The following is a 57,671-nucleotide window of genomic DNA, read 5'->3' as shown; positions in this document are numbered from 1 at the left end:
TCGCGTCGGTGGGCTGCCTGGCCGTCGCGTCCTGTTCGGAGACCGTGGCGCCGCCCGCGCTCACCGCCACCACCCCGACGTCCGCGTCGAAGACGAGCGTCCACGCCGCCGCCCCGGCCGCCCCGGTCACCGGCCCGCTGCAAAAGGACTGGAAGAGCTACGGCGGCACGGCGTATTTTGGCTGCCCGGAGAAGTTCTCGGTCAGCAAATCGGCACTCGAGGACATTCGGCCGAAGATCTTCGACCCGAAGAGCGGGCAATACGTCGCGCCCGCCGTACCTACGATCCCCGCCGGCGACTCCCTCACCGGCGGCATCTGCGCGCTGACCGGCACGGTCGACGACATGAAAGTCGTGTACCTCGTCACCACCGTCACGCCGGCGCAGGCCGGCGCCCCGGCCGTCACCAAGACCACCGCCTACGCCGTCGACTCCAAGACCGGCCGACAGGTGGCCGGCAAGGAGTTGCAGCCGCCGGCCCCCGAGCTGAAGCCGGCCGCGCCGAACGAGTGGGGGCTGGCCTCGACAGCCTCGGGCGTGGCGTGGCTCAACGCCTTCACCGACGGCCACGGCGCCGCATCCCCGCCCCGGACCGTGGTCCTGGGCGGCGGCGACCTGTCGATGACGTGGAACGATCCGCAGCCCGCCCGAGCCTGGCAGGACGTGCTGGCTTTTCAGCGCAACACCGAGCCCGGCAAGATGTCCGGCGCGGAGCTGCGCCTGCCCGGCGGCGAAGCGATCTACCAGGACAACGACGTGCAATCCGTCGACGCCGAATTATCAGACGGCCCAAACAAACTGGTGAAACTGACGCACTGGGATTCCTACAACCCGCCGGTGCTGTCGACGATGTTCTACGACCTCAACGCCAAGTCCGTCATCAAGATCGGCGATTCCGACCGGATCTCGGGCGGCGGCCTGACCGCGGCGCTGTCCGATGGCAAACTGTTCGTCGACGGCCACGGCTCGGACACCTCCCAGTTCGGGTTTGGCGTATGGAACCTGCGCAGCCAGCAGTGGGACTTCCAGAAAAGCCGAGACGAAGCCAAGAAGCTGTCGATCTCCAGACTGGCGTTCTTCGAAGACCACCTTTACATCACCGGCAGCAATGGGACATTCTCCGTGATCGCCTTGCCCGCAACCGATTCCGTGGCATCGAACTGGGCACTTCGGCCCTTCGAGCGGATTTCCGGGTGGACGCTGGTATGCCGTGGCGAGACCGCGCCGGGCGCCAACGGCGAGTGCAAGGAGATCGTCATGGTGCAAGACCAGGACGGTCACTACCCGGGCCCCTGGTTCTGACCGTCGCCTGCGGCCTCAATCAGGTTGGCTCACAGTTCTTTTCGCCCTGGCGACGACGAGCGCGGTACAGACCACCAGCACGCCGGTGGCCGCGGCCTCGGCGATCAGCGCGCCGATGTTGAGCACTTCCCGCTCTGAGCCCAGGGATACCCCCATCTCGCGCGTCGCGTCGCCGGCCAGTACAACCGGATGCACCAAGCACAAGACAGCGCTGACGAATGCGACGGCCGCGCATCCGCATGCGACGAGGTCCAGTCCGCGCACGCGCGTCGCAGCAAGCAGCGCCCCGGCCGCCGCCAGCGAGGCGACCAGCACGGTCCATCCCGGTGCGCTGTTCACGAGGCCGGTGAGCAGGTCGTCGTAGTGTTCGCCGTGCTCGCCGATGTAGATCCCCAGGCCATTCCACCGAAACGGCAATCCCAGCCGGTTCAGGTCAATCCATGGCAGCAGTGTCAGTGCGGCCGACGCGATGGCCGCCACGACGGCCGTCAGAGTAATTGCCTTGGTACGCATCGGGTTGCCGTCAGGTTGTGCGGGCGGTGGGACTCTCCGCAACCATCTGCCCGAGATGACTTTCGCTTGTCGCGGCGACAGTCTTGCGTTTGAGACGCGACTTCAGTGCCATCGCGGGTTTCTCGACCGCAAACCAGCTCAGCGCCGCCAGCGGCAGGGTGGCGATTGCCGCGACGATCGCGAACGCCACCGGATTCAAAACGACGAGCCCGCAGATGATCAGCAATTGCTGCATCGGCCACGCGTAAATGTATACGCCGTAGGACAAATCCGTCCGTAATCTCAAGTGCTTATTCCGGATGAGGGCACCGGAAACGATAATTGCGTAAGCCAACGGAATTGCGGCGACCAACCGGTAATTGGGAAGCGCACTGGCCGCTAGAACGATGACTATGCTCAGCACAACGAGCGACCATCGAGCGGGAATTATGTCTCGCAACTGATAAACGAGGGCGCCGGCCAGAAACATGACCGCGAAACGGGCAGCGATCACGCCGAGGATCTGCGCGGGAGTCAGACCGTGGACGTTTTGCTGCCCGGCCAGTGGTTGCTCGGCAACGGTGTCACCAAACGGCGGGAGTATCGCCGAGGCGCAGAGCGCAAGGGCCAGCAACGAAGGAACCAGCCAACGACGCCTGAGCAGGCCGATGATGCCGAAGCCGGCAACCGCGATGTAGCACAACACCTCCCACTGCAGGGTCCACAGGGAACCGTCCCACCCTGGCCATGGGGTTCCGCGCGGTGTTCCGCCCACATCGAACTGAAGAAGCATCACCGCGCTGTTCTTCAAGACATACGTGATCGGCGCGCCGGACGTCAGCAGCGCGACGGCCGAACCGCCTTGAATCGCCACGGCGATCGGGGCGATGACGAAAGCGGTGACGGCCAGGCACACCCATAATCCGGGCAGGATACGAAGACTTCGGGCAACGAAGTAGCTACGCAGCCGCGGGTTGCTGAACCAGCTCGACATGATGAGGAAGCCCGAGATCGCAAAGAAACCGTCGACCCACACGTCGCGGAGTAGCTGCTGAGCTGGCGCAAACGACACGTGACGACCGGTGAGTGGCCACGAGTGGCACAGGATTACTCCGGTCGCCAGCGTCAACCGCCAGGCATTCAACGCGTTGTTCCGCGGATCGAATTCTTGTCCGAGTCTCATGCTGAGCGGTGCTCGCCGCTTCGACCTGTGGTGGCGTGTTGATTCACGCCGGTAGCTACGAAGCGATCAGAGTCATCGGTGTCGACACGTCGCAATGTCACGCCCCCCGCAACCTCGACCAGGTTCACGCCATAATCCTGCCCGACAACGATGGCATCCGACCAGGCTTCGGCCAAATTGACGCACGGAATCGGAAGTCGTTCACTGCCGGGTGCGGCGGCGTGTCGCGGCACTTGGCAGCCACCCTGACCAATTCATTTGTGCGTGCACCGAATTGATACGGTGGTTGGGATGCGATTTGTGCTGGCAAGTCATGGAACTCGCGGTGACGTCGAACCTTGCGTTGCTGTCGGACTCGAGTTGATGCGCCGTGGGCACGAGGTGCACATGGCGGTACCGCCCGAGCTGGTCGGCTTCGTCGAGTCGGTGGGCGTCGAGTGCACTGGTTTCGCGCTCAAAACGCAGCCACTGCTGGACGTATACAACGACTTTTGGGCGTGTTTGCTCCGGAAGCCTTGGAGGGTAGGGGATCTCAGTAGGCTGCGGTCCGAGTACCTGGCAATTATTGCCGAGTGCTGGGACAACGTGGGCGCGACGGTGACGTCGCTATCGAACGACGCCGACCTGCTGCTGGTGGGCCTGCCTTTCCATGAGGCCACCGCCAACGTCGCGGAATATTACGACATTCCCTTCGCCACCCTGCATTGGTTTCCGGCGCGCGCCAACGGCCAGTTGATGACGTTTGTGCCGGCGCGACTCGGCCGATTCCTCATGGCGGTGGCAGATTTCATGAACTGGCGCCTGACGAGAAAGCTCGACAACCGGCAGCGCCGTGAACTGGGCCTGACGAAGGCAACCTACCCTTCGCCGCGCAGGATCGCCGAACGCGGGTCGCTGGAGATCCAGGCGTACGAGGAGCTTTGCTTTCCCGGGCTGGCATCCGAATGGGCCGAATGGAATGGTCATCGGCCGTTCGTCGGCGCGCTGACGATCGAGATGCCGACGGATGCCGATGACGAGGTCGCGTCTTGGATCGCCGCGGGGGAACCGCCGATCTTCTTCGGTTTCGGCAGCATGGAGGTCAAGTCGGCGGCCGACACCTTCGCCATGATGGAAGCCGCCTGCGCCAAGTTGGGCCAGCGGGCGTTGATCTGCTCGGGCGTTAGCGAGTTCGGGCACTTCGCCGATGGCGAGCGCGTCAAGGTCGTCGCCGCGACGAACTACGCGGCCGCGTTCCCCTCCTGCCGAACGGTTGTGCACCACGGTGGCGCGGGCACCATCGCTGCGGGACTGCGCGCCGGAGTCCCTCAACTGATCCTCCCGATGGACACGGTCCAGCCGTTCTGGGGAGCTCAGGTCGAAAGATTGAAGGTCGGCCTCGCGCGGCGTTTTTCGAGCATCACCGAAGAGTCTCTGGTCGCCGACCTGCGGACCCTCCTGGATCCCCAATACCAGGCCCGGGCCCGCGAGATCGCCTGCCGGATGTCCACGCCCACGCAAAGCGTCGTGGCCGCAGCCGATCATGTGGACAGTTACGCCCGCCTGAGGCGCGTGCTGACCGATCGCTGACCGGTCTTTAGTTAACGGCGCCGAAGTCACGGGTATCCGCCAGGGCATGGGGTGGGTGACGGAACACGCAGTCGCGATCGTCTCGGCATTGCTTTCCGCGTTATGGGCCGCGGTGGGAATCGTCGTCCGGCAACGGGCCACCCAGCGCGTTCCGGGTCACGAGGCCATGTCCGCGGCGATGGCCGGCACGCTGGTCCGCCAACCGTTGTGGTGGGCGGGCACCGTTGCCGCGGTGGCCGGCTACGTGTTTCAGGCCGTGGCACTGGCCCACGGATCGCTGCTGCTGGTCCAGCCGCTGCTGGTGTCGTCGTTGCTGTTCGCGTTGCCGTTGAGTGCGGCGCTGTGTCACCAGCGCATCAGTCGGATCCAGTGGGTCTGGGCAATGCTGTTGACGGCCGCACTGGCGGTCTTCCTGCTGGTGGGCCAGCCCCGCGAGGGCCACGGCCGTCCGCCGATACCGGCATGGACGCTGGCGTTGGCGATCAGTGTGCCGTCGGTGCTGGTCTGCGTCGTCGCCGCCCACCGCGCCGCCGGGCGGATGCGGGCGTCGCTGCTGGGCGTCGCGGTGGCGGTCCTGCTCGGGATGATCGCGGTCGTGACGAAGGTCTGCACTCACCGCTACTCGGTCGGCGGGTGGCACGCGCTGGTGACCGTGCCGGCTCCGTACGTGCTGGTGGCGCTGGCGGTGACCGTGAACCTGGTGCAGAACTCGGCGTTTCATGCCGGGGCCCTGCAGGCGTCGGTACCGATCATGCTGGTGGGCGAGCCGATCGTCGCCGTCGTACTCGGGGTCGTCGTGCTCGGTGACCACCTGGCGGCGGGTGGCTTGACGGCGCTGATCCTGGTCATCGCCGTGGTGGCGATGGTGACGGCCACGATCGCCCTGGGCCGCAGCCAGGCGATCGACAACGGCGATGGTGACGCCGGGCAACCCGGTTCGCCGTCGGACACCGAAGCCGGGCTCGCGACGGGGAACCCCGCCTATTCTTAAGGATCTCGGGGGCCGGATCGGCGGAGGCTTGGATGACGGCCAAGGCAACGTGCCGGACATGTGGCACCACTCCGCTAGAGCACGCCCGGTTCTGTCACGGCTGCGGCTCACTGCTCACCGCTGACGACATCCGGGCCGAGTACAAGCAGGTCACGCTTCTCTTCGCTGACGTGGTCCATTCGATGGCCATCGCGGCATCCGTCGGTGCAGAGCGCCTCCGCGAGATCATGGCCGACCTCGCCGACCGCGGTTCGGCGGTGGTGCGGCGCTATGGCGGCACGGTGGACAAGTTCACCGGCGACGGCATCATGGCCGTGTTCGGGGCGCCGGTGGCGTTGGAGGACCACGCGTTGCGCGCGTGCCTCTGCGCGCTGGGTATCCACGAGGCGCTTGCCCCGCTGGCGGGTGAGGTCAGCGATCGCGATGGCCTCGAGCTGGCCTTACGCATAGGGCTCAATTCCGGTCAGGTCATCGCCGGAGAAGTCGGCTCGGGCTCGTTTGGCTACACCACCATTGGCGAGCAGGTGGGCATGGCGCAGCGGATGGAGTCGGCGGCACCACCGGGTGGGGTGATGCTCAGCGCCTCGACAGCACGGCTTGTCAGTGGCGTCGCGATTCTCGGCGAGCCTCAGCTGGTTCAGGTCAAGGGAGCCGATCAACCAGTGACCGCTTGTCGCCTGCTGGGCATCGGCGAACGGCGGCGCGTGATCGGCCGTCCTGAACCGACGTTGGTCGGCCGGCGGTGGGAGATCTCCGCCGTCGAGGCCCTGCTGGAGCGTGCGGCAGCGGGACAGGGCGCTGTGCTCGGCATGGTCGGCTCGCCCGGCATAGGCAAGAGTCGTCTGGTTCGAGAGATCGCGGCGCTGGCAGCCGCCCGCGACGTGGAGGTGTTCACCGCATCCTGCGAGTCGCACACTCGCCGGGTCCCGTTCCATGCCGTTACCCGCCTGTTGCGTGCGGCCTTCGGCGTGGACGGCCGAGACGCGCAGGATTGCCGCGCCTCGTTGCATGCGAGGCTGTCGGATGCCGATCCGGAGGACCTGCAGCTTCTCACTGATTTGCTCGGCATTGCGGACCCGGGCGTTCAGCTTGCGCGGATCGATCCCGACGCGCGTCGCCGTCGGTTGACGGCACTGGTGAATACCACGTCGTTGGCGCGGACGAGTCCGGCGGTGTACGTGGTGGAGGACGCGCATTGGATCGATGCGGTCAGTGAGTCGATGATCGCCGACTTCCTGACCGTGATCCCGCAGACGAATTCTCTGGTGATCGTCACCTACCGCCCCGAGTATCGTGGCGCACTAGCCCAGCCACCGGGTCCGCGGACCATCGCGCTGGAGCCACTCAGCGATCGGGAAACCTCCGCGCTGATCACCGAGTTGCTCGGGCCGGATGCGTCTGTTGGCGCACTCGGCAAGATGATCACCGAAAAAGCCGGTGGCACTCCGTTTTTCGCCGAGGAGATGGTGCGGGACCTGGCTGAGCGGCAAGTGTTGTGTGGCGAACCGGGCGCGTACAGGTCGACGGCACAGGTAACTGCGGTCAGCGTGCCCGCGACGCTGCAGGCCACCATCGCCGCACGCATCGACCGTCTCGATCGGTCCGCTAAGCGCACCTTGAGCGCGGCGGCCGTGATCGGGGCACGGTTCACCCTCGACCTGGTGACCGCGTTGGGGGTCGAACCATCGGTGGCCGACCTGGTGGAGGCTCAGTTCATCGACCCGGCCGGGCCCAGCGGCCAATTCGAGTATGTGTTCCATCATCCGCTGATCCGTGCGGTGGCCTACGAATCGCAGCTCCTCTCCGATCGCGCCGAGTTACACCGGCGCGTCGCGGCCACTATAGAAGCTCGCGACCCGGATTCGGTCGACGAGAACGCCGCCTTGGTTGCCAATCACCTAGAGGTTGCCGGGGATCTGCCGGCAGCTTTCGAATGGCATATGCGAGCGGGAAACTGGTTGACCCACCGCGATATCAGCGGTGCGCGGATGAGCTGGGACCGAGCGCGTCAGGTGGCTGACAGGTTGCCCGCCGGGGACGCCCGGCGTGTGAGCATGCGAATTGTGCCGAGGACGCTACTGTGCGCCACGATCTGGCGGGTCAGCGCAAGCCTGGACGACATCCGCTTCGACGAATTGCGCGAATTGACCGCCGCCGCGGGGGACAAGCGGTCCCTGGCCATCGGCATGGCGGGGCTCGTGCAACTGATGCAGTTCTACGGCGAGTACGCGGAGGCCTCGCGATTGGCTTCGCAGCATGTTGAACTCCTCGAATCGATCGGTGATATCGAGCTGACCGTCGGCCTTTTGACGGTGCCCACGATCGTCAAGTGGTCGGTGGGTGAACTGCACGAAGCCATCGCGCTGAGTCAGCATGTCATCGAGGCATCCCGGGGCGATCCCACCATGGGCAACGTGATCGTGGGTTCGCCGCTGGCGCTCGCACTGGTGATGCGCGCGTCGGCACGATGCGCCCTCGGCATTCCCGGTTGGCGAGAGGACTTCGACGACGCCATCGCGCTGGCGCGCGAGACCGACAAATTCACGTTCTGTGCTGTCGTCATGTTCAAATACGTTGCCACCCAAAGCTGGGCCCTTCTGCCCGGTGACGATGCCCTGCGGGACACTGCTGAGGCGCTGGAGATCGCCCAGCAGTTCGGTGACGACTTCACGCTCACCAACGCGGAGTTCGCCCGCGGGCTCATCTTGGTCCGCCGCGAGGACGCCGACCGGGAATTGGGATTCCAACTGCTGGACAGGTCTCGTCGCGCGGCACTCGAGCATCGAAACATCATCGTCGCCGCGTGGTGTGTCGACATCGAACTCGCAGCAGAGAAGAACCGGACCGGTGACTACGACGGCGCCATCAGCCTGTGTCGCGCAATACTGGAAAACGAAATCCGCAGCGGTGAAATGACCAATCGAGGTTGGTGCACATCCGTCCTGGTCGAAACGCTGCTCAACCGGGGTAACCACGGAGACCTTGACGAGGCGCAGCAGGCGATCGATCAGCTCGCGGCAACGCCGACCGAGCCCGGGTTCGTCTACCACGAGCTTCCCCTCCTGCGGTTGAACGCACTGCTTGCCGGGGCGCGCGGAGACAATGATCGCTACCGTGATTTCCGCGACCGGTACCGCGTCCGCGCCGAATACCTGGGTCTTGAGGGTCACATCGCGTTAGCCCACGCTATGGCCTGATGCGGCGCGCGGAAAGCGAATGTCAAGCCGTTCGCCGAACCAAAACTTTTGCGACCGAATGATTCTCACCGGTGTCCTCTGGCCGTGGCGTGGCCGCAAGGAAGCGCGCCGGGGCGCGTCGAGCCGGCCGCGTGTAGCCAAGGCCGAGCGCGGTGGTGGACGCGATTACTATTGTCGCCGACACGGGTCTACAGACAGAGGTATCCATGAGAGTCACCGGCAAAGTCGTTCGTTTCGACGAGGTTCGCGGTTATGGCTTTATTTCTCCCGATATCGGCGGTGAGGACGTATTCCTTCACGCCAATGATCTGGAGATCAACAAAGCACGTGTCCGGCCAGGCGTCAAAGTAACTTTTGAGATCGAAGAGGGGGCCAGGGGGAAATTCGCGACGGCCGTCCGATTACCTGTTGCTTCGCCGGACGCTGCGCCGGCGAGTCACAATGACGCTTCGACCGCAGATGGCGAATACTTCGATGTTCTCTCGGTCGATGATTTCAAACGCATCGTCACCGAGATGCTTTTGCACATCAGCCATCCCATCAATGGAGAACAGATCCTCGAAGTGCGCACAGGCATGGAGACGCTGGCGCAGAAATACGGTTGGATCGAATCTTATTGATCGTGGCACAACCGTGCCGGGGTCATGATGCCCCGCTGGGGGCGGGCCATCCCGGAGATGGCGGTTGGGTGGGAAAGTCGGCGCGCGGATATTCGCCCCCACGTTGCAGATCGGGGTGTTGGGGCGCCTTCGCGAGGCATGTGTTTCTGTCTTCGACCGCGTTCGGCCACTCGTCGCCGACTCCGGACCGGGCGAAGTAACCGCCCTGATGGCTGGTGATCCTCCACGCGTTGAAAGCGTCGACGGACGGTGTGCGGGCGGGCCCGCGCTGGGCGGGTAATTGTGGTCGAGGCTCGGCGGGAGCCGTCAGCGTGATCCGCATGGGGTCGATGCCTGAATATGGCGGCGGCTGACCGATATTGGGCGCATAACCGTTGCGGGCTCGTTGGGCTGATCCGAATGTGTACTCGCAGACCACCACCGTCACGTCCGGGCCGGAGGTTGTCACAGACGAGATGTGCGCGTGGTCGGTGCCCACCCAGGGTGTCTTTGCCGGATTGTCGGTCTTGGGCCACAGAAACTGCGTGCCGGTGGGATGGTCGATGGACTGGTTGGGATCGACGGACTGCTGGAATCCGGGATAGAGGTACTTGCTGTCACCCATGACGGAAGCGAGCAGGTAGGACTCGGTGTAGGCGCGCACGGGCACCGCGGGCCCGGTGGTGACGTCGATGCCGGGATCAGCCGTCCAGACCATGGTGAAATCGCTGAGGGCCGCCGGCCAGCCGGGAGGCGCCGGCGACGGCGGGGAACCGTCGCCACGGTGTGCGCCCGGGCCGCATCCGGCCATCGAGAACACGGCGAACATCGCGCACGCTGCGACACCGCAGAACCTGCCTGGAGTATTGGTCACTTCGGTTGTCCTTGGTCCGCGTGAGGAACGCCGACGACGTTGTCGTAGCGGATCGTCATCCACTCATCCGGCGACATTTTTTCGTCGGGCGGTAACGCGAGCGCGTGCGACAAAGCCGGGCCGATCACGCCGTCGTACTGACTGGCAGTGAGCCCAGGGAATTTCGCCCGCACTTCGTCGAGGGTCGCGAGCCGCCCGTGCGGGTGTTGGTCGTCGTAGACGACGTACCCGTCGGGCAGCGTGACGTTGTGCCCCGCCCCCAACATCGCGTTGGTCATTCCCTGGCCTGCGACTCCGATGTCCATCGGTTGGATGGGGTTCTCCCCCGGCGCGCTCGGCGCGGGCCCGAGGATGCTGTTCTCGAGGCCGTGTCCGAGAACGTTGAGCGCGGGGCTGGCCACGGTACCCACGCCCGGCGGTAGCCCGGCCACTGTGGTCAGGCCAGTCAGCCCGGCCTCATACGCTTGTTTCTTCAAGTCATATTCGGATAACTGTTGGTGATATCCGTTCACCTCGTTGGCGTGATACGCATTGTGAGTTCCGACGTCGACCAGCCCCTTCAGCGTCGCGGCGTCGTAAAGCTGTGGATCGTAACCCGAATGGGTCGGCTCGCTGCCGAAAGCGGCTTCGTGCGCGACGGCGTGCGCATAGGCCTGGCCATTGAAATATTGGCCGGCACCCTGGTCGCTGTCGATGACCGAGAAGACGCCTTTCGCGATGGGCAGCGCGCCCGACCGAATATCGCCCTCGCTGTCGAGGGAGTCGCCGAATCCCGGCAGCCCACCGGTCGCACCGGCGATGTTGTCGACGTAAGGCCCCAATCCATGGGCCATGCCCTGCACCAGGTTCGGATTGACTTGTCCCAGGGTGTGATTGCCGGGAAGGCTCAACAGCTCCTTTTGGTGACCCCCGATGTAGGAGCTGTAGGCGTGCGCGGTTTCACCGGCGATCCGTGCCTCGGGCCCCTGGGCCGCGTCCCCGGTCCAGGAAAACAACGCGCTCACCGCCTGGCCGTGGTCCTGCCAGTAATGGTGTGTGAGGTTCTGCAGGAACCGGTCGTGGTCGCCCGTGGTCATGGCGTCGTGCACGACCTGGTGATCGGGCGACACCGCCGACAGGACGTTGGAAACCGTTGGATCGATGCTGGGCTTGAGATCGCCGGGCTGGCCTTCGCCGGCACGCCAGAACGCGTTGTTCATCAGGACCGATGCCTGTTTCATCATTCCCCGGTCCAAGTCGGTGTTGGCCTGAAAGCGTCGGTCCCCGTCTTTGACGATGCCCGCGAGCTGGTTCATCTGGCGGATATCCGGCCAATGAGCGCTCAGCAGCCGCTGAACGCTGTCGGGCAGCGAGGTGGTGCCACCTTTGACGGTGTCGGATCCCTGGTTGGCGCCGATCGTCAACGGGGTCTTGGGGAAGGTGAGATTCGGGTTGCCCATGAGCTGCAGGGAATTGGCGATCATGCCTTTCTGGTCGCCGAGGCGCTGCTCTGCGGTGCTGAGCGCATCGACGCTCATGCCGTGCTCCTGGGCCTGCAGCTGGCTCACCACCGAAGCCTGCTCCGCGTTCAACGGGACCCTTCCGGCCAGTTGGTCGGGTGTGATCGAGCCGAGCACTCCGTTGACCCGGGCGGCGGCGCCTTTGTCGCCGGCGAGGGCGGCCTTCACATCCTGCTGGGCAGACTCGGGCGTCTCGGGCTCGTGCGCGTCGACACCGAACACACGTGCCGGGTCGTACCCGTCGTCCGCCAGATTCTTCTGCGCCTGATGCAGCGATTTCGCGTAGTCATTGCGGATGGTGTGCAGCTGAGTGAGAGCATCTCTGGTGTCGTTGACCGCAGCCCCTTTGAGCAGCCTGATTATCGCCTGCAACTCGTGCTGGCTCTCCGCATCGGGGTGGTCCCGCAGATCCTGCTCCGCCAAGTCGATCAGGTGATCGAGCTGCTCCAACTGGGCTTCCAATTGGGCGATCTCTTGATTTCCGGCCTTTTGCGCGTCGGCCAGCGCGGCCGCGATGTTTTCCAGGTCAGCACCGATCTTCGGCAGCTTCTCGGACTGCGCGCCAAGCGATTTGGCGGTGCGCTGCACCTCCTCGGAGTCGTTGATCGGGCTGGCGCCGTCCTGATGGTTCCAGGCGGCGTCGAAGCGTTGCCGCGCCTGCTCGAAGGCATGGTCGGCCTCGGCGGTGTGGCGGCCCGCGCCGTAGAAGGCCTTGGCAAGGTTGGAGATCTGGCCCGGCTGGCCGGCTTGCAGGGTCCGGTTGACCTCCCACGGATCGCCGCCGGCCCCGGCAACGAGCTCGCCGATGGTGAGATGCTTCAGCCGCACCGCATCTCCCCTCCGTCGCCCGGGAAAAAGATTACCGCGCAACCTTGCCGTCCCCAGCCCTCCGCGAGGGGGCCGACGTCACGGTGACGCAGAAACTTCTCGGGCACAAATCAGCGGTGCTCGCGCGGAACAGCTACGGCCAGCCGTTTCCGGATGACCTCCACGCCGTCGCCGACGGCGTCGACACTGCCGCGCGCGCTCGGGGCCCTTAACGGAGGTGGTCACAACGAAGAGCGCCTGACCTGGAAAAACTTTGGTGGCAGGTACTGGATTCGAACCAGTGAAGCTTTCGCGACGGATTTACAGTCCGCTCCCATTGGCCGCTCGGGCAACCTGCCGCCAGACAGGTTACAACGAGCGAGTAGACAAAGCACAAACGCCTAACCGAGTGAAGGGACGGAATGCATGGCGGATTCATCGTTCGACATCGTCAGCAAAGTGGATCGCCAAGAGGTCGACAACGCGCTCAACCAGGCCGCCAAGGAGTTGTCCACCCGGTTCGACTTCCGCGGCACCGACACCACAATCGCCTGGAAGGGCGACGAGGCCATCGAGCTGACGTCGTCCACCGAGGAACGCGTCAAGGCGGCGGTCGACGTCTTCAAGGAGAAGCTGATCCGGCGTGACATCTCGATGAAGGCCTTCGACGCCGGTGAACCGCAGGCCTCCGGCAAGACCTACAAGATCAGCGGCTCACTCAAGCAGGGCATCAGCAGCGAGAACGCCAAGAAGATCACCAAGCTGATCCGTGACGATGGCCCCAAGGCCGTCAAAACCCAGATCCAGGGCGACGAGATCCGGGTCACCAGCAAAAAGCGTGACGATCTGCAAGCCGTCATCGCGATGCTCAAACAGGCCGACCTGGACGTGGCGCTGCAGTTCGTCAACTACCGCTGACGGGCGGTCCGCACGGCCCGCCGCGAGCTACTGGCCCGACCAACCGGTGGGTCTCTAGGCTTGTGATGGGTCCCACAATTCGAGCGAGGTTCACGATGACGGTGACGCCCAAGGAAGCCGCCGACAGCGGCGCCACTGACGCCGGATACTCCGACGTGATCATCGTCGGGGCCGGCATCTCCGGCATCGACGCGGCCTACCGGATCACCGAGCGCAATCCGCACCTGACGTACACCATCCTGGAGCGCCGCGCGCAGATCGGCGGGACATGGGACCTGTTCCGCTATCCCGGTGTGCGCTCGGACAGCAGCATCTTCACGCTGTCTTTCCCGTTCGAGCCGTGGACCCGCAGAGAGGGCGTCGCGGACGGCGTGCACATCCGCGAGTACCTGGCGGCCACGGCACGCAAGTACGGCATCGACCGGCACATCCGGTTCAGCAGCTACGTGCGCTCGGCCAACTGGGACTCCGCCACCGACACCTGGACGGTCACCGTCGAGCAGGACGGCGCGCGCACGCTGTACCGCGGTCGCTTCCTGTTCTTCGCCAGCGGCTACTACAACTACGACGAGGGCTACACCCCCGACTTCCACGGCATCGACCAGTTCCAGGGCACCGTGGTGCACCCGCAGCACTGGCCCGAGGACCTCGACTACTCCGGCAAGAAGGTAGTGGTGATCGGCAGCGGGGCGACCGCGATCACGCTCCTGCCGTCGCTGTCGGAACGCGCTGCGAAAGTGACCATGCTGCAGCGCTCGCCGACCTATCTCATCTCGGCGTCCAAGTACGGCAACGTCGCCGCCATCGCGCGAAAACTGTTGCCCCGCAAGCCCGCTCATCTCGTCATTCGCATGTACAACGCCCTGACCGAGGCGGTGTTCTTCGCCTTGTCCCGCAAGGCGCCGGGGCTGGTGCGGTCGCTGTTGCGGCGCAAGGCGATCAACAGCCTGCCCCCCGGCTACGACGTCGACACCCACTTCAAGCCGCGTTACAACCCGTGGGACCAGCGGATGTGCCTGATCCCCGATGCCGATCTGTATGACGCCATCGCCGCGGGAGGCGCCGAGGTGGTCACCGATCACATCGACCATTTCGACGCCGCGGGTATCGCGCTGCAATCCGGCGGGCACCTCGACGCCGACATCATCGTCACCGCCACCGGCCTGCAGCTGCAGGCGCTGGGTGGGGCCGCGATCAGCCTGGACGGCAACGAGATCAAGCCCAGCGACCGGTTCGTCTACAAGGCGCACATGCTCGAGGACGTGCCGAACCTGTTCTGGTGCGTGGGCTACACCAACGCGTCGTGGACGCTGCGCGCCGACATCACCGCCCGGGCAACGGCAAAACTGGTGGCGCACATGGCCTCGCACGGCTACACCCACGCCGCCCCGCATCGCGGCGACGAGCCGATGGCCGAGAAACCATCGTGGGACATCAACGCCGGCTACGTGCTGCGCTCGGTGCACGCGCTGCCCAAGTCGGGCACCAAGCGCCCGTGGAATGTGCGCCAGAACTATCTGGCCGACGCCCTCGACTACCGGTTCGACCGCGTCGAGGAGGCGATGGTGTTCGGTCGGGTCGATGACCGGGCGTCGCTGGCCGGTTAGCCCGCCGCCGGCGGTCGGGCCATCACCGACGGTTTGAACCCGTAGGCCGGCATGTTGCGCCAGCCCGCCTGCCCGGCCATCGGGCCGAACGGCGTCATCGGCACCGGGTGCAGCCCGTCCGCGCCGGGCGGTACGGCGGCCGTCGCGCTCGTCAGTGTCGCGACCCCCGGGTTGGTGACGGCGGTGACCGGAGCCCAGCCGGGCGGCACGGACAGCGCACCCAAAGGGATAGCACGCCCGACACCCGCGGCCACCGGCGCGGCGTTGCCCAGACCGGCTCCCGCCGCACCCAGCGCCTTGGCGCCGTTTCCCGCCGCCTGGGCCGCCGACGACGCCGCGGGCGCCAGGGACCTTCCGAATGTGCTCATGGCCGTGATCCCGTTGCTGATCTGCCCGAAGGACTGCGCCGTCTGGACGCTGACCTGGCCGGACGAGACATACGGCACAACGTATTTCGAGTACATCGAGGCCATGTCGTCCAAGGGGGTGTTCTCCGCGATCCATTCGTCGATCGGCTTGAGGTCGCCGGGGGTGGGCTGAGCCAGGGTCCGCAGGTTCTCCGAAGCCTCAGGGGTCGCCGCCGCGTCTCGGGTGCCCGAGTTGCCAACGGCTTTGGCCACCGCGGCGTCCTGCTCGCCCTGCGCGCCGGGGTTGGTCACGTCCCGCACCTCGTCGAAGTCGGCCAATCGCGTCGCCGATGCCGAGGACCCCGCGTAGCCATACATGGCCGCCGCGTCCTGCGCCCACATCTCGAAGTACGTCGCCTCGACGGTGGCAATGGCAGCCGTGTTCTGCCCCAACACATTTGACGCAATCAGCGCGGCCAGCAGCGCACGGTTGGCCGCGATCTCCGGCGGGGGCACCGTCAGCGCGAACGCCGTCTCGTATGCCGCCGCGGCCATCGTCGCCTGACTACAGGCCAGTTCGGCGTTGCCGGCGCTGGATTGCAGCCACGCCACACACGGGGTGGCGGCCGCGGCCAGAGCAAGTGCCGACGGACCCAACCAGGGTCCACCGGTCAGTGCGGAGATCACGGACCGAAAAGAGGAAGCGCTGCCGTGCAGCTCCGCCGCCAGCTCGTCCCAGCCCGCGGCGGCGGCCAGCAACGAGCCCGCGCCCGGGCCCGCATACAGGCGCCCCGAGTTGATCTCCGGCGGCAACAGCGCGTAGTCCACCCGCGTCGCCGTTCTAGAGCGCCGACGCCGTGGCGTTCGCCACCTCGGTGGCCGCGTAGCTGCCCGCGCTCTGCGCCAGGGTGGCCGCCAGCAGCTCGTGCACCGCGAGGGCCCGGGCGGCCAGCGCCTGAAACCGCGCCGCGTGGGCGGCGAACTGTGCCGCCGTCAACGCGGACACCTCGTCGGCGGCGGCCGGCACGACGGCCGTCGTCGGGATGGCCGCGGCGGCATTGCCGACCCTGAGCGCCAGGGTGATCGACTGCAGATTGCTCGCCGTCGCGGACAGCTTGTCCGGATGAACAGTTACGAAAGACATCGCGTTTTCCCTTTCAGCAAATCATGTGTTCGGATGCCGCGAAACGCTAAACGAGGTTTGGCGAATTCGGCGTCGTCGATTCATTCGAACGGCCCCTGATCTCGGCATTTCGGCAACACTCATGCTGATTTTTAGCCGCGTTCCGTTTCGGGGTGCCTATTCGCCGGGACGCCGAGCGAGCAGGTCATCAACAGCATTGAGGCGGTTGGCTTTTCGCGCCGGGGCGGCGGGTGCGCTCGACAATCCGAGTGGGCCGGGACGGCTTGTTCAGTCCACGGCGATTGATCCCGCGCGAAGGTTATGAATTCGTCATGCACTTTGACCGCGCGCGGCAATAATTGCCGTTGCCGGCTAATCGAACACAAATGTCGTCGGGGCTAAATATGAATTCGGTATGGAAAGCCGCATCCACGACGCCGGGGGGCACGCGGTGTGACACCCAGATCCGGCTCGGTGAACTGCTACAAAATCGCAGGTGTCCGCAATACGCTGATCGCCATGGCATCTGAGAAGCGCGAACCCCGTGTCGTTGTCCTCGGTGGCGGTTCCTGGGGCACCACCGTGGCCTCCATCTGCGCGCGTCGCGGCCCGACGCTGCAGTGGGTGCGCTCCGAGGCGACCGCCTCCGACATCAACGACAACCACCGCAACAGCCGCTATCTCGGCAACGACGTCGTGCTGAGCGACACCCTGCGCGCCACCACCGACTTCGCCGAGGCGGCGAATTCGGCGGACGTCGTCGTCATGGGCGTTCCCTCGCACGGCTTCCGGGGGGTGCTGAGCAAGCTGGCCAAGGAGTTGCGGCCATGGGTGCCGGTGGTGTCGCTGGTCAAGGGCCTCGAGCAGGGCACCAACATGCGGATGTCGCAGATCATCGAGGAGACACTGCCCGGCCACCCCGCCGGCATCCTGGCCGGGCCGAACATCGCGCGCGAGGTCGGCGAGGGCTACGCCGCGGCGGCGGTGCTGGCGATGCCCGACCAGCATCTGGCGACCCGGCTCTCGGGCCTGTTCCGCACGCGGCGCTTCCGCGTGTACACCACCGATGACGTCATCGGGGTGGAGATGGCCGGGGCGTTGAAGAACGTCTACGCCATCTCCGTCGGGATGGGCTACTCGCTGGGCATCGGGGAGAACACCCGCGCGCTGGTGATCGCCCGGGCGCTGCGCGAGATGACCAAGCTGGGCGTCGCCCTGGGCGGCAATCCCGACACCTTCCCCGGGCTGGCGGGCCTGGGCGACCTGATCGTCACGTGTACCAGCCAGCGCAGCCGCAACCGGCACGTCGGGGAACAACTGGGCGCGGGCAAGCCGATCGACGAGATCATCGCCTCGATGAACCAGGTCGCCGAGGGCGTCAAGGCGGCCAGCGTGATCATGGAGTTCGCCGACGAATTCGGCCTGACCATGCCGATAGCCCGAGAGGTCGACGCTGTGATCAACCACGGCTCGTCCGTCGAGGAGGCCTATCGCGGCCTGATCGCCGAGACGCCCGGCCACGAGGTGTACGGCTCCGGCTTCTGAACTGGCCATTTGGGGCCGGTAATTCAAATCTTTGCGTTCTCTATGGGCCCCGCCCGTCGGCTTGACCGCTTTTTGCCAGCAAAATACCGTCGATCCAGGCGGCCAGGATTTCTGGTGCGATCCTGCGAGCCGGGTCGGTTGTAATCGGCTGTACGCCAGCGCGTTACGAAGAGGTAATGAGCGCACGATGGGGCGGATATCGGGACACCCCCGCTAACACCTACCGAGGGACGCGACCGATGCATAACGTTGAGGGACCGGGTGAGAAGACCCGGGCACAAGGGCACGAACCCCGTATCGATCGGTTGCGCAGCGTCATCCGGCACGACCTGCCGGCCTCACTCGTGGTTTTCCTGGTCGCACTCCCCTTGTCGCTGGGCATCGCCATCGCGTCGGGCGCCCCGGTGCTCGCCGGCCTCATCGCCGCGATCGTCGGCGGAATCCTCGTCGGCGCGCTGGGCGGATCCCCGCTGCAGGTCAGTGGACCCGCTGCCGGGCTGACAGTGGTTGTCGCAGACCTGGTTTCCGATTTCGGCTGGGGCGTCACCTGCTTGATCACCGTTGCCGCCGGAGCGGTGCAGGTGCTGCTGGGGCTCAGCCGTGTCGCACGCGCCGCCCTGGCGATCTCACCGGTCGTCGTGCACGCGATGCTGGCCGGTATCGGTATCACGATCGCGCTGCAGCAGGCGCACGTGCTGCTGGGCGGAAAATCCAAGAGCACGGCCTGGAATAACCTCATCGGACTGCCCGGCCAGATCGTCGGCGCGCACCGCCCCGGGGTGATCCTGGGGGTACTGGTGATCGTCATCCTGGTGGCCTGGCGCTGGGTTCCGGCCCAGGTGCGCCGCGTTCCGGGCCCCCTGGTCGCCATCTTGGCGGTGACGGTGATCTCGGTGGTGTTCGGATTCCGCGTGCGCCGGATCGACCTCGAGGGCTCACCGCTGGACGCGCTGCGGTTGCCCGAGCTGCCCCACGGCAACTGGGGCGCGATCGCGATCGGTGTGATCACGGTGGCGCTCATCGCCAGCGTCGAGAGCCTGTTGTCGGCGGTGTCGGTCGACCGGATGCACAACGGGCCCCGCACCGACTTCAACCGCGAACTGGTGGGGCAGGGGGCCGCCAACATCGTGTCGGGCGCCGTCGGTGGGCTCCCGGTCACCGGGGTGATCGTTCGCAGCTCGACAAATGTCATGGCGGGGGCCAGATCCCGCGCCTCGGCGATAATGCACGGGGTCTGGATCCTGTTGTTCACCATCCCGTTCGCCGGGCTGGTCGAGGAGATCCCCACCGCCGCCCTCGCCGGGCTGCTCATCGTCATCGGGGTTCAGCTGCTCAAACCGGCTCACATCGAAACTGCGATGAAGCACGGTGACCTCGCGGTGTACGTGGTCACGGCAGTTAGCGTCGTCTTCCTCAACCTGCTGCACGGCGTCATGATCGGGCTCGCGCTGGCCATCGCGCTGACCGGCTGGCGGGTGATCCGGGCCAAAATCGAAGCCACGCAGGTGGACGATGAATGGCGGGTGGGTATCGAGGGCGCCGCGTGCACCTTCCTGGCGCTGCCCAGGCTGACCCGAGTACTGGCCTCGGTTCCGCAGGGGGCGACGGTGACGGTGGCCATTGCCGTCCATTACCTCGATCACGCCGCCCACCAGACGATCACCGACTGGCAGCACCAGCACGAGGCGAGGGGTGGGACGGTGCGTATCGAGGGCGTGATCGAGGCGGGTCAGCGCGACAGGCACGAACCGCTGGTCGATGCCGAAAGGCCCGAAGCCGCGGCCTGATCCGATCGCTCTCGAACGCGGCGGCTCTGGAGACCAATGTGACTGCACCGAAAGCGATAGCGCATGCGCTATCGCTTTTCAGCAGTCGCTGATGGCCCGGACAGAGCGCCCCACAAGGGCGCCCCACGAGAGCGTCCCCACAACAGTCGCCTAACGGCCGGCCATTTCCTCCAGCCGCCGGATACGGTCCTCCATCGGCGGGTGCGTCGAAAACAGCGCGCCGATCCGCTCGCCCGCCCGGAACGGGTTGGCGATCATCAGGTGCGCCTGGCTGGCCAGCTTGGGCTCCGGCGGCAGCGGTGCCGCCTGGACGCCGCCGGAAATCTTGCGCAGTGCCGATGCCAGCGCCAGCGGGTCGCCCGTCAGCACCGCACCCGATTCGTCCGCCTGGTATTCGCGTGACCGCGACACCGCCAACCGCACCACCGTGGCGGCGATGGGGCCCAGCAACGAAACCAGCAGCAGCGCAAAGGGATTCTCGCCGTCGCGGTCGTTACCGCCGAACATGCCCGCGAACATGGCCATGTTGGCCAGCGCGGTGATCACCGACGCCAGCGCGCCCGCGATGCACGAGATCAGGATGTCGCGGTTGTAGACGTGGGACAGCTCGTGGCCCAGCACGGCGCGCAACTCACGCTCGGTGAGGATGTCCAGGATGCCGGTGGTACAGCAGACCGCGGCGTTGCGCGGGTTGCGGCCCGTGGCGAACGCGTTGGGCGCATTGGTGTCGCTGATGTACAGCCGGGGCATCGGCTGGTGCGCGGCGGTGGCCAGCTCGCGCACGATCCGATAGATCGCCGGCGCCTGCACCTCCGAGACCGGTTGCGCGTGCATCGCCCGCAGCGCCAGCTTGTCGCTGTTGTAGTACGTGTAGACGTTCATGCCGATGGCGAACAGCACCGCCAAAAACATCGCGGTCCTGCCGAACAAAGAGCCGACGAACACGATCAACGCGGACATGCCAACCAGCAACGCGAACGTCTTGAACGTGTTGTGATGCGGATGCCAGGTCATCGGTGTCCTCCTCGGAACACTCGGGGGCGTGCGTTATTGCCGATTACAGCTCATTGAACGCCCGAGAAGGCCCTCTTGGTTCCGCAAACCGTTGCGGCGACGCTAGCCGTGCCGGCTGATCGTGTAGTCGACCAGCGTCTGCAGCGCATGGCGGCCCGGCACGTCCGGCAGCAGGGCCAGCTCCGCGCGGGCCTGCTCCGCGTACTCCTGCAGCGACTGTTTGGCCTTGTCCATGCCCGGCGACGCCCGCAGCAGCGTCAGCGCCTCGGCCACCGCGTCGTCGTCTTCGATGGGTCCCACCAGCAACTCGCGCAGCCGCGCAGCCTCCGGACCGGGCTCGCGCAGCGCGTAAACCATCGGCAGGGTGTGCACGCCCTCACGCACGTCGGTGCCGGGCAGCTTGCCGGACTCGTGGGAGTCACTGTCGATGTCGATGATGTCGTCGGAGATCTGGAACGCGGTGCCTACGATGCCGCCCAGCCGGCTCAGGCGCTCCACCTGGTCGGCGTCGGCGCCGGAGAACATTGCACCGAACCGGCCCGCCGCGGCGATCAGGCACGCGGTCTTCTCGTACACCACCTTCAGGTAGTGCTCGATCGGGTCGGATCCCTCGACGAATCCGCGCGTCTCGCGCATCTGACCCGTCACCAACTGGGCGAACGTCTCGGCGATCAGCCGCACCGCCTCCGGCCCGAGCCGGGAGACCAACCGCGAGGCCGTGGCGAACAGGTAGTCCCCCGCCAGGATCGCGACGTTGTTGCTCCAGCGCACGTTGGCGGTGGGCGTGCCGCGGCGAACCTCGGCCTCGTCCATCACGTCGTCGTGGTACAGCGTGGCCAGGTGCACCAGCTCGATGACGGCACCGGCGATGGTCACCTCCGCGCTGTCCGGGTTGGGCCCGATCTGCGCCGACAGCACGGCGAACAGCGGCCGGAACCGCTTGCCGCCGGCCTTGAACAGGTGCGTCAGCGACTCGGTCATGATGTCGTCGGCGCTGCCCAGTTCGGTGTCCATGAGCTGCTCGATGCGCCCCACCCCATCCCGTACGGTCGCCGCGAAAGCGGGGTCGCCGAAGTCGACGCCCGCCACCACCGTCACCGGAGTACTCACGGGACCAAACATACTGGTGTGCATGAACACGGCAGTGACCCGCGCCCAGGTGGTGGTCGTGGGCGCAGGACCCGCCGGTTCGGCGGCGGCGGCCTGGGCCGCACGCGCGGGCAATGACGTGCTGGTGATCGATTCGGCGAGCTTCCCCCGCGACAAGGCCTGCGGTGACGGGCTGACCCCGCGCGCGGTCGCCGAGCTGGAACGGCTCGGGCTGCGCGACTGGCTGGACACCCGCATCCGGCATCGCGGGTTGCGGATGAGCGGCTTCGGCGGCGAGGTGGAAGTCGACTGGCCCGGCCCGTCGTTCCCGTCGACCGGCAGCGCGGTGGCCCGTTTCGAGCTGGACGACCGGGTCCGCAAAGTCGCCGAAGATTCCGGGGCGCGGATGCTGCTCGGAACCAAGGCCGTTGCCGCCCAACATGATTCATCGGGCCGGGTGACGTCGGTGACCTTGGCCGACGGCACCGAGGTGGGCTGCCGACAGTTGATCGTCGCCGACGGTGCCCGTTCGCCGATGGGCCGCAAGCTGGGCCGGCGCTGGCATCAGGAGACCGTGTACGGCGTCGCCGCCCGCGGCTACCTGCGCACGGCGCGGGCCGACGATCCCTGGCTGACGTCCCACCTGGAACTGCGTTCCCCCGACGGCTCCAAGGACAAAGTGCTGCCCGGCTACGGCTGGATCTTCCCCCTCGGCAACGGCGAGGTGAACATCGGCGTCGGGGCGTTGTCGACGTCCAAACGACCCGCCGAGCTGGCGCTGCGGCCGCTGATCGACTACTACACCGACCTGCGCCGCGACGAATGGGGCTTCACCGGCCGGCCGCGGGCGGTGGCCTCGGCCCTGCTGCCGATGGGCGGCGCCGTGTCCGGGGTGGCCGGCGCCAACTGGATGCTGATCGGCGACGCCGCGGCGTGTGTGAACCCACTCAACGGCGAGGGCATCGACTACGGGCTCGAGACCGGACGGCTGGCCGCGGCGCTGCTGGAGTGTCCCGACCTGTCGCAGGTGTGGCCGTCGCTGCTGCTGCAGCACTACGGCCGGGGCTTCTCGGTGGCGCGCAGGCTGGCGCTGCTGCTGACGTTTCAGCGCTTTCTGCCGTCGACCGGACCGCTCGCGATGCGCTCGTCGACGTTGATGACCATCGCCGTGCGGGTGATGGCCAATCTGGTCACCGACGACGACGCGGACTGGGTGGCGCGCGCGTGGCGGGGCGGCGGGCGGCTGTCACGGCTGCTCGACCGCCGAACGCCGTTCCACTGACCGGTGCCCACATCGCCGCTGGTGGGCGGGCCCCGGCTGCGGCTGCGGGGCCTGAAATCGGCCATCGGGTTTCGTCCGCGCGCCGGTAGCGGGACGTGTATAGTCCCGCTAATGAAGGGAACGAGCCTGGCTACTATCGGAGCCGCCGCCGCCGTCGCATTCGCCGCGCTGGCGGTGCCGGCCCAGCTCTCCGCACCGGCGCAGGCGGATCCGCCGCCGACGGCGCCGTACCCCACCCCGCGGACGCCGTCGCCCCCGAGCGACTACGACGCGCCGTTCAAGAACACCGTCAACGGCTTCGGCATTTACCAGCCGCAGGACCAGTTGGCGTGGCTGGGCAAGATCACCTGCGACCGGCTGGGTCGCGGCGTGGACCACGACGCCCACCAGTCCGCGACGTTCATCCAGCGCAATCTGCCGCGGGGCACCACGGAGGGACAGTCGCTGCAGTTCCTCGGCGCCGCGGTCGACCACTACTGCCCGGACCAGGTCGGCGTGGTCCAGTCGGCCGGCCGCTAGCTATACGGGCTTGTAGCCGGCGTGTAAGGCGACGATGCCGCCGGTCAGGTTGCGCCAGCGCACCCCGGACCATCCGGCCTCGGTGATCTGCCGCGCCAGCTCCGCCTGAGCGGGCCACGCCCTGATCGATTCCGCGAGGTAGACGTACGCGTCGGGATTGCTGGACACCGTCCGCGCCACCCGCGGCAGCGCCCGCATCAAGTACTCCTTGTAGACCGTGGCGAACAGCGCATTGCTGGGCGTGGAGAACTCGCATACCACCAACCGGCCGCCGGGCCGCGTGACGCGGGCCATCTCGCGCAACCCGGCCTGGGGGTCGACGACGTTGCGCAGCCCGAAACTGATTGTCACGGCATCGAATGCGTCGTCGCCGAACGGCAGCCTGGTGGCATCACCGGCGACCTTCGGAACGTCGCGCGCGGCGCCCGCCGCCAGCATGCCGACCGAGAAGTCGGTGGCCACACACCACGCCCCCGACTTCTTAAGCTCCACGGTGGACACGGCAGTGCCCGCCGCGAGGTCCAACACCTTGTCCCCCGGCCCGACGGCGAGCGCCGACCGGGTGGCTTTGCGCCAGTACCGATCCTGACCCATCGACAGAACGGTGTTGGTCAGGTCGTACCGGCGTGCGACACCGTCGAACATCGACGCGACATCCCGGGGATCCTTATCCAGTTCCGCGCGACTCACGAGAGAGACGCTACCCGTAGGGAACTACCCGAAGCGATCAGCGTGGCAACTCCGCTTCGGGCAAAACTTGGGTTCATCAGCGGAACACCGCGCGGCATTGTTGCCGTATAAGCGATCGCGGCGCCGCAATTTCCCATGAGCCCTCACTCGGTCAAACGGGAGGCCTGATCGTCTCCTTCTGGGTGCACGCCATAGGTTTCGAACTTCACGGCCGTGGCGGCAGAACCGCCAACCAACCGTCGGCCAACAGTTCCAGCAGTTGGCCGTCGGGATCGCGGATCATGGCCGACTGGGCGCTTGCCGTCTCGCGCACAATCGATCCCCCCAGTTCCTCGACCCTCTCCAGAATCGCGGCCAGATCCGAGACGGAGAACGAAAGATGAGTGAGACCAGTATGATCCATTTCACGTCTGCCGCCGGCCCGCGTCTGCCGCTCGGAGTAAGCGAGCAGCTCAAGAACCAGACCATCTCGCACGAGGTACGCGGCGTGCAGGCCAATCGGGGCGTCCAGCTGTAGCAGCTTGGCGGTGGCGTCCTCGGGTGGATCGATGGCCCACCAAAATTGGAAGCCGAGCAGTTCCTCGTAGAACCGGCGCGATTTTTCACAGTCGCTGACGCAGAGTCCGACGTGATTGAAAACTGTTGACTCGACCGACATTTGAACCTCTCAAACCGTGCTGTTGATGATGCCGATCAAAGTCGGCGCCGATGGCTCCGTTGTTCACTAGAGCGAGACGATGGCTTCCGACGCGGACCCTAAGCGCCGATAGGTTCTCCGTTGGCTATCAAACCCCCGTCGGTCCGGGGGCGCCGCCCGGGCCAGTTGCAACCGCGGCACGACTGACGTTTGTCCTCGCAAATGTAACACGACGCGCCAGTCGCAGCGGCCCAATGGTTCCGTCCGCCTAGTGCCAGCCTGGGGACGACGATTTGCAGTCACGCCAGGTTCCGAGTGGTAGTCGACTGCTATCTGCGGGATCTCGTACCGAAATTCGGCCGTGCCGCTGCACCTCGGTGAGCGATGTCCCGTCGTCTACACCAGCCCGCAAGTGCAGCCCGCACGTGCAGTGGTGCCGTTACATTTGGACTCTTCCGTGTCACGCTATGGTATGACAGAAGGGTATGACAGAAGCCAGGCACGCAGTCCGGCCAGTGCATATCCTTTGGAGGTGGCGTAGTGCGGTTGGATCGCCCATCCCCCCGGACGGCCTCGCAACAAGCGGGACGCCTCTCGTTGACATCGGCCGGAATGCGTGACCATGCTCAGTCGCACGTCGCTGCCCCCGCCCGGACCAACATCAGTCCGCGCAGCCCAATGCTGCGATCGGTCGCGCCCCAGATTCGTTATACGGTCACCGTCATCACCGATGATCCGGCTGACGCGGCGCGGTGTGCGGGCGGTTGGATCAGCGATCGGGTGCGAGCGGGGTGGCATGCGTCGGCGCTGATCCCTGCTGACCGCGACGCGACTCCGCTGCGAATCCTCGGAGTCGCAGTGGAACCGTATGAGCCCGACGCGGATCTGGTGCTGCCGAAGCCCCTGCCGGCAACGCTCGCGTTTCGGGCACCCGTCGCACACCTACCAGACAAGCTCGCCGCCCTGATTGACATGCTGCTGAATCGACAGGATACCGAGATCGCCGTCTGGGGCGACGGACCGGTTGAGTGTTCGCGACCCCTCGACACCGTGCAACATCGGATCGGTCACGCGGCACAAGCGTTCAAAGCGCAAGCTCTGCGCGCGGCGGGGCTTTCCCCCACCGCCGTACACACCGAGGTGTTCCGGGGTTGTACACCGTGGTATCGGCTTGATAGCGGAGCCGACTTCGAGCCCATCGCTGCCGACGATGCTGCTGCTCGTTGATCGAACTCGGACGCGTCGACATCCGAACTGCATGCCTCGAACATGCGGGTCATGGCTGGGAAGCAGCGCCGGAGGCTCGGGCTAAGTCGAGCCTCTGTTCAAATGTCCGCTCACTCGATGACCACCTGGGAAGCCTGCCCCATGCCCCTCTTGCAAGACTCGATACGTGACATTCAGCGGCGACTTTGTAACATTGGCCATGATGTATCCGGAAGGGAGTGCCATGGCCTTCGATCCCGAAGTCGTGCACGCGAAATACCTTGCTGAGCGCGATAAACGTCTTGTTCCCGGCCGCACCGCCCTCCGCGATCTGACCAGCGACGAGTACCTTGCCGGGTATCGAGTCGACCCCTTCGCGCCTTACACACCGCGTGATCCTGTTATCGACGACCCTGACGTGGTGATCGTCGGTGGTGGCATCGCCGGTCTGCTCGCCGGCGCCCACCTGCGCAAGGCGGGCGTCGAGCGCATCCGGATCGTCGACCACGCCGGCGGCATCGGGGGCACGTGGTATTGGAACCGCTATCCCGGTGTGATGTGCGATGTCGAGTCCTACCAATACCTTCCGATGCTCGAGGAACTCGACTACGTACCGACTCGCCGCTACGCCTTCGGCGAGGAGATCCGCAAACACCTTGAAGCGATCGCCGACCGTTTCGACTTGGTGTCCGGGGCGCTGTTCCACACCGGGGTAACCCGTGCGGTGTGGGATGACGACACCAACCGGTGGACCGTCCACACCGACCAGGGTGACAAGCTCAACTGCCGTTACTACGTGCTTGCGGTGGGGATCCTCAATTTGATGAAGTTGCCGGCGATCCCGGGGATGGACAGTTTCGAGGGGCCGGCCTTTCACACCGCGCGATGGAACTACGGCTATACAGGTGGCGGCCCCGGAACACGACTGACCAATTTGCGTGACAAGGTCGTGGCACTGGTCGGAACGGGCGCCAGTGGCTTGCAGTGTCTGCCGCCGCTCGCGGAGGCAGCCAAGCGCGTCTACGTCTTTCAACGCACCCCATCGGCGATCGGAGTTCGAGGCAATCGACCCACCGACCCGCTTTTCGCGGACAGCCTGGGGCCGGGTTGGCAGAAAGCCCGGATGGACAACTTCCAATCGATCATGTTGGGCCGGCCGGTCGACGACGACCTCACCGACGATGGCTGGACCCACCACTACGCCGCGGTCCAAAACCCGCCTCGCCGCCCGGGTGCCAGCGTTGAGGAATACATCCGGGAAGCCGAGGAACTCGACTTCGGGATCATGGAGCAGCACCGAGAGCGAATCGACCAACTCGTGACCAACCCTGATGTTGCGTCCGCACTCAAGCCGTATTACCGCTATCTGTGTAAGCGACCGTGCTTTCACGACGAGTATTACGACGCCTTCAACCGGCCCAACGTCACACTCATCGACTGCCCGGCAGGCATCGAGCGGATTACCGAGCAGGGCCCAGAGGTCGGCGGGCAACAGTACTCGGTCGACTCCATCGTCTACGCCACCGGCTTCGAAGGTGAGCTCACGCCGCTGCAGCGCCGTGCGGGTCACGAGATCGTCGGCAGAGGTGGAATTACCCTCGCGCAGAAGTGGGCTGACGGCGCAGCCAGCCTATTCGGCATGATGAGCCACGGTTTTCCCAACATGTTCGTGATGCCGGCACCTGGGCAACAAGCCGTCGTCACCGTCAACTACACCCAGATCGCAGTCCAGGGAGCCGAATTCATCGCCGGGGCGGTACACCTGCTCACTCAAAAGGGCACCACCGCGTTCGACGTCAATGCCGACGCCGAAGCCGACTGGATCCAACAGATTGTCGACACTTACGTCGACCCGAGCGCTGTCATGGCGGCGTGCACACCGTCGCGCCTGAACAACGAAGGCGATCCCGGCGGGCTAAGAGCGCGCGACACCAACTTCGGCCGGGGTTTCGGCGACTACTTCGCGTACCGCGAACTGCTCGAGAAATGGTTGGCGGCCGGCGATCTGAACGGTTTGGACTTGCGGTGAACGACGACCGGCAGCGCGTAGCCGTCGTGACGGGAGGAGGCGGCGGAATCGGTGCGGCGATCGCCGAATCTTTAGGCAACACAGGCATTTACGTCGTCACCGTTGACCCGCTTGTCTCCGTTGACGGCGCCGAGCGACTGCCGCTGCCCGAGGAAACGACCGCCGGCCGCATCACCGCCGCCGGCGGTGCGGCGCGTGCGTCCGCGGTGTCGGTCACTGACGCCTCGGGGCTGCTGCAACTCTTCGAAGATCTCGACCGCGAATTCGGCGGTGTGGACGCCGTGATCAATGTCGCCGGCATCACGCGGCCGACCGGTTTCGCCACCGGAACAGACGAGGACTGGCGAAGTGTGTTGTCGGTGCATCTCGACGGTTACCGCAACGTTCTCAATGCGGCCTTGCCGCTGATGGCAGCGCGCGGGCGAGGTCACATCCTCGGGGTTACCTCCGGTTCGGGGTGGCGATCGGCTGATGCCGGCGCCTACGGCTGCGCCAAACGCGCTGTCGCAGCGCTGACTTGGCAGTTGAGCCGCCACGCCCCGGCCGGGGTGGTCATCAACGCCATTTCACCGATCGCCGCGACGCGGATGGTCGCTGCAGCGCTCAGCCGTGCCAAGAGCGCAACCGACTCAGCCACGGGCGGGCTGTCGCTGGGTTCCATGCCCGCGCCCGAGGACTTGGGACCGCTGGGCGCGCATCTGGTTTCCGACACCTTCATGGCCTGCGTCGGGCGGGTTTTGTTTGTGGGCGGGTCAGAGGTCGCTGTCATCGATGAGCCCCGACTCATCGAAGTGGTGCGCAGCGACGATGTGCCATCGCAGACGCACGTGATAGAGGCCGCGACGCGTATTGCTTTGGCGAACGCCGAAGTCAGCCAGGTCAGCGGCGGCGGTAGCAACGCCCGCTTCGGTTCGACGTTTGACATGCCACTCGCCGAAGAACTCCCGGATCCCGCCGCCCGGTCGTGCGCCGTCATCGCCGACGACGCCGACGTGGCGGCGGCGTTCGCCGCCGCTCTGCATTCGCGTGGAGTGACAACACATCAGATCACGAACCCCGCAGAATTGACGAACATCGATACTCTCGACGCGGTGGTGATCGCCCTCGCGGAATCGCCGGAAGCGGCGGGACCGGCCGAGGAGTGGGAGCGCATTCTCGGCGAACACGATGGCATCAGTGAGCAGATATGCGCCGACGCTACTTGGGTCCGGGCGGTCGCCAACCTCGCCGCAGCGACTAACCGCTGCACGCGCCTGGTGACCGTCACCGCGGCCACCACCGCCGGTGGCCGAAGCCGGGCACAAGCCGCGGCGCAACTGGCCCGCGCCGGCCGCAAGGCTACTCGTGATCTGGTGCTGCCCTTTGCCATCAGCGCCGAAAGCAGTGATCCGCCAACCGAACTCGTTGCTCACCTCGTGTGCAGCACAAAAGCGGGCGGCCTCACAGGGGCTGAACTGGTCGCGGGTGACGGATGGTTCGGTCTGCGCAGCCACCCGCGACCGCTTGGCAGCATCAGCTACGGCGGACCGGAAGTGCCGCGCTGGTTCGACGCCACTTTGCGAGAGATTGTGCAATCGCGATGACATCGAAGCCCGGTCGCATCATCGACGCCCATGTTCACTTGTGGGACCCGGCCCGGATCGACTGGTACCCATACCTTTCGGCGGATGGAGACCAGCTGAACATGGGCGACGTGTCCGCGATGTCGCGCCGATTCGACGTAGCCACCTACCTAGCTGAGAGCGATGGTTGGAACGTCGAAAAAATGGTCAACGTCGCCGCTGCCACCGGACAGTACTCGATCGCGGAGACTCTCGAACTCGATGAACGCGCCGATGCCGACGGCCAGCCCGACGCGATCATTGGAGGCCTGACACCCACTGACTCGACGTCCGAGGCGGTCTCGCTGATCGAACGGCAGATGGCGGCGACCCGTTTTCGGGGCGTGCGGCCGATGGGCGCCTTCGACGGACCGCTACCGTCCGCGGAGGTGCTGCGGGCCCTGCAGGAACGCGACTTGGTATTCGAGATGATGACCCACCCGGACCAGTTGGTCGCGGCCGCCCGGACACTGCACGATCACGGTGACCTGGTGGTGGTCGTCGAGCATGCCGGCTGGCCCAGAAGCTCCGGCGACGAAGAGCGTGCCTTGTGGCGCAACGGAATCGATGCGCTCGCCGACCTCGGTGACAACGTTGTGTGCAAGCTGTCCGGCCTGGCCATGCCGCTCAAGTCCGTGGCCGCCGATGCGCTGGCTCCGTGGCTCGAGTACGCCATCGAGGCCTTCGGCGTCGACCGCTGCATGTTCGCCAGCAACTTCCCGGTCGACGGATTACACGGTAGCTTCGACGATCTCTACGCCAGCTACTCCTGCGTCACCGCCGGGCTCGACGACTTGGACCACGATAAATTGTTCGCGGCCAATGCCGAGCGCATTTACCGTCTGTAGCCCGGCGGGCTACGCCTTAGGATGACCCGATGTCACGCGTTGCACCTGCCCGAACGCGTCGATAGGACTGTGTAGCGCCAGGCCGCCGTCGGCCAACACCGTCTGTCCCGTGACCCATCGCATGCCGAGAACCGCCACCACTGCCTCGGCCACGTCGTCAGCCTCGCCGAGCCGGCCCAGCGCCGTCCGCTCGGTCAGGCCCTCGACCCACCCGGGGAGTTGTTCGGGTTTGGCCAGCATGGGTGTCCGCGTGACCCCCGGACCAACCGCGTTGACCCGGATGCCGTAAGTCCCCCACTCGGCTGCCGCCACTCGCACCAACATGTCGACACCGGCCTTCGATACGCAGTAGGCGCCCATGTCGCGGTCGGCGACTGTGCCGCTGATGCTGGAAACCGCCACGATCGAACCCTCGACGGAGGCGCCCACCATGGCTTGAGCCACGGCACGCATTGTCAGCCAGGTGCCGGTCAGATTGATGCCGAGAATGCGCTGCCAGTCCGAAGGCGACTGTTCCAGCAACATCCCGGTCGCTCCCACCCCGGCACACGCCACCAACTTGTCGGGCACGCCATGCTCTGCGATCGTGTGCTCGGTCGCCGCCGTGACCGCATCCGGATCGCTGATGTCGCAACAGATATCGCCGCCACGGAGATCCCAGGACACCACGGGCTCGCCCGCATCGCGGAGTCTGCACACAACGGCCGCCCCGATGCCCGAGCCGCCGCCGGTGACGATCGCGGTCACGCGGGCGCCCCGACGAGTTCGACCCGCACACCGTCGGGAGCGGTGATAACCGCCATCTGCACTGTTTTGCCGGCGGGCGCGCGGACGGCGATCCGGCGCACTCCGTCGTTGAACCCGAGGGTTGCGAGGTTCGCGAGTGTGGGCTCCACCTCACGCTGCAACGACAGCAGGAAAAACCCTGTTCTCGGAGCCGAACCTGCTTTCATTGGATCCTCCACTACTTCGGCATCCTCGAATACGACGAGTTCCACCACGCCCGCGTCACGCGATCTCGGGTCCCCCAAGAAGACCGACCGCAGCACGTCTGTCGTCGCGTCGAACAGCGTCGGCCAATCTCCGGTGAACGTGTGATCCATCAGTTCGGCCAGGCCCAGGCCGTCACGCCAGAACCGCAGAGAGCGAGCGAGATTCGACGTGACGATCGCGGCATGGTGGACGGTCATGGAAGTTCCGGGTTCCGTCGGGTGTCAGTGATGCCCATCCATCGCCTCCAATACGGGCAGAGTATCTGCGCTGACGATACTTTGAATCTCGACGTACTCGTCGAGGCCTTCCCTGCCGAACTCGCGTCCCACCCCGGACTGTTTGAATCCGCCGAAGGGGGTGCTGATGTCGAGCATGTACATGTTGATGCCGTAAGTGCCGGTGCGTACCCGGGCTGCAATGTCCAGGCCGTGGGCGACATCGCGGGTCCAGACCGAACCGGCGAGCCCGAAGTCGCTGTCGTTGGCGATGCGCACCGCATCGGCTTCGTCGTCATAGCCGATGACGCACACCACGGGCCCGAAGATTTCTTCGCGGGCAATTGCCATGTCGTTGTCGACATCGGCGAACAGCGTCGGCGACACGTACCACCCGCGTTCCCGCGGCGTCTCGGGTCCTCCGACGACCACGCGTCCGCCCGCGTGGATTCCGTTTTGGATGTAGGAGAGCACCCGCTGCTGCTGACGGCGCGAGACCAAGGGTCCGATGTCCGTGCTGGGGTCGGTGGGATCACCCACCTGCAGCCCCGCCATCATTTCCGCCATCGACTCGACGAAATCGTCGTACATGCTGTGGTTGACCAGGATTCGTGTCTGCGCCACGCAGGCCTGACCATTGTTCATCAAGCTGGCCATCTTGAGGCCCGTTACCGTCCGGCTGATGTCGGCATCATCGAGCACGATCGCGGCCGATTTTCCACCCAACTCGAGGCTGTAGCGCTTGAGCTGCTCGCCGCACAGTGATGCGATGCGACGGCCGGTCGCCGAGTTGCCGGTGAACGCAACCTTGTCGACTCCGCGGTGCGTGACCAGCGCTTCGCCGACCTCCGGGCCGCCTGGGATCACGGACACGACGCCGTCGGGAAAACCGGCCTCCTCGATCATCTCTGCGACCCAGAGTGAATCCAGGGGCGTCTCCGGCGCCGGCTTGACCACCACCGTGCAGCCGGCGAGCAGCGCGGGAATGAGCTTGGGCATCAGCAGGCACTGCGGCACGTTCCATGGGATGACGATGCCGACCACACCCACCGGCGCGCGGCGCAGACGAACCTCACCAAGGATGCCGTCGCGACTCTCCACCCATGGGAAGGCGCGCGCGACGTCCACCGACAGATGCATCATTGTCGCGGGACCGGCCGCTTGTCCGAGTCGACTGAAGCTGGCCGGAGAACCCATCTGCGCGGTGATCAAGTCGGCCATGTCGTCTACTCTTTTGGCGTAGATATCAGCCAGCTCAAGCACTTTGGCAATGCGCTGTTCGGGTGCCAACCGCGGCCACGGTCCGTCGTCAAAGGCCTGGCGTGCCGCGCCGACGGCGAGATCGATATCCTGCGCCGAACCCGCGGCCGCGCAAGCGATGACGTCCCCGGTGTGCGGGGAGATGACGTCAATCCGCGCACCGCTTGGTTTTTGCCAGCGGCCGCCGATGAACACACGGTCGAACGATGGTATCTGCATCAGCACCCGACTTTCCGCCCGGTCACGCGCTGCCGGCCACGCTGTATGACTGTTCGGCCCACGCCCGAAACTCCGTGATCGCTGACTCACCCAGCGCCAGGGCGGGCCGGTCACGATAGATCTTGCTCTCCCAAATCGGAATGTCCTGAGTGATCTGTTTGCAAAAGTCCCGCACGAAACCGCGTCCCATTCGGGTCATCTCGCCGGTCTCGGCATCAATGGCGACGAAGAACGTGTACCGCGCATCGACGTGTTCCCCGTCGATCGGAGTTACTGTCAGCAGCGTGCACGACTTGCCGAGACCCCGGTGACGCACCACGTCGATGCCCAACCCGAACAGTTCCGAATCTACCGCGCCTGATACCGGCCCCCGGGGCGTCTCGAAGTTTACTTCGGCAACGGCCTTGAAGGTGTGTCCCTGGCGTTCGACGTCGAGTTTGCCGAACGCGGAGACACCGTGGACCGTGGCGAAATGAGCTATGTCGACCACGTTTTCGAACACCTCTTGCGGATGCGAGCGGAACCGCCAGCGCGCGTCTTCGGGAGCGAAGAACGTGAAGGCGGTGTCGTGGGCCTCGGGAATCTTCGGAATCTCCCATTCCGGCTCGGTGCCTTCTGGGCTGTGCCAGACGAAGATAATGCCTGCCTGCTCGACGGTCGGCCAGGCCCGCAATCGGGCGACCCGGTTCGGGCGTTTGGTGTACGGAATCTCGACATTGGTCCCGTCTCCGTCGAATTTCCATCCGTGGAAAGGACATTGAATGCAGTCATCCGCGACTGTGCCCCCGACCCCGATGTCGGCGCCCAGGTGTGGACAGTAGGCGTCGAGGACATACGCTTTGCCCGACTGTCCCCGATAGCACATCAGTTTGCGTCCGAAATAGTGAAGTTCCGCGACCTCGCCCGAGGCGACATCTCGACTGTAGGCGACCTGGAACCAGCCTTTCGGGTATGCCGCGAAGGGAAAGCGGGACACGGCTTCTCTCATCACACCAGCCTTCCCCATTGCTCGAATAGCACGGCAAAAACCTTATTTATGCTATCATAGCAATAAAGCAGATCTGCTTCGGAGCATGGCGCTGTTTGCAGCGGCCGGCCCGCACGACCTGGAATGGACCGCCTCCATGAGCGCCCCCGACGCCGACCCGATCAGGAATCACAATCGGCCGAGCTGCGCTACGCCGCCGGACGACACCCGTCGATGCGCGGATGCAAGGCGGTGCTCAAGACGCAGCGAGCGGTCACCGAGGTGATCGAAACTCGGCGATGTACAACACCCCGCGTCGTGCTTCACGTCGTCGCGCCGCTACGCCGGCGTGCCCGACAACCTCAGCGAGACGACACCGGTCTGATTGCGACCCGCCCGCGGCATCGGATCGGCAGAAGGGAAGACATGAGAAACGCCATCATCACTGGCGGCAGCGGCGGCATTGGTAAGGCGTGTGCGCGCGCGCTCGCCGAGCGAGGTTACGACGTCGTGTTGTGCGCCCGCCGGGAGGAGGCGCTGCGCGCGGCAGCTGCCGAGGTCGGTGCGCGTTATGTCGTGGCAGACGTCGGCGATCCCGAGAGCTTCTCGGCGGTGACGAGGGACGTCGGCCGCATCGATCTCGTGGTCCACGCCGCCGGCGTCTTGGGCGGCACTTACGCCCGCAAGCAAAGCCTTGAACAGTGGCGCGCCACGCTGGCGGCCAACCTGGATTCCTGCTTCGTGGTTACTTCGGCCGCCCTGCCATTAATGGTGCCTGGTTCGCGCTTTGTGTTCGTATCGTCGTCGGCATCCCACGAGCCGATGCCGGGCAGAACGGCATACTCGGCGTCCAAGGCCGGCATGAACGCCTTCGCCCGGGCGCTGGCCCTGGAAGTAGATCGCGACGGCATCGCGGTCCACATCGTCACCCCTGGCCCGGTGGAAACCGACATGCTCCAAGACGTTCCGTTTGAAATGAATGCGGTCAGCGCCCTTGACGTCGCGGACGCCGTGGCATGGCTCGATACCGTTGTCCCGTCCGTTGCCCTGCCTGAAATACGCCTCCACGCCGTCACCCGCGGACCGTGGGCTCGGCCACCCGTCGTACCGAGCGAAGTGCGGCGACGCGCCGCGCAGAGCTGAGCCGTACGACCATGCCCACGCGCCGGCTGACCAGACCGGGTAAGTTGCTATTTTTTGTTGAAAAAGGGTTTTCGAATGAAGATCGGATCGACATCGGATCAACTCAGCCTCCGCGACGCTCTAACGGCGCCATCCCTGAATTCAATGGTGCACCAAGCGATCACCGGTGAACAGGTCGCCCAGCCGCCACAGCAGGTCGCTCTCGACCTTGATTGGAGTGCGCCGGCGCAGCGCGGCCCTACCGAAGATGTGTCCAATCGACAAGTGAGGATAGGCCCCAGACATGCCTGAACCCGCATCCCTGCCGACCCGGCAACCCCCGATGCCCGAGGCGGGTGTGCCCTACGGCGAACAGGTCTTGATCCGCGCCCAAAACACACCAGACGCCGTCGCCATCGTCGTGGTCCATATCGACGACACCGAGACCACCCTCACCTGGCATGCGCTCGAGCGCGGGGCCAATCAGTGGGCCCGACTTTTCAGCCAACGCGGACTCACTGCAGGCGACATGGTGGCGCTGGCCGTCCCGAACTCTCCCGAACTCGTGCTGGCCACACTGGCCAGCTGGAAGTTGGGCGCCATCCCCGTGCCAATGCGTTGGGATCTACCGGAGTGGGAGCGGGCACGGCTCCTCGAGGTCATCCGGCCCGCCCTGATACTCACCGAGGAGGTCACCGCTGAGTACACCCGGGCGGCCCAGCGCCTACCCGACGAGCCCGTCGACATTCACGTGTCACCGGCCACCAACGGCATCTGTAGCAGTGGATCCACCGGGCTGCCAAAAGTCATCCTCAACGCCGCACCCACCCGTTGGACCCCGCAACTCAGCGAGCCGTTCATGGCTCAATGGCGTCCGGTGACCCAGCCGCAGACCATCCTCGTTCCCGCACCGCTCTACCACACCAACGGTTTCCTCACCCTGAATTACCTGCTGGGCGGTGATCGCCTGGTCCTCCTCGAAAAGTTCAGCGCACCAAGGATGCTCACCAGCATCGAACGACACCGGGTGACAAACTTCACCGCAACCCCGACGATGCTTTCGCGCATCGCCGACCTCGACGACGTCGACCAGCGAGACTTGTCCAGCATCGACTGGATCCTGCAGGGGGCCGCCGTGATGCCCGAAGCACTGCTGCGGCGCTGGTTCGAACTGCTGAGCCCCGAGCAGATCGTCATGGCCTACGGCATGACCGAGAACCTGGGCCTGACCGCGATTCGCGGGGACGAGTGGCTGCAGCATCCGGGCAGCGTCGGTCGCGGGTTCCGCGACACCGAGATAAGGATCGCCAACGCCGACGGCACGCCGGTGCCTCCGGGGCAGGTCGGCGAGATCTGCCTTCGCGCACCGATGACGGGTGGCTACCGCTATCTTGGTGGGGCACAACCGCTGCCGACGACACGGGATGGTTTCACGTCGGCAGGAGACCTGGGCCACCTGGATGCAGACGGCTACCTCTACATAGCTGACCGGCGCACCGACATGATAGTCACCGGAGGCGCGAATGTCTTTCCCGCCGAAGTGGAGTCAGCGTTGCTCGATCACGACGATATCGTCGACGTCGTCGTGATCGGTCTCTCCGACGACCGCTGGGGCCGGCGTGTTCATGCGGTGGTCCAGCCGCGCGACGTCGCCCACCCCCCGACGCCGGACTCGGTGATCGAATTCGCCAAGGCCAAGCTCGCCTCGTACAAGGCACCCAAGACGGTCGAGTTCGTCGGCGAGATACCTCGCAGCGCCGCCACCAAGGTGAACCGCTCGGCAATGGTTCAGCAGCGCGAAGCTGCCATCGGGTCCGCTGTCCGTGTTAGCGACGACTAGTTGGTCACAGGAATGAGTTCTCCGCGGTGAGTCCCTTGTCCGGGAAGGCACCCATGGCAAAGGTCTCGATGTTACCCAGCCCAACACCGCCACCGACCGGATCCTCCACTCGGACAAGGAGATCACGAAGCTGGTGCAACTTGCGCGCGCTTTCCGGGGCGTCGGTGTCGATGACGTGGTTGCCCTCGACTCTCAGATCGCCGACCCACTGTCCATACACCCAGTCATCCCAGCCGTAATACCCCGCCGTGCCCAGATAGAAGCCGGTCGGACCCGCGGCCGTGAGCTTCAGCGGGCGTTTGGTGCCGTCGTTCTCGGTCAGCACGATGGTCCCGTGGGTGAACTGGCGGTTGGCGTCCTCGAAGTACAGATCCTGCTCTGCTGACAGAAAGCGGAATGAGCTGCCATCCCGGTTCTGCTGCTCGGCCTGCGACCGGATCTGGGTGAATCCAGGACCACGTTCTTCTTGGTAAAACAGGAACAACGAGTATTTGGAGCCGTCTGGACGGGTCAGCATCATCGGCGACCAGGTCATGTACATCTGCTCGATCTTGTGCTGCGGCCGTCGCGGCAGCCCGGGGATGGGCTTGCCGACACCTGGGCGCAGGCCCCAGGAATGGTCCCTGATCGACATCCATTCGTCGACGCCGAACTCGGTGCGCTCGCCGCCCACCTCTACCCAGCCCGACGCCACCCCGATCTGGTGGTACCGCAAGACATTATGCGTGACGCGGTAGCCGTCGGGACTGCGATCTGGCCACGGGTCTTCCAGAGACGGTGGGAACTCGCCCTCAAGCAGCACGTCGAACGCGATGGGTGCGTGCTCGCTGGGATCCAGCGTCAGCCGAACCGACTTGAGCGGTTCCACGACCTCATAGTGAACGGGTCCCACGTCCGTGCCCGACGGGTCCGACGACAACCGCCGCCCTGCCCGAACGGTCCACTGCTCATTGCCCCGACAGACGCCGGCCGCGCCGTCGAACACGCCGCGGTTGGTGTATTTGCCGACGCCGAGGACAACCTGCAGGCTGTTGTCACGCGCGTGTGCCATGGTCCAGATCTTTTCTGTCCACGACGGATCCGACTGTGCCACCGAGGCAAAAGTGTCGACTACTTGGTGTGTCAACAACTCGTCTTCTGCAACCAGCGAACCGTAGTTCGTCGACAACACCGTCAATGTCCTCTCGTCGGGCTTGTGCGCGAGGCGCAATAGCGTAGTGAGTCACCAGGCGATTTCTCGCTCAGAGGTTGTCCCGGTTAATCGGAGTGGCTCCCGTTATCGCCGGCTCAACGCGCACCGTCGGTAGCCGAGGCATCTCCGGTGGAGGCGGCCGAGCCGAAAAATGTCCGCATATCCGTACCTTCGTCGTAGGACCGCATCCAGACATCCGCCCATGCCGGCAAGGGTTGGTCCGCCGGGTCGTGGCCGGGGGTCTGCGAAAGCATCAACCGCCAGGCCATCTTTGCCAGGTCTTTCGCCGGAATGTTATCGAAAAGCGTTGGCAGATTGGAATCACGCCTCTGCCGCCGCCCAAAGCTGAACCGTGCCTTCAATTCTCGACTCACAAGACCTCCCGACAGCAACTCGGTCGCGGAGACTCTACGGTCCTCGAAAGGCACCACCTCGTCTATCCGCTTCGCGATCGCGTCGGTCATCTCCCCGACATGCTTGAAAGTTTGGCGCATGAGTTTCACGCGATACCATGGATCGCGATTGATGTGGTTGTTGAGGATCAGCCCCGAACTGCGGTGCTCGATCTCCTCCACGAAGTGCCACGCCATCAACGACGCAACCCGTGGGTCGCCTCCGCCGAACAACGTCTCCCGATTGTCCAGGATCACCTTGAACAAAGGCGTGAAGGTCGCCTCGAGGTTTGCGACATAGGCGGCGTGAAACTCCACCGGGTGCTGCGCGATCAGGCGCTCGTAGGTGCTGGTGGCGTCGGCATGGCATTGTTCTAGGCCAGGATATTTCGCAATGAGCGCCTTCATGTGTTTGCGGTGCGCCGCGGCGTGCTGCGCTTCTTGCCGGAGGAAGGCTTCCGCTTCTGCCGCGACGCCGGCATCCTCGGCGAGGCGGTCTTGAGCCTGACGCAGCGCGGCGATGATGTACTTTTCGAACGGCACCGCAATGAAAGTGAAAACGTCGCAGAACATACTGAAGTTCGGATGCGCCGGTTGCCACAGGAACGGGATGGTTTCGTCAAACTCCCACGGTATCTTGCGGATCACGAGTTTGGTCATCGGTGGTTACCTCCGGGACGACGTTGTCCGCCGCCGTTATCCTGATGCGCTGCGCAGACCGCCAACGCGTCGTCACTTATCCTCGACGGCGGTGTCACCCGTGCATTGACAGGGGTGTGTGGCATACACTCGTTTAGTGTGACATTTGAGCCGTCAGATGTAAACAACTAGAGGAGGGCTGACAAGGTGTCGATCGATCCCGGTCAGTCAATTCGGACACGGATCCTGGACGCGACTTTCGTTGTCCTCGCGCGCAGTGGACGCCGCCGTCTGCAGCTCTCGGAGGTCGCGGCGGAGGCGGACGTCTCCCGGCCCACCCTCTACCGTTACTTCGGCTCCAAGGAGGGGCTTCTCGAAGCTTTTGGGCTCTACGAGCAAGACAATTTCGACGCGGGGATTACCGCGGCGATCGCCGGTCTCAGTGGGGCTGACCGACTTGAGGCCGCATTGGTATTCATCGTGGACTTCCAAACGTCGTATTCATTGCACTCACTGGCCGAAGTCGAACCCGAACATGTCCTGCACCAGATGCGGCGCACCATGCCCACACTGCATCGATCGATTGCCAAGATCATCCCCGGGGAACACAGCGATATCGCTGCGGGAGCTGTCGTCCGCATCGCGATGAGCCACTACGTGCTGGGCGGAGGTAGTCCGGATCGATTCCTCGCCGAATTACGCCACGCGGCCGGCTTGGAGCCGGGCCGCCGCCGTCTGACGCGCCGCAACTCGACGGCCGCCAGCTAGCAGCTAGCCGTCCAGCCATTCTTTTATCCGCAGCCAGATCCCGTCGGGATCCTCGAGATGCAGGAAGTGCCCGACACCGTCGACCAGCTTGAACGCCGATCCGCTCGCAGGCAGGTGCGGGGCGACGTCGGCGAGCAAATCCGCCCCGACCGCTCCATCGCGGGCGCCGTGCAGGCACAACGTCGCGACAGGCGGCGGACTCATCGTGGCCGCCGTTTCGGCTTCGGCCGACGGATCGGTGAAATCTGGGTTGAACGATGCGCGATAGGGGCTGATTACGGCCGAGATGTTATCCACCGTCACGTGCCGCCTGAGCTCGGCGATATCATCGCTCGCGTTGTATCCCGGCGACCAGTCCGCCCACAGCGCCTCCCAGAAACCCGGCTGCACCAGCGCCATTTCCGCCAGCCCGACCTGTTGGATGAACCAAATGTAGAACGAACGCTTGAGCTGGTGGTATTCAAAGATTCCATTTCCGAGGGCTGCGGTGGGCGGCACAGCTAGCGCGACGAATTTCCGGAAGTCGCCAGGCGCGGTCGCCACGGCGCCGTAGCCGGCGTTGGCCCCCCAGTCATGGCCGACCAGCAGGGTGCGTTCATCACCTGCAAAGTCGGTGCGCACCTGCAGGATTGCGCGCACATAGGTACCGGCGCTAACCGGAGTGTCCAGCGGGCCGGTGTAACCCGGTAACCACGGCGCGACGACGCGGTATCCGTGATCGGCGAGCCGGGGGCCCGCATACCGCCACGTGTAAGGCGTATCGGGAAATCCATGAACCAGGATTGCCAACGGACGGGAGTGGTCGTCCATGTCGCCGAATGTCAACGGCGCAACGTCGGTCACGCGATCGTCCTCTCCGAGCCGCCCGACGGCTCGACTTCAGACTGTATTACAAACCTCACCTCAGACGTAAACACTTGGTTCCCTGAATCCGCAGCGTCGACGTCGCAGAAAACCTGCGCGGTCGGCGCGGAGGGCGCCAAGTCTGTCGCGCGGTCACCAGGTCGCCTCGTTGCGCTTGCCATCGGTGGTCACCCGCACCGCCTGGCCGACGAGTTCGCGAGATTCCGCGTCAACCAACAGCTCTGGCTGGTGGATGCGTGCCAGCGCACGTCCGTCGTCGGTGTCGAGCACGACAAGACCTTGCTGCGGGCTCCCGTCGCGGCCGTGTGCCACCGTGTAGGCGGCCACCGTCGCCGGGCCTGCCCATGCCGTCAGCAGCGGCTGTAGCGACTGGCGTTGATCGGCGGACGCCTGCACCTCACCCGGATCTGCCGGTGCCGTCCGCAGGCCGGTGTCGGGAGTGGACGACCACACGGCCGCACAGTGCTTGGCCATGTGCATGCCGACCCCGGTCACCAGCGCACGTCCGGGATTCCGCTGCAGCCGATCGTATGCGCTCGCGATCGCGTGCGTCAGGTAGCCGCTGGCGGGCCCGCCTGCGTAGGGAAGTCCGCCGGTCACAGTGAGCCCGCGCGGATCGTCAATCGCCAGATCCAAAGCGTCGCAGGCGAACCGGACCGAAGAGGGAAAGCACGAGTAGAGCTCGAACACGTCGATGTCGTCGAGGCCGACGCCGGCGCTACCGAGCGCACCTTCACCGGCGACCGCCATCGCCGCCGAGCGGGACATATCGGTGCGTGCGGCAATGCTGGCCGGGTCATCGGCGTGGGCCCATCCGGTCAGATACAGCCGCTGCCCGTCGTCCACCCCCAGGGCGTCGGCCTTCTCGGCGGTCGCCAGCAGCAATGCCGCCGACATGTCGACGTCCATCACCGCGACCTCGTGCTTGGTGTAAGGCCATCCCACATAACGGTTCTCGGGCGTGGGCGTCCCGATCGTCGCAGGATCCAGCGCACGCGGACGCCAGGCGTGCGGGTTGGCCGCAGCGATGGCGCTCATGGCCGACATCAGGGTAGCGGCTTCGGCGGCGTCGTCGACGAGTGGCGTGCCGAGCCGCGCCCGTCGCGCGGTGTCCCACAGCGGGAACGTTTCCCAGGCTTGGAACACTTCGTGCGCGAGTTCGGAGGCGTGCGGTGGCTCCCACGGGAACGGCGTCGACTTCCGGTGGCTCCACGGCAATCGCTCACCGCGTTTCTTGGCCGCCCGCGTGGTCGCCAGCGCTTCCGCGCTGCACACCATGGCAAGGTCGATCTCCCCGCGGTGCATCGCCTCCGCGGTTCTGCACACAAGATCCTGTGGCGTGGTACCGCCGATCCCGGAATAGTGGCGGTGGCGCGGCGAGGCACCGAGCGCCTCGGCCAGCCGCGCCACCGGATCGTCGTACGGCCAGCTCTGGCAATACACCACCTGCAGCGAATCCAGCTGCCGCAGAACATCTCCCGCGATACCGCTGATGGCTTCGCGGGCGCGCTCAGCCCAGCTGGCCAGGGGTTGGGGCGCAGCGGCATCACGGACCGTGTGCTGGGAGGCGCCGATAATGCACAGTTGCCTCGGGTCCGGACGAGAGCTCACGCGACCGATCCCGTCGTGCAGGGCAGCTGTTTTATGCCGTGAAAGAACGACGAACGCAACCGAACGGGTTCGCCGGCTACCGCCAGCCCGGGCAAGCCTGAATACAGCTCCTCCAGCAACACCCTGAGCTCGAGCCGCGCCAGTTGCGCGCCCAGGCAGAAGTGCGTTCCCCCGCCGCCGAACGCGACATGACCGAGGTCCGTGCGCCGGATGTCGAACTCGCCGGGACGCGCGAAGACATCCTCGTCGCGGTTGGCCGACAGGTAGTGCATAAGAACCCAATCCCCCTTTGGAATGGATCGACCGGCGATCTCTACGTCGCGGGTCACCGTCCGGCGGAAGTGCATCACCGGGGTGGCCCAGCGCAGCAATTCCTCGACGGCCTTGCCGATCGCTGCTCGATCTCGTGCCAGCAGTGCCCGCTGCTCTGGATTCTCGGACAACGCAATGATGCCGTGGCTGATCGTGTTTCGCGTCGTCTCATTACCGGCGATCGCCAGCAACAGAAAGAACTCGTTGAGTTGGTCGCCGCTGAGCTTCTCCCCGTCCAGCTCCGCGGCCAGCAACGCCGACAGGATGTCATCGGTAAGACCATGGGCGCGCCTATTCTCGACCAATTCGCCGCAGTAGCGGAACATCTCGGTCGCTGCTTCAGTCAGCGCATCCGGTGTCGGCGCGTAATCCGGATCCTCGATGCCGAGGCTGCCGATAGCGTTACTCCATCGAAAGACGTCCATGCGGTCCTCAGCTGGTACTCCCAAGACCTCGGCGATCACCTGCAGCGACATCTCCGCCGCGATGTCGGTGACGGCGTCGAATTCACCTTTTTCGGTGATGTCGCCGACTATTCGGCGCGCAACCCTGCGCATGCCGGACTCCAGGCGAGCGACGTTGCGGGCGGTGAAACCTTGGTTGATCAGCTTGCGGCAACGCACATGTCGAGGCGGATCGATACCTGGCAGCATCGCCGACGAGGGCCCTGCCTCCACTTCCACCAGCGTGTTGCCCGTTGCGCTGCTGAACGTCTCGGTGTCCCGGCTCACGCGCACTACGTCGGCGTGTTTGGTCAGCAGCCACGCCCGCGGCAACCCGGGCAACGACACCGGGTGCGCGGGGGCGCTCGCTCGCAGCCGTGCCAGCTCGGCGAAAGGCGCCCCGTGGATGTAGGTGTCGGGATCCAAGACAGTGGCAGCATCGCGATCGGACGCGCTTCCGTGTTGTTCGGCCACCAGCGAGCGGATCAGTCTGGGTCCACGGCCGCTCACGTCGCACCGACCAGCGCGTGGATCCCTGCCACGATCACGTCGAGACCGGCGCGAAACCGCGCCGCCGCCTGTCGTTCGGTGGGCCGCTTGACCGTGATCGGACGGGTCTCCTCGAGACTGACCGACCCGAGCAGGTACGTGTACAACACCATGTGCGAGGCGTCCGCATCCGCCGCGGCCAGGCCGGCTCGGGCGACCAGTGAGCGGCTCGACTGGTCGAGCCTGCGAGCCGACGCGCCGTCGCCGTTGGTCTGCAGTACCGCCGCGATACCGGGCACCGTCCGCAGCACCGCGCGCGACGACACGTACAACTCGACGATTCGTTCATCCCAACGGCCCGGTCTCGGTTCCGGGATGTCGGCGAGCACGGCCTCGGCGAGCAGGTTCAGCGCGGCGCGTTTTCCGGGCACGTGGTAGTACACCGAGGGAGCCGCCGCGCCCAGTTCGTTGGCGAGTTCGCGCATCGTGACACGCTGCACCCCGACGCGCCGTGCGAGGGTGAGCAGGCCGGCGACGACTCGTTCGCGGTCGAGCTCACCGTAGGCGCGGCGTGGTGCTGCAGCGGTTCCGGGCATTGTTGGCAGCTACCTCCTAGCCGTTTCTACCAGTGTTCGAATATATTCGAACGCTGATAGAAAGTCACTTCGCAAGTTCGGGAGGCCATAGTGGGTGAACGCGCGGCGGTGCTGCGAGAGATCGGCAGGCCCCTGGGGATCGAGGACATCGTCCTGGCGCCGATCGCCGCGAACCAGGTGCGAGTCCGGATCGCAGCCAGCGGGGTCTGCCATTCAGATCTCTCGCAAGCGACCGGTGCCCTGCCGGCGGGGACACCATGCGTCCTCGGTCACGAAGGTGCCGGCGTCATCGAGGAGGTGGGCGCAGAGGTGCACCACGTCGAGCCTGGCGACCATGTGGTGATTGCCTGGACGGCTGCCTGCGGACACTGCTGGTTCTGCTCTCGGGGCGAAGTACACCTGTGCCGCAACGCCATCGCCGACAGCTATTCGATGCCGTATGCGTGTGATCACACCGGCACCGCTTTGTTTACGTCAATGGGGGTGTCCAGCTTCGCCACCGCATCCAATTGCCTTGGCCGCGCGGTTATTCCGATTCCCAAAGACATTCCGCTCGACATCGCCTCGCTTGTCGGGTGCGGTGTCGCCACCGGCGCGGGCGCGGCCTTCAATACCGCTCCTGTCGAGCACGGGAGCTCCGTCGCGGTCATCGGGCTGGGCGGCGTCGGTCTCGCGGCGCTGATGGCATCGGTGGTGCGCGGCGCGGCAACAGTCATCGCCGTGGATCCGGTGCGGCAGAGGCGGGAATTGGCCACTGCCTTGGGCGCGACCGAGGTGGTGGATCCCGGCGACGGCGATGTGGCGATCCAGGTCAAGGGCCTGACTGGACGCCGGGGCGCGGACACGGTGTTTGAAGCGGTCGGCCGAAGTGCGGTGATCGACACGGCAATTCGGGCCACCCGCCGGGGCGGGACCACCTGCGTCGTCGGAGCGGCGATGCCGGAGGACAGTCTCTCACTGTCGCCGTATCGGCTGTTCATGGATGCCAAATCGCTGGTCGGGTGTCAGTACGGGTCCGTCGTGCCGGGGCGCGACTTCCCTCTGCTGCTCGACCTGTGGCGCACGGGCAAGTTGCCGCTCCAGCACCTCTTGACCCGGCGCGTCCCACTCGAGGACGTCAACGAGGCATTCGCGGACTTGACCGCCGGCCGCGGCGTCCGGACGGTCATCGTCAACGAATAAACGCCTGGCTTCTAGCGACCCGACCATCGCGGCGCTCGCTTCTCCGCGAACGCCCGGGGCCCCTCCTTGGCGTCTTCGGTGCCGAATATCTCTTTCGAGATGGCTGCTTCGTTGCGATAGGCCTCACGCATGTTGAGTTTGAGTCCCTCGATGACGCTGCGCTTGGTCGCCCGCACCGCAAGGGGCGCGTTTTTGGTGATCCGCGCCGCGTAGTCGAATGCGGTGTCCAGCAACGCATCCTCGGAAACGACCGCGTTGAGCAAGCCCATGTCAAAAGCCTTCTGCGCATCGACGCGGTCGGCGCACAGGAGAAACTCCATGGCATGCGCGTACGGAACCTGGCGGGGCAGGCGCACGGTGGTGCCGCCACCGGCGAACAATCCTCGCGCCGGCTCGAGAACACCGAAGGTGGCGTGCTCGCTGGCGACCCGAATGTCGACGCCACCCAGCATCTCCATCCCGCCGGCCACGCAGGGCCCGTTGATCGCGGCGATGATCGGCTTGTCGATCTTGCTGCCGCGCAACACCGCATCGGTGCCGTCGGACAACGAATAGCCGTCTACCGTCGTCGCCTCACCGGCCTGGATCTTCTTCGACAATGCGGTGATTTCGGGAACATAAGTCTTGAGATCCGCGCCGGACATAAACGACCGCTGTACGCCGGTGAAGATCGCCACCCACGCGGCGTCATCGCCATCGAAGCGTTTCCACGCCTGCGCCAGTTGATGAAAGTGCTCGAGGTCGCACGCATTCTTGGCTTCCGGCCGATCAAGAGTGATCAGCGCGACATGCTCGGCACCGGGGCGCGCTCCAAGCTCGTAATGTACCGGCACCAGGCCTCCTCATTTCGTCGGGACGACGTACTTATGACGATTACACCGCGGGATCGGGATGCGCGCCGATGCGGCCGTGCGACAAGAATTCTCGGCGAAGGATCTCACGATCCATTTCCGTCATCAACGTATAGGTGTGGGTGCGCGGCGGCCGCCACCACACCGGGTCCGCACAGACCCACGCCTCGCGGCGAAGCTGCCGCTTGTTGACCTTCGAGTTGCCGATGATCGGAAGCCCCCGCGAGAAACGGACAAATCTGGGCGCCCACTTCGATCCCATATCACGTTGTGCATCCAGGAATTTCACGAAGTCATCGGCATCGAACTCGCGTCCCTGCGCAAACTCCATGACAGCCATCACCTGGTCGCCCGCCAGCGGATCGGGAACTCCGACCACCGCCACCGCGGCTACATCGTCGTAGCGGACAAGTATCCGTTCAACGGGTGAGGCCGCAAAGTTCTCCGAGTCGACCCGCAACCAGTCGCCGACTCGGCCTGCAAACCAGAACACCCCGTCGCCGTCTCGGTAGGCAAGGTCTCCCGACCAGAACCAGCCACCCCGCAATCGTTCGCCCTCGGCTTCGGGATTTTTCCAGTAGCCTTCGAATGCTCCGGCGGGATTGCGCCGCACCAACTCGCCGATCGCGTGCTCAGAGTTGAGGAGCTGGCCGTCCGGACCGAACTGAGCTGTCGGACATTGCCCACCTGACGCGTCGACGACAGCGATGTCATCGCCGTCCCGGGCGACGCCGAGTGAACCCGGTTTCTGCGCTGGCATCAGCATGATGCCGCCCTCGCTGGACCCATACCCCGAAATCACCTTGACGCCAAAGCGATTAACGAAGTCGGACATGTCACGCGGCGACGCTTCAGGAGCCAGTACAAAACGCAATCGATGGTCGCGGTCGTGCTGCGTAGGCGGTGTCGCCAATATGTAACCAAGTGCTCGTCCGACGGTGGCCGTGAACGTCACGTCATGTCGCCGTACATCGGGCAGCCATGCCGTCGCCGAGAATCGGTCGCGCAACAACACACGGGCTCCACCGGCGAGCGCGGGAAACAGCGTGGACGACAGCGCATTTCCATGACACAACGACATCGGGCAATACACGGTGTCTTTGGGACGAAGACCCATTCTCGCCGCGTCCGCAGTCCGGCCCTGGCTGCGCAGCACTGCTTTGGGGGCGGAGGTGGAGCCCGAGGTGAACAGCAGGCACATCAGCGCCGACCGCGGCGGGTCGGTGTCCGGCAGCGCTGCTCCGGCGTGTGGTGCCCACGGCTCGTCCTCGACCAGCAGCGGATCGTTCACCAGGGCGGCGTATGCGCCGTTCGCGATGACAAACTGGCAGTCCGTGTGGTCGATGTCGCGGGCCAACTCCGCGCTCGGGCGAGTCGCGTTGAGCCCGACTATGCATGCACCGGCCAAGGCGGCACCGAAAATCTGGAAGACATACTCGGGCACGTTCGGCAGCAGCACGCCTACGTGTGGTGGGCGAGCGGGATCGAGCCTGTCGCACAGCCACTCGGCGCGACAGGCGGCCTCAGTGACGACCTGGCGCCACGTCCACGTCTGGTCACCATAAATCAGGCCTACCTCATCGCTGGATTCGCGCGCTCGAACCATTTCCGCGACTGTGCCCGGCCCGTCACCAACCGTGGTAGACATCAACCGATCTACTTCCTGAACGAAGGCGCCGCCGTGGTCGTCGATGCCGGCGATCGGCGGCGCGAGGCGCTCGCCCGGCAAAGGTCTGATCTTAGCGACGGGAACATTTGAGGGTCCGGCATCACTGCGATCCCGAGCCACGGTCTAGTCCGGGGTCTCCGAACCGCGCCCGGAATGCAGCCCACGGGTCGGCGTAGGGCCCGGGTCGGTCGCGATAGGCCGCCTGCCTGTGCAACACGAATCTGGCCAACGGCCCGACACAGCCCAAGGTGTGGCGCAACCAGCCCGCTGCTGCACCCATGTCTTCGAGCAGCTGCGGCCAGGTGTGTTGCTGGAATGACAGCGCTCGTTGCGCGGGCGCGGTATCCATCCAGTCGGTCACGAACCAGTCGTCGTCGCTGTCGGGATTACCGGGGCGGCCGTGCGGCAGGACGTCGCCCAGGCCGAGCGCTGCGGTGAGGTCCGGTCCGACGTCGCCGTAGCGGAGCAGATGCGAGTCGTCACCGCCGATCAACAGCACGCTGCCGACGACATCCGCTTCGCACGAGGCGGCGAAGGCGGACGCAACGTCGCGTACATCGACGGCGTGCATACGTCCGTCCGCGGGCACCGCGCTCTCGAAGAATAGGGCGTCGGCGCTGAACGGCATTGCCCATGGGTCGGGGCTGAAGACACCGCCGAGCCGGAGCACCACCCAGTCGAGCGCCGCGGCACGAACTCGTTTTTCGGCTTCCAGCTTGTGGCCACCGTAGAGATCGACGGGCCGTTCCGGAGTGTCCGCCGACAGCCGATCGAGGTGGCGGTGGGGATTACGTGACCCGTACACGGCGTTGCTCGAGGCCAGAACGAATCGTGTTGAGGTGGAGAGCTTTTCAGCCGCGTCAACCAGAGTGGCGGTTGCGGTGACGTTGACCCTACGGGCCAGTGAGGGGCTGCGGTAAATCTGCGGTGGAATGACACCGGCAAGGTGAACGATCGACGCCGGAGCCGTCGCTGTCAGGAGTTCCGATACCTGATCGGAGTCAGTCAGATCGGCCCAACGACTCTGCGCGCCAGGCGGTAGCTTCGCCGCGGCCTTGCGGTTCGCGGGCGAGCCGAGATCGGTGGCCACCACTTGGTGCCCACGCGCGGCCAGTTCTTTAACCGTGGCGGTGCCGACGAGACCGAAGGCACCCGTGACCAGCACGGTCTCGGACATGTGCCTCCTTGGACGCGAACTCACTCGCACTCATACCGCTCACAGCAGCAGGTCAGATTGTTACATATAGCGATCTATATGTAAACCTCGGAACCGCTGTGCCGACCCGGCCGCTTTCGCAAGGCCACCCTTCTCGCCGGACCACCATGTCGTCCCGCTGTCGCTCGAAAGGGGACGGAATCAACTCGCCACGGCACAGCATGGGAGGCTCGGGGCTGTCATCCCACAATGGGAAACCGGCGCTGCCGGGCAAGTTCATGCAGCGCGATCTGCATCACCGATCGGACATGTGCGTCCACTTCGGCCACATCGGGATCGTCTCCGAATTGAGCGGCAATGTCGATGGGGGGAAGTACTCGGCTGACGATCTTGCTCGGCAGCGGAAGGTTGGGCGGGATGAACATGCTCAGCCCGAACGGAAAGCCGAACGTAATGGGCAGAGCTTGCATTCTCGCGCGGTGCAGGCCCAGTCGGTTCGCCAGCCAGCGGCCGCGAGTCAAGAAGAGTTGCGTCTCTTGGCCGCCAATCGACACCATCGGCACAATCGGCGCGCCAGCCTGCACAGCGGTCGCCACGTAGCCCGTGCGACCGTTGAAATCGATTGTCGTCGATGCTGACGTCGGGCGGTATGAATCGTGGTCGCCGCCGGGGAAAACCAAAACCACGCCCCCGGCCTCTAGTGCCGCCGCGGCGTTGCCCCTGGTTGCGTGTATCACCCCGGCTCGGGGAAGCCACTCGTTGAATGGTCCGATGAACACCGTGTCGTGGGCCAGGGTGTAGACGGAACGGTCATAACCGAAATGCTCGTAGAAAGCTGGGGCGAACAACAAGATGTCAGGTGTGAACATGCCACCGGAGTGGTTGGAAACCACCAACGCCCGGCCGGTGGTCGGAAAATGCTCGAATCCGTGGACCTGCGAACGGAAGTAGGCCCGAACCGGTCTTCCCACCGAATGCGCCAGCCTCTTGGCGACTTGCTCGTCCCACCGGCCGACCTCGGTTGAGTTGAGATCTTTACTCACCAGCCCCTCCCCTGCCGGGGATGTCTGCTGTGTTTTCAAGACACAGAATCAATTTCATGAGTGAAACGCGCTTTCCAAACCCTCGACAGTGTCGAGGGCTTCGCGGATGAGATCGACGTAGACGTCGGCGGCGCGCCGCTGTGTGTACATTCTCCCGACGACTTGGCCGACGGCTTCACCGGCGAGCGCACGGGCGTTGGCGGCGTGAATTCGGTCGTTGGCCGGCGCAAAAAGCATGCTTTGCAACGGCATTGGCAACGCGCCTGGGGAATCGGGACTGTCGAATGCCTCAGTCCACGCGGTACGCAATTGTCGGCATGGCTTACCGGTGATCGCGCGTGACCGTACCGCGTCGGTCGCCGCTGCCGCCAGGAGATTCTCCTTGACCACGGGCGCGGTGTCGCTTTCGGCGGTCGTCAGCCAGATCGACCCCGTCCACACGCCCGCCGCGCCAAGCGCGAGCGCCGCGGCGACCTGCCGGCCACTGCCGATGCCACCGGCGGCCAGCACCGGAACCGCCCCGACCGCGTCGACCACGTCGGGAACTAGCACCATGGTGGTGATCTCGCCGCAATGCCCGCCCGCCTCAGTACCCTGCGCGACAATGAAATCCACGCCTGCGCTGACCTGACGGCGGGCATGTTCGACACTGCCGACTAGTGCGGCGGTCTTGATGCCACGCTGGTGTGCGGCTTGACATACGTGGCTGGGCATCGGTCCTAACGCATTGACCAGCAATGCAATCGGGTGGTCGAATGCGACTTCCAGATGACGGTTGGCGCCCTCGTGGCTGAGTCCGGTCGCGTCGACGGAGGCGTCGAAGCTCTCGATCGGCGCCACCCCGTGAATGGCCAAGAGATCGTTGACGAATCGCTTGTGCGCATCGGGAATCATTCTGACGAAGTCATCGCGCGGGTTCTCGGCACTGACTTCACCGCGTCCCGTGTAGGACGCCGGCATGACGATGTCGACCCCGTACGGCTTACCGTCGACGCTGGCGTCGATCCACGCCAGCTGCTGTTCGAGATGTTCCGGGGTGTGCGCAGCGGCGCCCAACACTCCCATGCCGCCTGCGTTGGTCACCGCGGCAACGACGTCGCGGCAGTGACTGAACGCGAACAGCGGGAAGTCGATGCCGAACATCTCGGTGATTGCGGTACGCATGCTCAGCGTTCTCGCAGTCTCATGTGATCACGTGGACCGGGACGTGGGAGTAGCCCATCACGTTGGTCATGTTCACCCGGCGCAACGACGATGCGTCGACGTCGAACTCAGCCATTTTGTCGGCCATGATGTCGAGTGCAACGCGCCCTTCCATCCGCGCCAGTGCCGCGCCCAGGCAGCTGTGGACTCCGTAGCCGAAACCCAGATTGTGGCCGGAAGGCTTACGCGTGATGTCGAACCGATCGGGGTCGCGGAACTGGCGCTCGTCACGGGTGGCCGAACCGTTGATCAGCATCACCGGGCTGTGATGAGGAATCGTAGTGCCGTGCAAGGTGACGTCACGCATGCTGTAGCGGATGTTGTACTGGGACGGACCCTCGTAGCGCAGCACTTCTTCAAACGCCGCGGGGATTTTGCTGCGGTCCTCGCGCAGCATCTTCCACTGATCGGGGTTGGCGGCGAAGTTGACCACAGCGTTGCCAATCGCCTTGGTGACCGTTTCGGCGCCAGCACCACCGAGAAGCGAAAGAAACCCGACGATTTCGATATCGGTCAAGCCGGCGGACTCGTCTCCCTGACGCTCGACCTCGACCTGGGTGAGCTGACTGATCATGTCGTCCTGCGGGTGAGCGCGCCGCTTCTGTACGAGATCGAGATAATAAATGCCCGATTCGATCGCGGCTTGCATGCCTTCGGCTGAGGTGCGGAACTCGCCGGGCTTGCGTTCCAGCGTTTTGTCGAGCCAGAGTCGGAGTTGCTGACGGTCGCCCGGGGGAACACCGAGCATCTCGCTGATGACTTCCACGGGAAACAGTGCGGAGAACTCGGCGACCGCATCGAAGTTGTGCTGATCGAGGCGCTCGGCGAATTGCCTTATCGTGGTGCGGATCATCGGTTCCATGGCCGCAATTGCACGAGGTGTGAACACCTTATTGACCAGTTTCCGCATCCGGGTGTGGTCGGGCGGGTCCATCATGATGATCAGGTCCGGCAGGTTTTCCAGCTGCTCCGGATTAGTGAAATGGTCGAGACTGACACCTTTCGCCGACGAGTACGTCTCATGGTCCTTCATCGCCGGGGCGACGTCTTCGTAGCGCGACAGCGCCCAAAAGCCGTACTGCTCCTGGTGATAGACGGGTGCCTCGTTGCGTAGCCGTCGGTACGTTTCAAATGGCCCGTTGAAAAAATCGTCGGAAAATGGATCGAAGTGCACGGCCGAATTGGGAGCGGTGGTGTCGGTCGGACTCATTAAGCTACTCCCCTCGTTGGACTCCAACAGTGTCTTGGGTTGTTCGGTGATATCGGTCGCAGATTGGCGGCCGCCGGCGCCGACCACTCGCTTGCACGTTGCCCACCGCAGGCGCCGGCGCAAGATCGTCGCTTGGACACCCGCCCACGTCTGGCAGTAGCCGAGCCCCAGTGTGACATTTACTACCCAGGATGTAAAGGTGCGCGGGCGCCGATGGACGTCGAACAGAGCAAGCGTGTGGTGCCGAACCCCAGCGCGCGCCTCCGAGCTCGCCGCTCCCAGCTGTCACATTCCATCGGACCGCCGTAAAAACGCACAGCTTTACATGCCTCCTATGCTATGTAAAAGTTGGGCATGGCCGGATTGACCCTTGCCCAGCGCGACTTCGCTGCCACCCAGCGGCAACTCGGACGCTGGTTCTCTGGCAAGTTCGATCAGCCGGCCACGGTGTCACTCACGGTCGCCAACGCCTCCGGCGGCTGGTCGAGCGAGAGCCTGCTGGCCTCGGTGTCCACCGCCCAGGGCACACATGAGTACATCGTGCGCATCCCACCGGCCGGCGGCGGCCTGTTCGCCGACTACGACCTCGAAGGACAAACCCGCACCCAAGACCTGGTGCGCGGTTACGGCGTCACGACGCCCTCCCCCCTGCACTACGAACCCGACACCGGATGGATCGGTTCCAAATTTCTGGTGATGCCCCGCATTCTTGGCCACATACCCGGCGATATGACCTATGCGCGAAAGGGCTGGCTGCACGACGCCACCGTGGATGTTCAGCGCCGTGCGCACGATGGATTCTTGTCTACTCTTGCTGCGCTGCAACGCGTTCCGCCAGACCGGGCGCCGTGGCTGCAACGCCCCACCGGTACCGGGACCGCCGCCGAGGTCACCTGGTGGCGCGAATACGCCCTGTGGGGCACCGACAATGACGTCCCCGACTTGATGCTCGACGCGTTCGACTGGCTGGCAGGCAATCTGCCGAACGACGAGGCCGAGCCGGCGCTGTGCTGGGGCGATGCCCGCATGTCGAACATGATCTTCGACGACCAGGGCAACATCGTCGGCGTGCTGGACTGGGAACAGGCGTGCCTGTGTCCCGCCGAAGCCGACTTCGGCTGGTGGCTGGCGACCCGGCGCCAGATGCTGGCGGTACATGGCATCGACGCCGATCCGGAGCTTCCCGGATTCGACAGCCGAAGCCACGTCATCGACCGCTATCAAGACATGATCGGTCGGCGCCTGAACAATCTCGACTGGTACGAGAACTTCGCAACGGTCCGCATCGGATGCTGCACGCTACGCATCCAGGTGTTGCTGCGGGCGCTGGGCCAGCACGACCACTTCCTCACGCGCGCACCGATTCTGCCGCCGTGGACCGTCGATGCAATCCGGTCGGGGCGGCCCAGGCCATGAGCGTGACACGGCGACAGCCGGCGGGGGCGCCGAGCTGATGCGCGAGTCGGTGACGGTGCACATGGACGCGGCACCCGACGACATCTGGTGGTTGGTGGCCGATATCCGCAATACCGGTCGCTTCTCCCCGGAGACGTTTGAGGCTGAGTGGCTCGACGGAGCGACCGGCCCGGCAGTCGGCGTGCGGTTTCGCGGTCACGTGAAACGCAACGAGATCGGCCCGATCTACTGGACGACGTGTCGGATCACCGCGTGCGAGCCTGGCCGTGAATTCGGCTTCCAGGTGATGGTCGGCAACACGGCGGTGAACAACTGGCATTACCGGTTCACACCGACGGCCTCGGGCACCAATGTCACCGAGTCGTTCTGGGTGAAGGACTTTCGCATGCCGCGATTTGTGCAGTTCGTCTTCGGCGAGTTGCGCCGCAGGCGCAATATCCGAGACATGACCACCACCCTCGAACGAATCAGGGAGGTCGTCGAATCCCGCTGACACCCAGGCGGATCGGCGATCAAGCCGGTGTCAGACGGACCGGCAGTCGTGTCGGTCCACGCAGCGAACTGTGGGTGGACCACGTTGTCGGACCGAGAGGTTCGATCCGCGCAACGTGGGTCGTCAACTCCCGCAACACCGCGTGAGCCTCCATGCGCGCCAACGGCGCCCCTAGACACATGTGCGCGCCGTACCCGAATGCCAGGTGGGCACGCGGGTCACGGTCGGCCCGATATTCGTCGGGATCGTCGAAGACCGACGGGTCGCGGTTGCCCGCCCCGAACGAGAGCAGGATGCGTGATCCAGCGGGAATGGTGACATCGCCGACCTGGTAGTCAGCGATGGTGTAGCGGTAGAGGTTCTGGATGGGCGTCGTAATTCGCAGTTGCTCTTCGACCGCCATGGGAATGAGATCGGGATTTGCGCGGATCAGCGCGTATTGCTCGGGGTGACGCGCGAGCGTGTCGAACATCCCGCCGAGCAGGTTGGTGGTGGTCTCGTTGCCGGCGATCAGCAAGTGAATCGCGATCAACAGCAGTTGGCGATCGGTGAGGCTGCCGTCGGTGTTGTGCTCGAGCAGCCGGCCCAACACGGTGCCCGAGCCTTTCAGCCCCCCTGCAGCAAATTGTCTTGTGAAATAGCGTTGTAACGCGGCCATGGCGTTCATGGACTTCACGGCTCCGGCCAGACCCGCCGGTGTCGCGCGTAATTCCATCATGCCCACGGCGTTTTCCGACCAGCGCCGAAAATCGCCCACATCCCCTGGGGGTACCCCGAGGATCTCAGCGATGAGGCGGATCGGCATCGGTATCGCCAACTGCTGCACGACATCGCACCTGGGCTCGGCCACGACCCGGGCCACCAGTTCTTCGGCCAACTTCTCGACCACGAGGCGCCACGCTCCCATGGCGCCCCTGCTGAACCCGGGCTGGACCTGCTTCCGGAGCCGAGTATGTTCGTCGCCGTCGGTCAGGACGGCAAGGGGTGCCGAAAACCTCAGCCGGGTAACGCCTTCGGTACTGGTGACCGTGTCGGTGTCGCGTAGCGCGGCCCGTATGTCGTCGAGGCGACTGAGGATCCAGGTGGCCCGGCGGGGGTTGTAATGTACCCGCCCACCCCGGTGCAGTGCGCGATAAGCGTCGAAAGGTTGTGCGGCGGTAGCTGGATCTTGCGGGTCGTAGTCGGTGTTGACCGCACCGGTCCAGCCGTCATAACCGCGTCGGCGGACCCGGATCGCCGCGGCGACGTTCATCCGGACGGCGTCACCGAACGGCTTGACGGCCCCGACCCCGGCTTGCGCTTTCTCGCGGATCGACACTAATAGCCTTTCGATGCGGTTCGGCCAACCATCACACGCCGTGCCGCTGACTTCGAATGATGTTGGCAACCAGGTGGATGCCGTAACCGGCCGACACCATGGTCGATGCTTTCTTGGTCCGTGGGATCGCCATCAGCACTCCGATCAGGGTTTCGATGGCACCGTTGATGAAGGTGAACGTGCGTGGGCGAGCCGGGAAGCCCAGCCGATTGATCGGGTCGAAGGCTCCGGGAACTACGAAGTGCGCGAGGCCGATTGCGATCACCACTATCGCCCGGTTGGGGGTGTTGCTGTCACCACCACGTTCACGTGACACGGGCCACCGCAATCATATCTTTGAGACCGATCACAGCCAGAACTCCACCGTCACAGGGGATGTCGATGCCGGTGATATAGCTGGCTTTGTCGCTCGCGCAGAATGCCAGCAGTTCTGCGACCTCCTCCGGCCGGCCGATGCGCTTGAGCGCACCGCACTGCGCGATGGCGCTTGATCCGGTTTGTTCTTCGAGACGGCCCATCGCGGTGTCGATGGTGCCCGGGGAGACCGACAGGATTCGGGCGCCGCGGCTGCCAAATCTGGCTGCTTGGGAGGCGCAGTACCACGTCACGAAGTTTTTGCTGATCGAGTACGCCAGGCCTGGCCTGGCCTTGGCCGGAACGACATTGCACGCGGACGTCATTTTTTTCATGAAGACGTCATCGTCGCGCAAGGCGGTCTTGAACTGTCGCTTGGGTATCAAGATGCGCGGGAACATGTGCGCGGCCATGGACGCGACGTTGACCGTCGCGAAGCCGTCATGCGCGAGCGGGTAGAAGGCCTCGTTGACATGGACGGTGCCCAGGGCGTTGATCCGGACGATGTGTTCGGGGGAGCCCATACTCGGGCTGACGCCGGCGGTGTGAATGAGCGACGTCACGATGCCGAATTCTGATGCAGCGTCAACTAATTCGGCGGTCGATGTGCGCTCTGTGACGTCACACACCACTGTCTTGCATGGGACACCGGCAGCCTCGAGTTCGGCTGCGGCCGCGTCAAGAGCGTTCTGGTTGATGTCGCTGATAACGACTGGGCGGTCGCGTCCGACGATCTTGGCTGCGGCAAGCCCGATGCCACCTGCGCCGCCGGTGATGACGCACACGTTGCGCATCAACAGCACCTCCGCTCCCCGACTGTCCACATCCGGCGCCGGCTCGCCGCTTTCTAGAGCGAACTCGCTGGCGGCAACCTTCGGCGAACAGAACGGGAACTTGTATTTACGAGAAAAATCGTCTCGTAAATGGTCCCATGGTGTCCCGGTAATGTCCACCTCCGGGTCCACCGTTTCGCGGCGCAGATGAGGACCCTGCTGGAACCCGGCGCCGTGCCTTAGAGTCGGCTCAGTGTCAGGGTGATGTTGCCGCTTGTTGCGGTGGTTGGATCCTGATCACCTGATGTCTGGCTCATAGAGTCGGTG

51 protein-coding genes and 1 tRNA gene (1 of these 52 running past the window's edge) are annotated in these 57,671 nt (G+C 65.1%); 21 read left to right on the top strand and 31 right to left on the bottom strand.

The genetic code is table 11. From position 1 onward, the window contains the following. Positions 1 to 1,301, top strand: partial view of a hypothetical protein gene (locus tag OQ789_RS03135; RefSeq protein ID WP_324683448.1) — the 3' portion only. The gene continues 61 nt to the left of window position 1, outside the view; 1,301 of the gene's 1,362 nt are visible here — the last part of the coding sequence; the start codon falls outside the window, past its left edge; it ends in the stop codon at positions 1,299 to 1,301. A 15-nt stretch (positions 1,302 to 1,316) separates the two neighbouring features. Here OQ789_RS03135 and OQ789_RS03130 read toward each other — a convergent pair whose 3' ends face one another. Together OQ789_RS03130 and OQ789_RS03125 are read right to left on the bottom strand one after the other, a co-directional pair. Then, on the bottom strand, positions 1,317 to 1,781 hold the full coding sequence (locus OQ789_RS03130; protein WP_324683446.1) for a hypothetical protein: 465 nt from the start codon (positions 1,779 to 1,781) through the stop codon (positions 1,317 to 1,319). 43 nt (positions 1,782 to 1,824) lie between these two features. After that, positions 1,825 to 2,976 (bottom strand): acyltransferase, encoded by a 1,152-nt coding sequence (locus tag OQ789_RS03125; protein WP_324683445.1) that lies wholly within the window; start codon positions 2,974 to 2,976, stop codon positions 1,825 to 1,827. A 291-nt stretch (positions 2,977 to 3,267) separates the two neighbouring features. Here OQ789_RS03125 and OQ789_RS03120 point away from each other — a divergent pair, with 291 nt between their 5' ends. From OQ789_RS03120 to OQ789_RS03105, 4 genes are all read left to right on the top strand, one after another. Then, positions 3,268 to 4,545: a glycosyltransferase gene (locus tag OQ789_RS03120; RefSeq protein ID WP_324683444.1), complete on the top strand. Its 1,278-nt coding sequence runs from the start codon at positions 3,268 to 3,270 to the stop codon at positions 4,543 to 4,545. 46 nt (positions 4,546 to 4,591) lie between these two features. Next, the gene (locus OQ789_RS03115; protein ID WP_324683442.1) at positions 4,592 to 5,536 is read left to right on the top strand and encodes a DMT family transporter; all 945 of its coding nucleotides are present in this window, start codon (positions 4,592 to 4,594) and stop codon (positions 5,534 to 5,536) included. Positions 5,537 to 5,568: 32 nt separating this feature from the next. Beyond that, positions 5,569 to 8,733, top strand: a complete 3,165-nt coding sequence (locus OQ789_RS03110; RefSeq protein ID WP_324683441.1) for an ATP-binding protein — start codon at positions 5,569 to 5,571, stop codon at positions 8,731 to 8,733. Between the two features lie 152 nt (positions 8,734 to 8,885). Next, complete coding sequence (locus OQ789_RS03105; RefSeq protein ID WP_324683439.1) at positions 8,886 to 9,353, top strand: cold shock domain-containing protein; 468 nt, start codon at positions 8,886 to 8,888, stop codon at positions 9,351 to 9,353. Between the two features lie 22 nt (positions 9,354 to 9,375). Here OQ789_RS03105 and OQ789_RS03100 read toward each other — a convergent pair whose 3' ends face one another. The 3 genes from OQ789_RS03100 to OQ789_RS03090 all read right to left on the bottom strand — a co-directional run bounded on the left by OQ789_RS03100 (position 9,376) and on the right by OQ789_RS03090 (position 12,871). Beyond that, positions 9,376 to 10,161: a hypothetical protein gene (locus tag OQ789_RS03100; RefSeq protein WP_420716034.1), complete on the bottom strand. Its 786-nt coding sequence runs from the start codon at positions 10,159 to 10,161 to the stop codon at positions 9,376 to 9,378. A 41-nt stretch (positions 10,162 to 10,202) separates the two neighbouring features. Further along, the gene (locus tag OQ789_RS03095) at positions 10,203 to 12,533 is read right to left on the bottom strand and encodes a hypothetical protein (RefSeq protein ID WP_324683435.1); all 2,331 of its coding nucleotides are present in this window, start codon (positions 12,531 to 12,533) and stop codon (positions 10,203 to 10,205) included. Positions 12,534 to 12,787: 254 nt separating this feature from the next. Continuing rightward, positions 12,788 to 12,871, bottom strand: a tRNA-Tyr gene (locus OQ789_RS03090). A 67-nt stretch (positions 12,872 to 12,938) separates the two neighbouring features. On the opposite strand from OQ789_RS03090, the gene OQ789_RS03085 reads away from it, so the two are divergent. Further along, positions 12,939 to 13,430 carry a YajQ family cyclic di-GMP-binding protein gene (locus OQ789_RS03085; RefSeq protein WP_324683433.1) on the top strand — a complete coding sequence of 164 codons (492 nt, stop codon included), beginning with the start codon at positions 12,939 to 12,941 and terminating at the stop codon, positions 13,428 to 13,430. A gap of 95 nt (positions 13,431 to 13,525) precedes the next feature. Continuing rightward, on the top strand, positions 13,526 to 15,037 hold the full coding sequence (locus OQ789_RS03080; RefSeq protein WP_324683431.1) for an NAD(P)/FAD-dependent oxidoreductase: 1,512 nt from the start codon (positions 13,526 to 13,528) through the stop codon (positions 15,035 to 15,037). On the opposite strand, the gene OQ789_RS03075 is transcribed toward OQ789_RS03080, so the two are convergent. Both OQ789_RS03075 and OQ789_RS03070 read right to left on the bottom strand, forming a co-directional pair. Then, entirely contained in the window at positions 15,034 to 16,212 is a 1,179-nt protein-coding gene (locus OQ789_RS03075) for a PPE family protein (protein WP_324683430.1), read from the bottom strand. The two genes, OQ789_RS03080 and OQ789_RS03075, sit on opposite strands and share 4 nt — an antisense overlap. Positions 16,213 to 16,225: 13 nt before the next feature. Then, positions 16,226 to 16,528: a PE family protein gene (locus tag OQ789_RS03070; protein WP_324683429.1), complete on the bottom strand. Its 303-nt coding sequence runs from the start codon at positions 16,526 to 16,528 to the stop codon at positions 16,226 to 16,228. A 498-nt stretch (positions 16,529 to 17,026) separates the two neighbouring features. On the opposite strand from OQ789_RS03070, the gene OQ789_RS03065 reads away from it, so the two are divergent. Together OQ789_RS03065 and OQ789_RS03060 are read left to right on the top strand one after the other, a co-directional pair. Beyond that, complete coding sequence (locus OQ789_RS03065; RefSeq protein WP_324683428.1) at positions 17,027 to 18,052, top strand: NAD(P)H-dependent glycerol-3-phosphate dehydrogenase; 1,026 nt, start codon at positions 17,027 to 17,029, stop codon at positions 18,050 to 18,052. 239 nt (positions 18,053 to 18,291) lie between these two features. Next, entirely contained in the window at positions 18,292 to 19,839 is a 1,548-nt protein-coding gene (locus OQ789_RS03060; RefSeq protein WP_324683427.1) for a SulP family inorganic anion transporter, read from the top strand. Between the two features lie 150 nt (positions 19,840 to 19,989). Here OQ789_RS03060 and htpX read toward each other — a convergent pair whose 3' ends face one another. Both htpX and grcC1 read right to left on the bottom strand, forming a co-directional pair. Beyond that, on the bottom strand, positions 19,990 to 20,853 hold the full coding sequence (htpX, locus tag OQ789_RS03055) for a zinc metalloprotease HtpX (protein WP_324683426.1): 864 nt from the start codon (positions 20,851 to 20,853) through the stop codon (positions 19,990 to 19,992). A gap of 102 nt (positions 20,854 to 20,955) precedes the next feature. Next, positions 20,956 to 21,963, bottom strand: a complete 1,008-nt coding sequence (grcC1, locus tag OQ789_RS03050; protein ID WP_324683424.1) for a nonaprenyl/(2E,6E)-farnesyl/geranylgeranyl diphosphat synthase — start codon at positions 21,961 to 21,963, stop codon at positions 20,956 to 20,958. Positions 21,964 to 21,985: 22 nt separating this feature from the next. Here grcC1 and menJ point away from each other — a divergent pair, with 22 nt between their 5' ends. Together menJ and OQ789_RS03040 are read left to right on the top strand one after the other, a co-directional pair. Next, positions 21,986 to 23,224 (top strand): menaquinone reductase, encoded by a 1,239-nt coding sequence (menJ, locus tag OQ789_RS03045; protein WP_324683422.1) that lies wholly within the window; start codon positions 21,986 to 21,988, stop codon positions 23,222 to 23,224. Positions 23,225 to 23,335: 111 nt separating this feature from the next. Further along, on the top strand, positions 23,336 to 23,743 hold the full coding sequence (locus tag OQ789_RS03040) for a DUF732 domain-containing protein (protein ID WP_324683421.1): 408 nt from the start codon (positions 23,336 to 23,338) through the stop codon (positions 23,741 to 23,743). On the opposite strand, the gene OQ789_RS03035 is transcribed toward OQ789_RS03040, so the two are convergent. After that, on the bottom strand, positions 23,744 to 24,433 hold the full coding sequence (locus OQ789_RS03035; RefSeq protein ID WP_324683419.1) for a demethylmenaquinone methyltransferase: 690 nt from the start codon (positions 24,431 to 24,433) through the stop codon (positions 23,744 to 23,746). 205 nt (positions 24,434 to 24,638) lie between these two features. Next, positions 24,639 to 25,091 (bottom strand): VOC family protein, encoded by a 453-nt coding sequence (locus OQ789_RS03030; protein WP_324683418.1) that lies wholly within the window; start codon positions 25,089 to 25,091, stop codon positions 24,639 to 24,641. Positions 25,092 to 25,928: 837 nt separating this feature from the next. Between OQ789_RS03030 and OQ789_RS03025 the strand changes: the two genes are divergently transcribed. The 4 genes from OQ789_RS03025 to OQ789_RS03010 all read left to right on the top strand — a co-directional run bounded on the left by OQ789_RS03025 (position 25,929) and on the right by OQ789_RS03010 (position 30,754). After that, complete coding sequence (locus OQ789_RS03025) at positions 25,929 to 26,297, top strand: hypothetical protein (protein WP_324683416.1); 369 nt, start codon at positions 25,929 to 25,931, stop codon at positions 26,295 to 26,297. 223 nt (positions 26,298 to 26,520) lie between these two features. Continuing rightward, positions 26,521 to 28,305: an NAD(P)/FAD-dependent oxidoreductase gene (locus OQ789_RS03020; protein WP_324683414.1), complete on the top strand. Its 1,785-nt coding sequence runs from the start codon at positions 26,521 to 26,523 to the stop codon at positions 28,303 to 28,305. Next, a complete protein-coding gene (locus tag OQ789_RS03015) occupies positions 28,302 to 29,888 on the top strand; it encodes an SDR family oxidoreductase (RefSeq protein ID WP_324683412.1) in 1,587 nt (528 codons plus the stop codon). The genes OQ789_RS03020 and OQ789_RS03015 overlap by 4 nt, the downstream gene beginning before the upstream one ends. After that, positions 29,885 to 30,754 carry an amidohydrolase family protein gene (locus OQ789_RS03010; protein ID WP_324683410.1) on the top strand — a complete coding sequence of 290 codons (870 nt, stop codon included), beginning with the start codon at positions 29,885 to 29,887 and terminating at the stop codon, positions 30,752 to 30,754. The genes OQ789_RS03015 and OQ789_RS03010 overlap by 4 nt, the downstream gene beginning before the upstream one ends. A gap of 9 nt (positions 30,755 to 30,763) precedes the next feature. Here OQ789_RS03010 and OQ789_RS03005 read toward each other — a convergent pair whose 3' ends face one another. From OQ789_RS03005 to OQ789_RS02990, 4 genes are read right to left on the bottom strand one after another with little or no spacing between them, the layout of a single operon-like run. Then, on the bottom strand, positions 30,764 to 31,501 hold the full coding sequence (locus tag OQ789_RS03005; RefSeq protein WP_324683408.1) for an SDR family oxidoreductase: 738 nt from the start codon (positions 31,499 to 31,501) through the stop codon (positions 30,764 to 30,766). Further along, on the bottom strand, positions 31,498 to 31,944 hold the full coding sequence (locus OQ789_RS03000; protein ID WP_324683407.1) for a VOC family protein: 447 nt from the start codon (positions 31,942 to 31,944) through the stop codon (positions 31,498 to 31,500). Before OQ789_RS03000 ends, OQ789_RS03005 begins: the two co-directional genes overlap by 4 nt. 24 nt (positions 31,945 to 31,968) lie before the next feature. Next, positions 31,969 to 33,441 (bottom strand): aldehyde dehydrogenase, encoded by a 1,473-nt coding sequence (locus tag OQ789_RS02995; protein WP_324683405.1) that lies wholly within the window; start codon positions 33,439 to 33,441, stop codon positions 31,969 to 31,971. 22 nt (positions 33,442 to 33,463) lie between these two features. Next, entirely contained in the window at positions 33,464 to 34,429 is a 966-nt protein-coding gene (locus OQ789_RS02990; RefSeq protein WP_324683403.1) for a Rieske 2Fe-2S domain-containing protein, read from the bottom strand. 405 nt (positions 34,430 to 34,834) lie between these two features. Between OQ789_RS02990 and OQ789_RS02985 the strand changes: the two genes are divergently transcribed. Next, positions 34,835 to 35,551: an SDR family oxidoreductase gene (locus OQ789_RS02985; protein ID WP_324683402.1), complete on the top strand. Its 717-nt coding sequence runs from the start codon at positions 34,835 to 34,837 to the stop codon at positions 35,549 to 35,551. Between the two features lie 141 nt (positions 35,552 to 35,692). Here OQ789_RS02985 and OQ789_RS02980 read toward each other — a convergent pair whose 3' ends face one another. Beyond that, on the bottom strand, positions 35,693 to 35,815 hold the full coding sequence (locus OQ789_RS02980) for a hypothetical protein (protein ID WP_324683401.1): 123 nt from the start codon (positions 35,813 to 35,815) through the stop codon (positions 35,693 to 35,695). Positions 35,816 to 35,834: 19 nt separating this feature from the next. Here OQ789_RS02980 and OQ789_RS02975 point away from each other — a divergent pair, with 19 nt between their 5' ends. After that, the gene (locus OQ789_RS02975) at positions 35,835 to 37,370 is read left to right on the top strand and encodes a class I adenylate-forming enzyme family protein (protein ID WP_324683399.1); all 1,536 of its coding nucleotides are present in this window, start codon (positions 35,835 to 35,837) and stop codon (positions 37,368 to 37,370) included. A gap of 4 nt (positions 37,371 to 37,374) precedes the next feature. Here OQ789_RS02975 and OQ789_RS02970 read toward each other — a convergent pair whose 3' ends face one another. Beyond that, positions 37,375 to 38,541: a hypothetical protein gene (locus OQ789_RS02970; RefSeq protein ID WP_324683397.1), complete on the bottom strand. Its 1,167-nt coding sequence runs from the start codon at positions 38,539 to 38,541 to the stop codon at positions 37,375 to 37,377. Positions 38,542 to 38,657: 116 nt separating this feature from the next. Further along, positions 38,658 to 39,614 (bottom strand): metal-dependent hydrolase, encoded by a 957-nt coding sequence (locus OQ789_RS02965; RefSeq protein WP_324683396.1) that lies wholly within the window; start codon positions 39,612 to 39,614, stop codon positions 38,658 to 38,660. A gap of 186 nt (positions 39,615 to 39,800) precedes the next feature. On the opposite strand from OQ789_RS02965, the gene OQ789_RS02960 reads away from it, so the two are divergent. Then, positions 39,801 to 40,361: a helix-turn-helix domain-containing protein gene (locus tag OQ789_RS02960; protein WP_324683395.1), complete on the top strand. Its 561-nt coding sequence runs from the start codon at positions 39,801 to 39,803 to the stop codon at positions 40,359 to 40,361. A gap of 3 nt (positions 40,362 to 40,364) precedes the next feature. On the opposite strand, the gene OQ789_RS02955 is transcribed toward OQ789_RS02960, so the two are convergent. The 4 genes from OQ789_RS02955 to OQ789_RS02940 all read right to left on the bottom strand — a co-directional run bounded on the left by OQ789_RS02955 (position 40,365) and on the right by OQ789_RS02940 (position 44,676). After that, positions 40,365 to 41,204, bottom strand: coding sequence for an alpha/beta hydrolase (locus OQ789_RS02955; RefSeq protein WP_324683394.1), 840 nt, complete (start codon positions 41,202 to 41,204; stop codon positions 40,365 to 40,367). 153 nt (positions 41,205 to 41,357) lie between these two features. After that, positions 41,358 to 42,836: an acetyl-CoA synthetase gene (locus OQ789_RS02950; protein ID WP_324683393.1), complete on the bottom strand. Its 1,479-nt coding sequence runs from the start codon at positions 42,834 to 42,836 to the stop codon at positions 41,358 to 41,360. Continuing rightward, on the bottom strand, positions 42,833 to 44,101 hold the full coding sequence (locus tag OQ789_RS02945; protein ID WP_324683391.1) for a cytochrome P450: 1,269 nt from the start codon (positions 44,099 to 44,101) through the stop codon (positions 42,833 to 42,835). Before OQ789_RS02945 ends, OQ789_RS02950 begins: the two co-directional genes overlap by 4 nt. After that, a complete protein-coding gene (locus OQ789_RS02940) occupies positions 44,098 to 44,676 on the bottom strand; it encodes a TetR/AcrR family transcriptional regulator C-terminal domain-containing protein (protein ID WP_324683389.1) in 579 nt (192 codons plus the stop codon). The genes OQ789_RS02945 and OQ789_RS02940 overlap by 4 nt, the downstream gene beginning before the upstream one ends. 90 nt (positions 44,677 to 44,766) lie before the next feature. Here OQ789_RS02940 and OQ789_RS02935 point away from each other — a divergent pair, with 90 nt between their 5' ends. Further along, positions 44,767 to 45,858: a Zn-dependent alcohol dehydrogenase gene (locus OQ789_RS02935; RefSeq protein WP_324683388.1), complete on the top strand. Its 1,092-nt coding sequence runs from the start codon at positions 44,767 to 44,769 to the stop codon at positions 45,856 to 45,858. Positions 45,859 to 45,869: 11 nt separating this feature from the next. On the opposite strand, the gene OQ789_RS02930 is transcribed toward OQ789_RS02935, so the two are convergent. The 6 genes from OQ789_RS02930 to OQ789_RS02905 all read right to left on the bottom strand — a co-directional run bounded on the left by OQ789_RS02930 (position 45,870) and on the right by OQ789_RS02905 (position 52,990). Next, positions 45,870 to 46,691, bottom strand: a complete 822-nt coding sequence (locus OQ789_RS02930) for an enoyl-CoA hydratase-related protein (protein WP_324683386.1) — start codon at positions 46,689 to 46,691, stop codon at positions 45,870 to 45,872. 40 nt (positions 46,692 to 46,731) lie between these two features. Then, positions 46,732 to 48,315 carry an AMP-binding protein gene (locus tag OQ789_RS02925; protein WP_324683827.1) on the bottom strand — a complete coding sequence of 528 codons (1,584 nt, stop codon included), beginning with the start codon at positions 48,313 to 48,315 and terminating at the stop codon, positions 46,732 to 46,734. Between the two features lie 163 nt (positions 48,316 to 48,478). Next, positions 48,479 to 49,555: an NAD(P)-dependent oxidoreductase gene (locus OQ789_RS02920; RefSeq protein ID WP_324683384.1), complete on the bottom strand. Its 1,077-nt coding sequence runs from the start codon at positions 49,553 to 49,555 to the stop codon at positions 48,479 to 48,481. Between the two features lie 218 nt (positions 49,556 to 49,773). Continuing rightward, a complete protein-coding gene (locus OQ789_RS02915; protein ID WP_324683826.1) occupies positions 49,774 to 50,580 on the bottom strand; it encodes a lysophospholipid acyltransferase family protein in 807 nt (268 codons plus the stop codon). A gap of 51 nt (positions 50,581 to 50,631) precedes the next feature. Continuing rightward, on the bottom strand, positions 50,632 to 51,741 hold the full coding sequence (locus OQ789_RS02910) for a nitronate monooxygenase (protein ID WP_324683383.1): 1,110 nt from the start codon (positions 51,739 to 51,741) through the stop codon (positions 50,632 to 50,634). Positions 51,742 to 51,760: 19 nt separating this feature from the next. Then, positions 51,761 to 52,990, bottom strand: coding sequence for a cytochrome P450 (locus OQ789_RS02905; protein ID WP_324683382.1), 1,230 nt, complete (start codon positions 52,988 to 52,990; stop codon positions 51,761 to 51,763). 354 nt (positions 52,991 to 53,344) lie between these two features. Here OQ789_RS02905 and OQ789_RS02900 point away from each other — a divergent pair, with 354 nt between their 5' ends. Further along, a complete protein-coding gene (locus tag OQ789_RS02900) occupies positions 53,345 to 54,406 on the top strand; it encodes a phosphotransferase family protein (RefSeq protein WP_324683381.1) in 1,062 nt (353 codons plus the stop codon). 37 nt (positions 54,407 to 54,443) lie between these two features. After that, positions 54,444 to 54,899, top strand: a complete 456-nt coding sequence (locus OQ789_RS02895) for an SRPBCC family protein (protein ID WP_324683380.1) — start codon at positions 54,444 to 54,446, stop codon at positions 54,897 to 54,899. A gap of 19 nt (positions 54,900 to 54,918) precedes the next feature. Here OQ789_RS02895 and OQ789_RS02890 read toward each other — a convergent pair whose 3' ends face one another. The 3 genes from OQ789_RS02890 to OQ789_RS02880 form a co-directional block, all read right to left on the bottom strand. Continuing rightward, positions 54,919 to 56,151, bottom strand: a complete 1,233-nt coding sequence (locus OQ789_RS02890) for a cytochrome P450 (RefSeq protein ID WP_324683825.1) — start codon at positions 56,149 to 56,151, stop codon at positions 54,919 to 54,921. 97 nt (positions 56,152 to 56,248) lie between these two features. After that, complete coding sequence (locus OQ789_RS02885; protein ID WP_324683378.1) at positions 56,249 to 56,533, bottom strand: hypothetical protein; 285 nt, start codon at positions 56,531 to 56,533, stop codon at positions 56,249 to 56,251. Further along, positions 56,523 to 57,524 (bottom strand): SDR family oxidoreductase, encoded by a 1,002-nt coding sequence (locus OQ789_RS02880; RefSeq protein ID WP_420716026.1) that lies wholly within the window; start codon positions 57,522 to 57,524, stop codon positions 56,523 to 56,525. The genes OQ789_RS02885 and OQ789_RS02880 overlap by 11 nt, the downstream gene beginning before the upstream one ends. Positions 57,525 to 57,671 lie beyond the last annotated feature (147 nt).

This window comes from Mycobacterium sp. 94-17, assembly GCF_035617725.1.
GTDB lineage: Bacteria > Actinomycetota > Actinomycetes > Mycobacteriales > Mycobacteriaceae > Mycobacterium.
Note: the sequence above shows the minus strand (reverse complement) of the source record. Positions and strands in the feature narration are given on the sequence as shown.

Coding starts and splice junctions, on each gene's coding strand:
- OQ789_RS03125 (WP_324683445.1), bottom strand. CDS start 2,976: ATGAGACTCGGACAAGAATTCGATCCGCGGAACAACGCGTTGAATGCC.
- OQ789_RS03120 (WP_324683444.1), top strand. CDS start 3,268: ATGCGATTTGTGCTGGCAAGTCATGGAACTCGCGGTGACGTCGAACCT.
- OQ789_RS03115 (WP_324683442.1), top strand. CDS start 4,592: ATGGGGTGGGTGACGGAACACGCAGTCGCGATCGTCTCGGCATTGCTT.
- OQ789_RS03110 (WP_324683441.1), top strand. CDS start 5,569: ATGACGGCCAAGGCAACGTGCCGGACATGTGGCACCACTCCGCTAGAG.
- OQ789_RS03100 (WP_420716034.1), bottom strand. CDS start 10,161: ATGTTCGCCGTGTTCTCGATGGCCGGATGCGGCCCGGGCGCACACCGT.
- OQ789_RS03085 (WP_324683433.1), top strand. CDS start 12,939: ATGGCGGATTCATCGTTCGACATCGTCAGCAAAGTGGATCGCCAAGAG.
- OQ789_RS03080 (WP_324683431.1), top strand. CDS start 13,526: ATGACGGTGACGCCCAAGGAAGCCGCCGACAGCGGCGCCACTGACGCC.
- OQ789_RS03070 (WP_324683429.1), bottom strand. CDS start 16,528: ATGTCTTTCGTAACTGTTCATCCGGACAAGCTGTCCGCGACGGCGAGC.
- OQ789_RS03065 (WP_324683428.1), top strand. CDS start 17,027: ATGGCATCTGAGAAGCGCGAACCCCGTGTCGTTGTCCTCGGTGGCGGT.
- OQ789_RS03060 (WP_324683427.1), top strand. CDS start 18,292: ATGCATAACGTTGAGGGACCGGGTGAGAAGACCCGGGCACAAGGGCAC.
- htpX (WP_324683426.1), bottom strand. CDS start 20,853: ATGACCTGGCATCCGCATCACAACACGTTCAAGACGTTCGCGTTGCTG.
- menJ (WP_324683422.1), top strand. CDS start 21,986: ATGAACACGGCAGTGACCCGCGCCCAGGTGGTGGTCGTGGGCGCAGGA.
- OQ789_RS03040 (WP_324683421.1), top strand. CDS start 23,336: ATGAAGGGAACGAGCCTGGCTACTATCGGAGCCGCCGCCGCCGTCGCA.
- OQ789_RS03030 (WP_324683418.1), bottom strand. CDS start 25,091: ATGTCGGTCGAGTCAACAGTTTTCAATCACGTCGGACTCTGCGTCAGC.
- OQ789_RS03020 (WP_324683414.1), top strand. CDS start 26,521: ATGGCCTTCGATCCCGAAGTCGTGCACGCGAAATACCTTGCTGAGCGC.
- OQ789_RS03010 (WP_324683410.1), top strand. CDS start 29,885: ATGACATCGAAGCCCGGTCGCATCATCGACGCCCATGTTCACTTGTGG.
- OQ789_RS03000 (WP_324683407.1), bottom strand. CDS start 31,944: ATGACCGTCCACCATGCCGCGATCGTCACGTCGAATCTCGCTCGCTCT.
- OQ789_RS02995 (WP_324683405.1), bottom strand. CDS start 33,441: ATGCAGATACCATCGTTCGACCGTGTGTTCATCGGCGGCCGCTGGCAA.
- OQ789_RS02990 (WP_324683403.1), bottom strand. CDS start 34,429: ATGAGAGAAGCCGTGTCCCGCTTTCCCTTCGCGGCATACCCGAAAGGC.
- OQ789_RS02985 (WP_324683402.1), top strand. CDS start 34,835: ATGAGAAACGCCATCATCACTGGCGGCAGCGGCGGCATTGGTAAGGCG.
- OQ789_RS02975 (WP_324683399.1), top strand. CDS start 35,835: ATGCCTGAACCCGCATCCCTGCCGACCCGGCAACCCCCGATGCCCGAG.
- OQ789_RS02965 (WP_324683396.1), bottom strand. CDS start 39,614: ATGACCAAACTCGTGATCCGCAAGATACCGTGGGAGTTTGACGAAACC.
- OQ789_RS02940 (WP_324683389.1), bottom strand. CDS start 44,676: ATGCCCGGAACCGCTGCAGCACCACGCCGCGCCTACGGTGAGCTCGAC.
- OQ789_RS02925 (WP_324683827.1), bottom strand. CDS start 48,315: ATGGTTCGAGCGCGCGAATCCAGCGATGAGGTAGGCCTGATTTATGGT.
- OQ789_RS02920 (WP_324683384.1), bottom strand. CDS start 49,555: ATGTCCGAGACCGTGCTGGTCACGGGTGCCTTCGGTCTCGTCGGCACC.
- OQ789_RS02910 (WP_324683383.1), bottom strand. CDS start 51,741: ATGCGTACCGCAATCACCGAGATGTTCGGCATCGACTTCCCGCTGTTC.
- OQ789_RS02905 (WP_324683382.1), bottom strand. CDS start 52,990: ATGAGTCCGACCGACACCACCGCTCCCAATTCGGCCGTGCACTTCGAT.
- OQ789_RS02900 (WP_324683381.1), top strand. CDS start 53,345: ATGGCCGGATTGACCCTTGCCCAGCGCGACTTCGCTGCCACCCAGCGG.
- OQ789_RS02895 (WP_324683380.1), top strand. CDS start 54,444: ATGCGCGAGTCGGTGACGGTGCACATGGACGCGGCACCCGACGACATC.
- OQ789_RS02890 (WP_324683825.1), bottom strand. CDS start 56,151: ATGAACGTCGCCGCGGCGATCCGGGTCCGCCGACGCGGTTATGACGGC.